Below are 56,293 nucleotides of genomic sequence, written 5' to 3'. Positions count from 1 at the left end.
ATCCGGGGCTTGGCCGCCAATCAGGATGTCAGCACCACCGCGGATATGTCCTCGGTCGAGCTGCTGATCACCGCTGGCGAAAGCATCGCGCCCGAGCATTTCACTTGGTTCCAAGACCATATCGGACCAGGCAATACGCCGGTCATCAATTACACCGGCGGCTCTGAAGTGTCAGGTGCGTTGCTATCGAGTGTTGTAACGCGACCGATCCCCTCGGGGTGCTTTAACGCCCGTTCGCCTGGCATCGCTGTGGACGTCACCGACGCCAATGGTCGATCGGTCACCGGCGAAGTAGGTGAGTTGGTCGTGCGGGAGCCTTTCGTCGGCATGACGCAGAGCTTCTGGCATGACGACACACGCTATTTGGAGACCTATTGGGCGTCCATCTCTGATATCTGGGTACATGGCGATCTGGCCGTTCGCGATACCGAAGGCAATTACGTTCTGGTTGGGCGCTCGGACGACACTCTGAAGGTTGCAGGCAAAAGGGTCGGTCCTGCCGAGGTCGAAGAGATAGTCGTCGAAATCGAAGGAGTCCGCGAGGTCGCCGTAATAGGTGTCGACGATCCGGTAAAAGGCCAGGCGATCGCAGTTTTCCTCACCTTGCGAGGCAGCGCGAGCGAGGGCCTTGCAACCGCGGTGGGCGCCCGTATCCGCGAACGGTTGGGCAAGCCGTTTTCACCCAAGGCGATCTATGTCGTCGCGGATTTGCCCAAGACAAGGAGTTCCAAAATAATGCGCCGGGTCGTGCGATCGATTTACTCAGGGCAACCCGCCGGAGACATATCGTCGCTGGTCAATCCGGAAGCCATCGATGCAATCCGTCAAGTCCTCGACGGACAAAAAGTAATACAGGGAGTATAAGTCCATGGATCTGATGCTGAAAAGGAAAAAAACCCTGATTACAGGCGCTTCGCAGGGCATTGGAGAAGGTCTGGCCGAAGTCTTCGCCGAGGAAGGAACTGATCTTCACCTCGTTGCTCGGCAGATCGACAAGCTGGAGCAACTCGCGGCTCGCCTCCGCGATGCCCACGGCGTCACCGTCACGGTGCAAGGTGCTGACCTGACGCAACCTGAGGCCGCCGTGCAAATAGCCGACGCGGCGGGCGACATCGACATCCTCGTGAATAATGCTGGCGCAATTCCGGCAGGCGATCTTTGGCAGGTTGACGCCGAAGCTTGGCGGCGAGGCTGGGAAGTGAAGGTCATGGGCTACATCGACATGACCCGGCTTTTCTACGCGCGGATGAAGGCACGGGGTCACGGCGTCATCCTTAATAATATTGGCAACGGTGGCGAGAACTTCGATGCACGTTACGTGGCAGGCAGTACAGGCAACGCCGCGCTCATGGCCTTTACCCGTGCAATCGGCGGAGCGAGCCTCGATGACAACATTCGTGTCATCGGCGTGAACCCCGGCCCTGTTGATACGGACCGGATCACGAAAGTGCTCAAACTGCGTGCCCAGGATCAGTTCGGAGACGCAGATCGCTATGTTGAGTTCCTGTCCCATTATCCCTTGGGGCGCGTCGCCAAAGTGCGTGAAATCGCTGACCTTTTCGCTTTCCTGGCGTCTGAGAGATCTGGTTACACCTCGGGCACGATCGTCACCGTTGACGGCGGCATCACTTCACGCCGTTCAATCGGAGGCTGAACAATGAAATTATATGAGAGCTTCGATGGGTTTGCGATCGACCGTCCGTCGGATGGCGTGCTGCGTATCTTGCTGAACCGCCCAGACCGTCTGAACGCCCTAGACGAGGATGGGCACCGCCAGCTTGCCGACATCTGGCGAGTGATTGCGCGGGATGATCAAACCCGTGCTGTCCTGCTTGCCGCCGAAGGCCGGGCGTTCTCTGCTGGTGGCGATTTCGCGGTGGTTGAGGATCTGGCCACCCGACCCGAAGCCCGTGCGCGGATGTTCCGGGAAGCGCGCGATCTGGTTTTTGGGCTGATCGACTGTCCCAAACCAGTGGTGTCGGCAATCAAAGGATCGGCGGTAGGGGCCGGCCTCGCGGCGGCGCTCCTGTCTGATATTCCGGTCGCAACGAAATCAGCCAAGCTTGTCGACGGGCATGTCCGGCTTGGCGTGGCTGCAGGCGATCATGCGGCGATCATCTGGCCGCTTCTCTGCGGGATGGCAAAAGCCAAATATCATCTGCTCCTGAACGAGCCGGTGACGGGCGAAGCCGCCGAACGGATGGGGCTTGTGGCGCTTTGCGTCGAGGACGACGAGCTTGACGCGCAAACCATGTCGATTGTCGAGCGCCTAGCCGCCGGGTCCCCCTCGGCCCTGCAATGGACCAAACATTCGCTTAACAACTGGTTGCGGCTCGCCGGCCCCAGCTTCGACGCCTCCCTAGCGCTCGAAATGCTCGGCTTCACCGGAGGTGATATGACGGAGGGGCTCAAGTCCCTGCGCGAACGCCGCGATCCTTCATTTGCCAAGTCGTCGGGAATGTAAAAGACCATGGGGCCTCAAGCTGAATATTTTGACCTGCTGACAAAGGGTCAGTTTCGTATCCAACGCTGCAACGATTGCACCTCGGCGGTGTTCTATCCGCGCACCCATTGCCCTGAATGCGGTGGCACTTTGACTTGGGCCACTCCGAAGGGAACTGGCGTCGTCTATTCTACCACGATCATCCGCCGGAAGCCGGAACATGGCGGCGATTACGGTGTCGCCCTTGTCGACCTTAGCGAAGGTGTTCGCATGATGGCACAGATCGTCGATTGCGCGCCGGAGCACGTCCATATCGGTATGCCGGTCCGCTACGCCGGGATCGGACCCAACGCCGACACCATCCTCTACCGTCCGGAGCACGCAGCATGAATGCACATTTCCGCGAAAAAGTTGCAATCGCCGGTGTTGGTCAGGCCGGGCTCGGCAATGCAAAGGGCTTCACCGAACTTGAAATTCTTGCCCAAGCGGCGCATGCTGCGGTCGCCGACGCGGGCCTTCGGATGAGCGACATTGATGGTTTGGCTACCGCAAGCGTGCTCGCTCCGATGTGGGCAATGCCTGTCATTGAATACCTCGGGATCAAGCCGAGCTTCATCGACAGCACCATGCTGGGCGGGTCGAGCTTCGTCGCCCATCTTATGCCCGCGATCCACGCGCTGAATTCGGGGGAGTGCAATGCCGTTCTCGTGTGCTACGGCAGCACGCAGAGGAGTTCGGCGATCAGCCGCAAGGTGATCGCAGGCGTCCGGCGTGATTTCGATCCGCAACCCTACGAATATCCTTACGAGCCCCTCAACCCGCTGAGCACATACGCTATGGCCGCTGCGCGCCATATGCACGACTACGGTACGACGCGCGAAAACCTCGCCGATGTGGTGGTGGCCGCCCGCGCTTGGGCCATGCTCAATCCCGAGGCACAGCGGCGGGATCCGTTGACACGGGAGGAGGTACTCTCTGCCAAGATGATCTCCGACCCGTTGAGCGCGCTTGATTGCTGTATGGTGAACGATGGCGCCGCGGCCTACGTCCTCATTCGCGCTGACCGCGCCAAAGATTTGCCACATCCTCCGGTTCATGTGTTGGGCAACGCCACGCGGGTATTCGCCCGCCAGGGATCGTCCCTCCCGAGACTGACAGAGACGGCCGCGGTGGAGACCGGACGCGAAGCGTTCCGCATGGCGGGTGTTGCGCCGGCCGACATCGATGTTGCCGAGGTCTATGACGCCTTTTCGATAAACACGATCCTGTTCCTGGAGGATCTCGGTTTCTGTCCGAAAGGCGAAGGCGGCGGCTTCGTGGCCGATGGCGGTATCGCGCCGGGCGGCAGGCTGCCGGTCAACACCAATGGGGGAGGCCTGTCGTGCATACATCCCGGAATGTACGGCGCATTCATCATGATCGAGGCTGTTCGCCAGCTTCGCGGCACGTGCGGGGAGCGGCAAGTCGCCCGCGCAGAACTCGCGCTCGTTCATGGCAATGGCGGCACGCTATCAAGCCAGTCGACCGCAATTCTTGGCACATCGGCGACCGTCTGACGCTGAGGCACATCAAACAAAAAGTCGTTGGACGAGATCCAACGGCAAAGAGGAAAAAATATGAAAATCAGCGGTATTGCCAACTTATTTGCATCTGCTTGAAAACAACATCAAGCACGCCATTCAGGCGGTCATTTCGGCAGCATAGCCTCGCCAGAGGTCGAAAGCATCGGACCTTGCGTGGCGGTATGAGACGGCGGAGAGTTGATAGCGTCGTGGGCGAAAAACGATGTTTATCTGATCATGGGCAGCCAGAAATCTTTGTGCCTGCCGGGGAGCCGCCCCATCAACTTGAAGTGGTCCTGCTTTTCTGGACCGTTTTACGGCTCAGCTAAGATGTAATCTGGTTGGTTTCATGCGGCCTTTTGCGTCTGTTCTGTTGTGAAGAATGCGTCGTTGGGAAATCGTTTGTCGAGAGCGGTGTGAGGCCGCTCGATGTTGTAGAAGCTGATCCAATCTTTAATCACGCGTTTGGCTTGGAACCCATCCTGCAATTCATGCAAGTATACGGCCTCCTGTTTGAGGGACCGCCACAGTCGTTCGATGAAGATATTGTCGAGATAACGGCCACGCCCATCCATCGATATTTTGACTTCAGCCTCAGTCAAAGTGGTGATTCAGGCTGCACTAGTGAACTGCGATCCTTGGTCGGTGTTCATAATCTCGGGCTTGCCGTATTTTACTATGGCCTCTTTTAAGGCCTCAACACAGAAGCTGGCGTCCAGCGTATTCGAGAGCCGCCACGCCAGCACCTTGCGCGTGGCCCAGTCCATGATTGCCACCAGATACAAGAAGCCACGCCGCAGTGGGATGTAGGTGATGTCACTGCACCAAACGTGGTTCGGGCGGGTTATCGGCAGCTTTCTCAGCAGGTATGGATAAATGCGATGCTCTGGGTGCTTCTTGCTGGTGTTTGGACCCTTATAAATAGCTTGCAGCCCCATGATCCTCATCAGACGGCGCACACGGTGGCGGCCAGCATGGAACCCATTTCTGGGCAAGTAAGCTGCGTTCTGGCGGCTGCCGAAGAATGGGTATTTGGTAAACACGCGGTCAATTTCATTCATCAAATCCAGCGTCTCAGCATTCACACCAACCGGCGTATAATACAGAGAGGACCGGCTGATCTTAAGCAACTTGCACTGCTTCGTCAGGCTGAGAGCAGTGCGGATACGGTCGATCAAATTCTTGCGTTCTGACGGGCTCATCGCTTCAGCCCTTGTGACAAAAAATCGTTTTCGACCGCCAATTTACCGATCTTGGCGTGAAGCTCTTTGACTTCGGCCCCGTTGTCTTCAGCTCGTCTAACCTTATCAAAAAACACGCCTGTCAGCCCATCGATAGCCTGCCGTTTCCACGTCGTCACCTGCGTTGGATGAACCTTGTGCTTCGCTGCAATCTCTTGCGCGGTCTTGTCACCACGCAGCGCCTCGAGCGCCACCGTAGCTTTGAATTTGTCTGAATAACTGCGTCTCTTCGTCATTTGTGTATCCTGTTTTCATGGTTGGATACATCTTAGCACGCCGTCCAATTTTGCCGGACGACTTCACAAGTTGAACCTGGCGTAATACCAGACAACTTGAGCAAAGATCTGGGGCCGTTTGCAGTTAACTTTCACTGTCTGCATCGACACGGTCTAAAATCAGATCATTGAACCAGCAATCTCACTCCCGTGAATGTGACAACACCGCGTCTACATAGTCACAAAATGGTTATCCTATTGAATTTTAGATTTTCTTGGCTCGCCTCAGTCAACTTTACAGTGCTTGATTCAGGCTGGCTTAAAGGTCAGAAGTACTCATTTGTCGTTGTTCGCTTCAATCAGGTCCGCGACTTGAAACAGCCTTGCCTCGTCAAACTTACGACCGCCAAGCTGCACTGAAATTGGCAGGCCCTTTGGGCCAAATCCCATTCGGACCGCAATTGCAGGCAGTCCGACCAGGTTCCAAGGCGCGGTGAAGCTGGGGGATTCAAGTCCGTCCCAGGTTGTGATTTCGTCCATGCGCGGGGCTTCACCAACCGCTGTTGCAGTAATGAGTACATCGACTTCGCGCATCATTTCGACTAGTTCCTGCGACAGCTCCTGCCGACGGCGCTGCGCCTGAATATAGTCGTTGGACGATAGCATCGAGGCAACGATGAGACGCCCCCTCAGCAAAGCCCCATAAAGGTGAGAGTGATTTTTAAGGGCGGCTTCATGAAGGGCGGCGGCCTCGCAATTCATGATAATCTTGTTGGCTGCAGAGTAGTCCAACAACGGTGATAAGATGACGTCGCGGACCTCTGCGCCCTCTGCGCACAGGATGTCGATGCTGCGTTCGATTGCAGAAAGAACAGGCGGATGCGCTGGCAGATCGTGTTCGTGAAAATGCCGTATGACGCCGACCCGCAGGCCCCGCAGGCCTTGGCCGATCAGACTGGAAAAGTCGGGAACCGGTTGGTTCTGGCTGGCGGGGTCGGTTGAGTCGTGGCCCGCCATATGCTGAAGAAGCATTGCACAGTCCCTGGCTGTGCTTGCCATCGGGCCGGCCTGATCGAGAGATGGGGCTAGGGGGAGCATCCCGGTACGGCTGCAGCGTCCATAGGTTGGCTTGATGCCAGTGGTGCCGCACATTGCCGCCGGTCCGCGGATCGAGCCGCCGGTGTCGCTTCCTGTGCCCCCAAGGATCAGGCCCGCAGCAACAGCCGCGGCCGTGCCGCTGCTTGATCCCGCGGTGAAGTGATCGGTGTTCCAGGGATTGCGCGCAGGCGGCCAGGGCAGGTCAAAGGATGGACCCGCCAGAGCAAATTCCAACGTTGAAAGTTTGCCAAGCATCACTGTGCCAGCCTCGGCCAAACGGCGCACCACGGTTGCGTCCGTAGTTGGGACGTTGTGTTCCAGCAACCTGGAATGCGCGGTCGTCCGGATGCCCGCCGTGTTGAAGATATCCTTGTGCGCGATGGGAATGCCATCGAGCGGTGTCCGGGGCCCCTCTTGCATGATCCGGCTTTCGGCCTGACGGGCTGTCGCCAGTGCCGTATCCGCCGTCACGGTTATGAAGGCGGCAATTTTGTCGTTTTCCGATTCTATCTGGTCCAGACAGGATTGCGTCAGCTCGACGGGAGAAATCTCTTTTCTGGCGATTAGGCGTGACGCCTCTGCGATTGTGGTTGGCATCATGGTCTTGGATCCACTTTGAAAACCAGCGGCGGCTCTGTTGCCATGTCTTGCGGTCTTTGGAGTGCGCCGACGATCCGCTGCATCTTGAGATAGCCATCACGCAGGGACGACAGGTCGGTCCCGTCGAGCGGCAGACCCGTTCGGCGGGCCAGTATCGCAAATTCTTCGAGATCGGGTTCGGGTGCCATTGAGAAGGGTCTACCATGCAAAAGGACAGGTCACGGGAAGCTGTGGCATGGCGTCAGGGCCGACTCCACAGAATGGTAATTAATAATACTAGTATCATGTTATTTTCGAGGCATGCAATCGGGGAGCGTACGAAATGTAGGATCAACTAAGCGCAGAGTACGATGTTCTGGTGGCGGGCGGAGGTATTGCAGCACTGTGCGCCTCGAAAGCTTCTAGCAAGAGCGGAAAGTCGGCGACTTGCGACGGATCGGCTCGTACGAAACGTCCACGCCACGTGCCAGCATCATCTCCTCGACCTCGCGCAGGCTCAAGATGAACCCCGTACATAACCAGACAACATGAGCAACGATCTGACGTAGAAACCAGTGGCGTTTGTAGCAGATTGTCACTGGCTGCATCGTTATCGCCTAAGACCAGATCAATGAACCAGCAACCTCACGTCCGGTAATGTGACAACACCAAACAATCGCATCGAAAGCGATCATGCCGCGCTGAAGAAAAGATTACGACCCATGCGCTGGTCTCGCACACCAGCCAGAGCCAATGCTGCACTCATATACCAAGCCGATCGAAGTTCTGGCTCCGGATGCGGATCATAGTATCCACAAGGAATTGAAAACTGCCCTTGAAGTGTCATACAAGCCCACCCTCAAGCGAGAGAATATAATCGCCCAGGTTAACTCACATCGGCAATCCCAGAGATTTCTGTCCGCGCATGATCAGGTTAACTTGATTCTCCGACCCCGCTGATTTCAACTCACCACAAAATCAGACCGCCACGCCCGAGTTGACGCGTTCAACCCTGGACCGACTATGGGAAAGAGATAGAACCATAACTTAATGATCGCTGACACTTTGCGTGACGCGACAAACGACTTGGCAACTTGGCGATCTCCACGAATTGCCCATCGGTTGGGTCCAAGCGCAGAATCTACCTTCTGCGCAAACAAATCTTTTTAATTCACATCCTTAATCAATTAAGGAAGCGGCTATGCACATGGAAACGTTCAGCAAGACAACGCCGCAAGAGTGTTATTGGGAAGTAGATGGTCTTCGGCTCGCTGGCCTGCAATGGGGGCCGCAAGATGGCATTCCGGTGCTGGCGCTCCACGGCTGGATGGACCACGCTTCGAGTTTTAGGGAACTTGCGCCGAAACTAACCGGATGCCACGTGATTGCGCTCGATCTGAGTGGTCAGGGTCTGAGCGCCCACCGCGCGGCGCATGCGACCTACAATATCTGGGACGATCTACCCCAGATTGCAGGGTTGCTTGAACACCTTGACTGGAAAAGTTGTGTGCTCTTGGGTCATTCGAGAGGGGCGAACATCGCTTCTCTTTTCGCTGCGGCGATGCCCGAGAAGGTGCGCGCATTGGTGGCGCTGGATTCCCTGTTGCCCGAGCCGGATGAAAACGGCGTGGTTACCTCCCTTAGAAAGTTTATCGAACAGACGAGCCAGCAGAAGGCGCGCCCGCCAAGATTATTCAAATCACGGGAGGAATACATCAATCGCCGGAGCGCAAGGGGCAACTCTTGGTTCACTGCCAGCGCGCTTGCCGACCGCGCGTTGGAGACAGGATCAGAGGGCTTTCGATTGCGTGCGGATCGCCGATTGTTCGCAAGTTCGGCCATCAAACTGAACTTGCAACAGCTTGAGGATGTACTTCGATCCATCCGCTGTCCGGTTCTCAACATCTGGGCCCGGGAAGGTGTTCTGCTCAACCGCCCAAAGGCTGCGGATGTGGCCAGCCTCGGGACGGCGCTCATTGTCGAATACGAAACGCATACGCTTGCTGGAGACCACCATTTCCATCTGCATCCCGATATCGCCGGACAGATTGCGGGGGCCATTCTTGATTTCACGACAAGGCACAAACTTTCGTAGCCTGACACGAACCACCTTGGCAGCCATCTTGTGGCGCATCTATAAATGGTGCACTAGTAGCCTTTAATTAGGATTGCAAAATGGTTGCACCCATCTCCCCGCCCCGGACCTCACGCCGCTTCCTGATCTTCGGAGTCTTAGCCAGCACGAGCTATTCGTTTTCCTACATCTTCGTGCGACATCTCGGTGCCGCGGGTCTTCATCCGTTTCAGATTGTCTTTTTCCGAACCGCCATTTGCACTCTTCTTCTTGTCGGGCTGACGCTGGCGCTACGCCGCAGTTTCCGTGCCAAAATGCCCGGAAAAATCCTTTTTCGCGGGTGTCTCAGTGCGTTGGGCCTGCTCTTATGGTTTTACGGACTAGTGCATCTGCCGCTTGCCGAAGCCACATCCCTCAGTCTGACCACGATATGTTTTGCAACACTGGGCGCCGCACTTTTTCTGGGCGAGCATGTGACGCGTTTCAGAATCCTTGCGATTCTCGCCGCGCTGTGCGGAGCGCTTGCCATTATCCGGCCAGGCGTTGAGGGGTTGCAGCCCGAGGCGCTGTCGGTTCTTGCCGCTGCGGCGTGCTGGGGAATAGCCGCCGTTCTGGTGCGAAGCGCCTCACGGTCCGAAGAGCCTCTGATCATCGCCCTTTGGACCAGTGCCGTCATTACGGTTTTCAGCCTGCCCGCTGCATTGCCATTCTGGATCTGGCCCGAAGGCTGGCAATGGGCGGAGCTGGGCGCAATCGGACTTCTGACAGCCTCGGGTACGCTGTTCTGGACAACTGCGCTCCGGCATGGGCAAACCACACAAGTCATCATCACCGATTTTGTGCAGCTGGCGTGGGGCGTCCTGATAGGCCTTGCCGCCGGTGAAGTTCTTGAGGGGTGGAGCGTGTTTGGCATCGTCCTGATCGCAAGTGCCACACTGCTTGTCGCGTTCGACAAAACGGTCAATCGGCCCTAGTCACAAACAGCTGACATGAAAAAGCGCCCGCATGCATGACGCGGGCGCTTTTATGAGTCCCTTGTTAGATTAGTGATCCTGCACCATGCGCAGGAATTGTTGCGTCCGGGGTTCCTTGGGGTTATCCAACACCTCGGATGGAGGGCCCTCTTCGACGATCACCCCCTGGTCCATAAAGACCACCCGGTCGGCCACTTCGCGAGCAAAGCGGATTTCATGGGTGACGACAATCATGGTCATCCCTGCCTCGGCAAGACTGCGCATTACAGCCAGCACCTCGCCCACAAGTTCCGGGTCGAGCGCCGAGGTGGGTTCGTCAAAGAGCATCAGCTTTGGTTTGGTCGCGAGGGCACGCGCGATCGCCACACGCTGCTGTTGGCCGCCCGAAAGCCGCATTGGGAGATGGTCAGCGTGTTCGCCCAATCCAACTCCGTCGAGTAGCTTACGGGCCCGTTCGTTGGCGTCCGAGCGGCTCATACCATAGACCTGCACCGGTGCTTCGGCGATGTTTTCCAGCGCGGTCTTGTGATCGAACAGGTCAAAGCTTTGGAACACCATGCCGATGCGGGCATCGGCCCGGGCCTTGGACAGTGCCTTGATCGGCACCATCTTGTCGCCTTTCTTTTCGTATCCTACAGGCTTTCCTTCGACTAGGATCTCGCCCCCGTTCAACTCTTCAAGGTGGTTGATCAGCCGCAGCAGTGTACTTTTGCCTGATCCGCTGGCCCCCAGAATGGCGACAACCTCGCCCCGGTGCACTTCGAAATTCACGCTATTCAGCACTTCGAGAGGTTCCCGTCCGCGCAGCTTGTAAGACTTGCGCACATTGCGGCAGACGACAAAGGGCATATCAGCTGTCTCCTGCACGTCTTTTGCCACGTCCGACGCCAGCGCCTTGATGATCACGTGATCGTCGGACGCATCAGATGCCTGGGCCGCGTCGGCGGGTTTCGGACTAGCCTCTTCCTCGCGGGGCATGGGCGTTCTCACCCCGGTCACCCAGCGAGACCACAACGACGGCGATTTGCTGAGCGTGCGCAGCTCCGGATCGATCTTGCGCTCCACATATAGCTGCCCGAACGAGATCAGTGTCGTGGCGCACAGATACAAAGTCGCCGCCGCAATAAACACCGTGAAGAAGTCAAAGTTGGTGGCCACGATCTGCTGGGCGCGGAACGTCAGTTCGTTTACGAAAACGATCGAGGCAAGGGACGTGCCCTTGAGCATCGAAATGGTCCCGTTCGAGATCTGCGGCGCGATGGCGCGCAATGCCTGTGGCAATACGATCCGACGCAAGGTCACGAAGGGCCCCATGCCTAGGGCCGATGCCGCAACGGATTGGTTGCGTTTGACAGACAGCAGCCCGCCCCGAATGAATTCCGCGGCAAAAGCCGCTTCGTTCAGCGCGAAACCGATAACGGCCGTCCAGAATGGTGACAGCAAAATCCCCATGCGCGGCAAGGCGTCATAGATGAAAATCAGCTGCAGCAGGATCGGCGTACCCCGCATGACCCAGATATAGAACCAGGCCACGCCGCTGAAGACCGGGTTGTTCGACATTCGCATCAAGGCCAGAAGCAAACCAAGTGCCAGCCCAGATACCATCGCGATTCCCGTGATCTGAATGGCAATCAACAAACCATTCAGAAGATATGCGCTTGTGGCATACTGCAGTATTTCCATTTCGAGACCTCACTGTCATGATTTTATAGTATACCAGTATACTCGTATTATCTGTCAACAGTTCTGGTTTTGGCGATGTCAGAAATCAACAGGATTGTCGGCTACGCTGAAATTCTTGGCATACTTGTTCCTAGACACGCTTCGACGAACTGGCGTCCGCCAGTTCAGAATTCGATCTCGACCCCGCGGCCTGCGGCCTTTGCGCATTCGTAGACGTGGCGCGCGATTACCAGATCCTGAATGCCGACTCCGGTCGATTTGAACACGGTCAACCGGTCGGGCCATTTGCGGTCATCGACCTGCCCTGTCGTCAGATCGCCCACTTCGGCGACGAAATGGTCCGCACCGTACAAGTCTTCTGTCATGGGAATCAGATAATCACCGGCTTCGGCCATCAACGCCTCACGGCTTTCGATGAACACGCCTGCCTCAGCCATTGTGGCGCTGTCGATTTCGCGTTGGTCGATACGGTGCGCACCAAGCGCCGCGACATGACAATCATCCCGCAGCCAGGCACGATCGATCACCGGATCATGGGCGGTTGTGGCCAGAGACACAATCGGCGCACCGGCCACAGCTTCTTGCGCAGACGCACACAGCGTTACCGAAATGCCCGTCCTTGCCTCGACATACACCTTGAAGCGTTCCGCGGCTTTCGGGTTGGTGTCAAAGACAGTGATCTTGTTCAGCGGTCGCACCGTTGCCATGACCTCGGCCTCGGCCTGCCCCATAGGACCACCGCCGATCACAGCGAGATGCGCTGCGACCGGCGCGCTCAGGTGTTTTGCGGCCAAAGCCGAACAGGCCGCCGTCCGGTACATGCCCAGAAGCGTGCCATGCATCACTGCCATCAAGCGTCCTTCGGTGTCGCCAAGCGCAACGACCTGCGTCAAATGACGTGTCCCGTCGGGCGCGCGCAGCGTCGGGTGGCTGAAGCCCAGTTTGGCGCTGAACAGCTCTGCGCCCGCCAGATAACACGGCAAACTGGCCAGCAGCCCTCCGGTTTCCGGTGAAAAGACGCGTGTGCGCAGCGGCTGGATGACCTGCCCTTGGGACAGCGCCGCCATGCCTTGCGCCACATCTTCCACGAGTGTCCGAAGGTCGATGCTATCGATCACAGCTTGTTTGTCGAGAATGAGTGTCATGGAGGGAATCCAGTCAGATGGGTGGAGCGACGAGATTGCCAAGATGGCCAACGCGGCTCTTGGGTCGGTCTTGCTCGTCAGCTTGGATGGGATGTTCAAAGCGGTCGGGGTCAAACGCGTCCAGCGGGATTGCCGGCGTCACCCCAGTCATCATGGTCGCAAGCGACTCGGTGACGGCTGGCGATATAGACATGCCGTGTCCGTTGAATCCGGTGGCGACCCACAGTCCATCTACTCCGGCGGCGGGGCCGATCATCGCGCGGCCATCCGGTGTCAGATCGAACAGGCCCGGCCAGCTGCGCACCACATGAGCACCGGCCAAAGTCGGGACCAGACGCGTCGTCTCGGCCATAATCGCCGCGATCTTTTCCGGTTCGACTTTTTGCGGATCGCCCTGCGCTATCGTCCGCGCGGGACCCAGCCCCAGCAGCAGCGATCCCATCGCCGTCTGGCAGAAACTGATCCGGGGAGAAGCACAGCGCAGGTACGGCCCGGTCACATGCGGCAACTTTTCGGTGACAAGGATCTGGTGCAACGCCAGCGAAATCGGGACCTTGAGACCCAACGGCTCCAACAAAGGCGCAGCGCCGCCCGCTGCCGTTACAAGAACGCAGCCGGTCGCGAAGGTGCCCGCGTCCGTGAGGACCGAAGTGACGCGATCATGATCGACCGCGATCCGGTTAACACTGACACCGCGCAGGAACTGCACGCCGGCGGCCTTGGCACGAGATGCAATGTCCCAAGTGGCCAATTGGCCGTTCACATGCCCGTCCTGCGTGGTCAGAAACCCGCAAGGAACCTCTTGGCTCAGGCCGGGCACCAGTGCGCGCAGATCATCCCCCTCCACGACATGCGCATCATAGCCCAAGGCTCGATGGTCTTCGGCCTCTATGCAAAAGTCCTCGGCCATGGTGGCGTCGTAGGACACCAGAAGATTGCCAGTGACGCGGTATTCCACGGTCTTGCGGGCGGTGTCCTCGATCTCTTGCCACAGATTGAGAGAACGTTCGATCAGTGCGCGTTCCGCGGCTTCGCGCAATTGCACGCGCACATTGCCTCGGTTGCGGCCGGAGCCCTCGTGACCGATCTCGGATCTTTCGATCACAGTGACCTTTTGACCGGCTTCGGCCAGCCGAAGCGCCGTCCAGCAGCCTATGATACCGCCGCCGACGATAACAACATCCGCCGTGCTCAGAACCACGCTCTTGCTACTTGTCCCGTAGGGCGGGATCCGGGGCCTCGAGTCTTGCATGCGTCAACAGCTCCTCTCAAACCGGCCAGAAGACGGTTTTTGTCTGAACATACTGGCGCAGACCGTCCAGACCCTTTTCGCGACCCAGCCCGCTCTGCTTGTGTCCCTGGAACGGAGCCGATATTGACAGATTCTTATAGGAGTTGATCCAGCAGGTGCCAGCCTGCAGGCCGTCTGCGATGCGCCACGCGCGCTCCAGGCTTTTGGTCCACACGCCCGATGCCAAACCAAAATCGCTGTGATTGGCTTGTGCGATCAGATTCGCATCGTCATCAAATGGCAATACGACGGCCACCGGACCAAACACCTCCTGCTGGCAGATATCCGACGAATTCGGGAGTCCCGTCAGCAGCGTCGGAGGGTAATAAGCGCCCGCGCTCAACTTTGGGTCAGCTGGCAGATCACCACCCGTGAGCAGGGTGGCGCCATCGGCAACGGCGCGCAGCACATGGCCATGAACAACCTCGCGATGGCCAAAGGATACCAGCGGCCCCAAGTCGGTTGTAGATTCTTCCGGCGCGCCCAGTTCCAGCGACTTGGCAATATCGACCAGGGAGGCGGTAAACTCTGCCAGAATGGAATGCTCGACAAAGATCCGCGATCCAGCGACGCAACTTTGACCGGTCCCGGCAAAAATGCCTATGGCCACGGCACGCGCAGCGGCCTCCAAATCGGCGTCGGCGCAGACAATATGCGGTGATTTCCCCCCAAGCTCGAGCACAACCGGCTTCAACTGCAGCCCCGCTTCGGACGCGATCAGTTTGCCTGCCCTTGTACCGCCGGTAAAGCTGATCATGTCGATGCCCGGGTGTGACACCATCTGGCGACCCAGCTCAATGCCACCAGTCAGCACTGAAACGATCCCCGGTGGAAATCCGGCCTCCTGCGACAGCGCCGCGTATTCCAGAGCGATCAGCGGCGTCACCTCGGACGGCTTCAACAACACCGCATTGCCTGCCGCCAAGATCGGCGCCAGCTTCTGCGCCTCCAACGTGGCCGGTGAATTCCACGGCGTGATCGCCCCGACAACCCCGACAGGCACGTCGACGGCCAAGTTCATGTAGGCCCCCCGCGCCGGTGGAACCGCGCCCTGATGGGTCTCGCAGGCGGCCGCGTAGTAGCGGAAGGTGTTCGCCGCACTTTCCAGCATCGTCGAACATTCGTTCAGAGTTTTGCCATTGTCGCGCAATTGCACCTGCGCCAGGCGGGGACGGTCACGGTCGATCAGCTCTCCCATCCGATAGAGCAAACGGGCACGGGCGTGTGGTCGAAGGTCGGCCCACGACGGATCGGAAAATGCCTTTCGTGCCGCCACCACCGCGGCATCCAGATCCTCGGAACTTGCGGCGGCAACAGTTTCCACAATGGTGCCATCGGCAGGGTTCGTCGTGGAAAACGGCGTGCCTGTCCCATGGGTCCATGTCCCGTCCGCAAGGAATGGTCTGGTAATCATCGCCTGTCCCTTTTCTACCTGACTGCAAAAATTTTTGTTGCAGGACAAAAGAAATCCAGCAAACATAAGCGTATACTAGTGTACCTATTTATTTTTGGCAAGCGCAAGATGCCCCGTTCGCCGAAGCACACCCCTTTCTAGCGATTGACATTAGGTATACTGGTATCATAATTAAATGAAACTGCCCATCGCTGCCACGCGGCATCCGGGCCTAGACCACGAGGGATCCATGACACAGCAGTTCGACCCCATATCGCTGGAAATCTACTGGTCACGCCTGATTTCCGTTTCCGACGAATCCGCAGCAGCCTTACTGCGCACTGCCTTTTCGACCGTCGTGCGGGAGTCAAATGACTTCACCACCGTGTTGATGGATGCAGATTGCAACTGCCTTTCGGAAAACACCGCCGGCATCCCGTCCTTCGTTGGAATGCTGCCCAGTGCGGTGCGGTCGTTTCTGGAGCACATCCCGCGCGAGGAGTGGCGGCCCGGCGATTGCATCATCACAAACGATCCCGAAATCGGATCTGGGCACCTGCCCGACATCACAATGGCTGCGCCGATTTTCTACAAGGGCAAACTGGTCGGCTTCTCTGGCTCGATCGCGCATCTGCCCGACATCGGCGGCGCGGGCTGGGCAGGGGACTGCCGCGAACTGTTCGAAGAAGGCCTTCGCCTGATGCCCGTCAAATTCATCGACGGCGGTCGCGAAAATGCCTTTGTCACTCAGCTGATCCGCCACAACGTTCGCGCGCCGGATCAGGTCATCGGAGACATATATGCTCAGGTCTCGGCACAACGGGTCTGTGCCGCCGGGGTACAGCAGTTTCTGGACGACACCGGGATGGACGATCTGGTGGCGCTATCGGCCGAGTTGCGCGGCCGCGCTGAAAGCGCCATGCGCAAAGCGATCGCCGATCTGCCGGACGGGTCATGGACAGCCTCAGTCACGGCTGACGGCTTTGACGCCGATGAAACTCAGATTCAATGCTGCTTGACGATAAATGGCTCGGACATCGAAATCGACTTTGGGGGCACGTCGCCACAGATCAATCGCGGCATCAATTCGGTCCTGAAGTACACGACGGCCTATGCGAACTACCCGATTAAATGCGCACTGGACCCGGAAAGCCCCCGGAACGAAGGCTCGTTCCAGTCCATCACGGTCAAGGCGCCCCACGGGTCGATCCTCAACCCAGTGTTTCCTGCGCCCGTTGCCGCACGCCAGTTGACCGGCCACCTTCTGACTGGGGCGATCTATGGCTGCCTGGCGCAGATCGTGCCCGATCTGGTCGTGGCGGAATCGGGCAGCGCGCCGACACTGCGGGCGGTGTTCGGCGGCAAGACGCGGGATGGGCAGAGCTTTAACCAGGTTCTGTTTGCCTCGGGCGGTTTGGGGGCCAGCAGCCGGATGGACGGCTACGCCTGCACCGCCTTCCCGTCCAACACCGGCGCGGGCAGCATCGAAGTCCTAGAAAGTGTGTCGCCCCTGCTGGTGCGCCACAAGGAACTCGCGCAGGATTCGGGTGGTGTCGGCACCCATCGCGGCGGTCTGGGGCAGGATATCATTCTGGATGTGCTGTCGGATGCACCGATCAACATCTCACTCTTGTCAGACCGGCATAAATACCCTCCCGAAGGCCTCATGGGCGGCGGTGCGGGATCGAAATCGGTCGTCGCACTGGCCGATGGTACGCGACTGCATCCCAAGTCGCGCAGCGTACTGAGCCCCGGCGCACAACTGCACTTTCACTATCCGGGCGGCGGCGGCTTCGGCCCCCCAGGCGAGCGCGATCCCGCCGCGATCAAGCGCGACATCGCCTACGGCTATGTATCTCAAGCTGCGGCCAAACGTGACTACGGAGCAACAGAATGACCGCAGACCCCCGCATCCGTATTGGCGTCGACGTTGGCGGCACTTTCACCGATTTCGTACTGGTCGACGGCAAGCGCGGTGTCATCTTCACCGGCAAGCAATTGACTACACACAGCGATCCGTCACAGGCGATCTGTGAAGGCGTGGAACGAATCGTGCGCGAGGCCGGTCTTGAAATCACCGACATCGACGCCGTTGTGCATGGCACAACCCTGGTCACCAACACCCTGATTGAACGCAACGGCGCAACAGTCGGGCTGATCACCACGAAGGGGTTTCGCGACATCCTCGAGGTCGGGCATGAAATGCGCTACGACCTGTACGATCTGTTCATGGAAAAGCCTGAACCGATTGTGCCCCGGCCCCTACGCCTGACCGTCGCCGAACGCATGTCGGCCAAGGGCGAGGTGCTGGACACACTGGACGAAGATGGTGTACGCGCGCAGGCTGCGGAACTTGTTGCAGCCGGTGTCGAAGCCATCGCCATCAGCTTTCTCAACGCCTTTGCCAATCCGGCCCACGAACAACGCGCGGCTCAGATTATCGCAGACGCTTACCCGGACCTGCCTGTCACGACCTCGGTTGGGGTTGCGCCCGAAATCAGGGAATATGAGCGCACCTGTACCGCTGTGTCCAACGCCTACGTCCTGCCCAAAATGCGCCGCTACATCCGCGTACTGCGCGACAAACTAAGCGATCTGGGCTTTCGCGGAACGCTTTCGGTGATGCTGTCCAGTGGAGGAACCGCCGCACTGTCGCTGGCCGAAGATGCTCCGATCCAGATGATCGAATCCGGCCCCGCCGCCGGTGCCATCTCCGGAGCGCACTACGCAAAGCTGACCGGATCCGACCGCGTTGTCGCCTTTGACATGGGCGGCACCACCGCCAAGATGTGCTTGATCGAAAACGGCCAGCCCGAGCATTCCCAGACCTTCGAAGCCGGCCGCGTGCGTCGCTTTCGTCAGGGGTCTGGCATACCGCTGAAAGTGCCGGTCATCGACTTGATCGAAATCGGCGCAGGTGGCGGCTCAATCTCGCGTCTGGACCGGATGGGCCTGCTGAAGGTTGGCCCCGAAAGCGCCAGCTCCGACCCCGGCCCGGTCTGTTACCGCAAGGGGGGCGCCGATCCGACGGTTACCGATTCCGATCTGATGCTGGGTTACCTGTCTCCCGATTACTTCCTGGGCGGGGAAATGACGCTGGACCTGCAAGCCGTGTCCGAAGCGATGGTCGCAAAGGTCGGAGAGAGTTCGGGCCTTGATGACAAAGCCTCTGCCGCGGGCATCCACGCGGTTGTGAACAACAACATGGCCGCAGCCACCCGCCGCTATATTGCGGAGAAGGGACGCGATCCGCGCAAATACACTCTGATCGCCACTGGCGGTGCCGGACCTGTGCACGCCTACGGCCTGGCCAAGGAACTTAAGATTTCGCGGCTGATCGTGCCCTTTGGGGCCGGGGTCAGTTCGGCGCTGGGGTTCTTGCTGGCAGCCCCGGCCGTCAATGATGTGCGCAGCCAGATATTGCCTCTGGAACAGGCCAGCCCTGATCTGGTGCAGGCACATTATGATACCATGATGGCGGATGCGGCGGCTCGGCTCGCCAATGCTGGCGCCGACCCGGACAGCATCGTGATGAAACCGTCGGTGGACGCGCGCTATCGAGGCCAGGGCTTTGACATCGAAGTCCCACTGCCCGCCGATTTCCTGACCAGCGATTTCAGGGCGGATTTGCAAGCGCGGTTCGAAGAAAAATACAAGATCCTGTTCGGACGTCACATCAAGGACGTGGCCATCGAGATCGTGTCGTGGCGGCTGGCGGCCAGTGCGCCCCGTGTCGAAATTAAACTGGATTTCCAGGGCGAACAAATCCTGCGTAAGACGGCCCTCAAGGGAACCCGCATGGTGCATTTTGCGGAATCCGGGTTTGTCGAGGCAAAGGTCTACAACCGCTATGGCTTGACCTGCGGGATGACCTTCAGCGGGCCTGCAGTCATCGAAGAGCGGGAATCCACTGCAGTCTTGGGGCCTGACACCACGATCACCGTGGACCCCTGGCTAAATCTGATTGTCGATATTGAAACACCTCAAGGGGAGGCAGCCTGAAGTGGCAACAACAGTGGAATTCATGGCCGATGCGTTCAAGCAAAGCGGCACGCCCTTCATCGCCGGGCATCCCGGCGGTGAAACCGTCGAATTGATGGACGCAGCACGCCAGCGCGACATGCGCTACATCCTGATGAAACAGGAAACTGCGGGCGCCATCCTTGCAGCCACGTGGGGCGAAATCACCGGCAGCCCCGGTGTGTGCACCTCTACGCGTGGTCCCGGCGCGACCAACATGGTGAACGGTATCGCCTACGCCTGGTTGGATCGTGCGCCGCTTATCGCCCTGACTGACCAATACCCCGCTGCAACGCTGGAAAGCGGGCAGCGGCAAGTGATCAACCACCGCGCGGTCTATGACCCGATCACCAAGTGGAGCACGACGCTGCAAGCCAAAAGCGCGCAGCAGCAGATCAGGCGCGCCTTGCGGATTTCAACAGCCCCGGCCCCCGGCCCGGTCCAGATCGACCTGCCGTCAACTGAAACCACTGCAGAAGCACGGGAGATGAAGAACGCGCCGGACTTGCGGCAGGAAACGCTTCATCTTGTGCCTGATGCGGGATCGCTTGCGCCAGCCCTGAACATGATCAAGGCTGCGAAACGCCCGATCCTGCTCGTCGGCCTTGGTGTTCTTTGGGACCGCGCCTCCGATGATCTTGTCAGCTTTGCCGAGACCCTCGGTGCACCGGTTCTGACAACCTCGAAATGTAAGGGCGTGATACCCGAAGATCACCCCTTGCGCGCCGGTTGCATCATCGGCGGTCTGATCGAACGCGACCTTGTCAATCAGGCTGACCTGATCATCACGGTGGGACTGGATTCGGTCGAGTTGCAGCCCAAGGCATGGCCCTATTCAACACCGCTTCTGAGCCTAGCGAATACGCCCACCACAGACGCTCTCGTTCCCGCGACGATGGAGGTGATCGGCGAGATTGGCGGGCTTCTGACGGGCTTGTCAGGTGGGCTTGGTGGACAGGGCGAATGGGGTGAAAGAGCTGCGGCCACATTCCGCTCCTCAGTGACCGATGCGTTGAACGTATCGACAAAGGGGTTGTCCCCTCACCGCGCCATGGAAATTGCCCGTGCCACTCTGCCCCGTGATACCATCGCCACTTGCGATGCCGGGCAAAGCCGTCTTCTGGTTGTGCAGAAGTGGCAATCCTACGGCCCGCGCGAGTTTCTGACCTCGAACGGGTTGGGCACCATGGGCTATGCCATACCCGGCGCGCTGGCCGCGCGTCTGGCGCACCCCAAAAGGCCTGTCATCGCATTTGCAGGTGATGGCGGGTTCTTAATGGCCGTCGCCGACATCCAGACCTCGGTCAAGGAAAAGCTTCCAATCATCGTCATGGTTTTTGACGACCGCGAGATTGCACTGATCCGGGTCAAGCAGGAGCTCAAGCAGATCCCGAGATTTGGAGTTGAGCTCGGCGGTCTCGACTGGGTCAAGCTGGCCGAGGGCTTTGGCGCCGACGGTGCCGTGGCCGAAACCGAAGCCCAGTTGTCCGGCGCGCTGTCCGCCGCGGTGAAATCTGGCAACACGACTGTCATCGCCGTGCGGATCGACGGGTCCTGCTACGTCGACCAATTCAATGCTCTACGGGAACTCTGAAGGGGGGCCGCCATGCGATTCAAGGAAAAAACAGCTGTCATCACGGGCGGCGCCCGCTCCATCGGGCGCGCCTGTGCTGAACGTTTCGCCGAGGAAGGCGCCAACGTCGCAATCCTCGACGTGTTGACGGACCGGGGCGAAGACACCGCGCGAGAGATCGCTGAAACGCACGGCGTCATCTGCCGTCTTTACACATGCGATGTGGGCACCAAAGCCGAGGTCGATGCCACGCTGGACCGCGTCATCACTGACTTTGGCGGCATCGATGTTCTGTTCTCCAACGCAGGCATCACCCGGCGCGCGGACTTTCTGGAGTTGACCGAAGAAGATTTCGACGACGTCATCCGCATCAACCTCAAATCGATTTACCTGGTTGGCCAGAAGGTGGCGCGGCACATGGTCGAAACCGGCAGGACCGGGACGATCATAAACATGTCTTCCTCGTCGGTGCGGATGACGATGCCCACCATTGCCTCCTACGCCGCGTCCAAGGGCGGCATCTCGGCCCTGACCAATGCCATGGCACTGTCGCTGGCAAAGCATGGCATCCGTGTGAACGCCGTCGGCCCAGGCACTATCCAGACCGAACTGAACCGTGACAACCTGCTCAAGGATGTGGAGAAGCGCAAAGAGATCCTGTCGCGCATCCCGCTCATGCGCTTTGGCGCGGGGCGCGATGTCGCCAATGTCGTGGCCTTCCTCGCCAGTGAAGACGCAGGCTACATGACCGGCGAAACCGTCTATATCGACGGCGGCCGGTCGGGCCTGAACTATACCCTGCCCGTGCAAGAGAGATATTGAAGATGGATGATTTTTCAGACCTCTATATCTACCTTGATGGTGAGTTGGTGCGCTGGGACGACGCCAAGCTCCATGTCTTTTCGCCAGCGGTGAAATACGGCGCTGCGGTGTTCGAAGGCATCCGTGGTTACTGGAACGAGTCAGACGAGAAGATGTATCTCTTCCGTCTTGAAGATCACATGCGCCGGATGGAGCTGAGCCAGCGCATCATGCGCTTTGGTAGGGTTGTGCCCGCCGAAGAGATGATGGAAGCCACGATTGCGCTCATGCGAAAGAACGGCTTCCGGTCCTCGGTTCATATCCGGCCCACGGTCTATGTCGGCGGCACCGGCGAAAGCTATGCCACCGACCCCATCGGCAGCTTCATAACCGCCATCCCACGCGGCACGCCAAAAAAGGTCGAAACCGGTGTCCGCGCGCAGGTGTCGTCCTGGCAGCGGATTTCCGACAACGTCATGCCGGCCCGTGCCAAGGCTAACGCCAACTACAACAATTCGCGTTATGCTGGCCTTCAGGCAACCCGCGACGGGTATGAGGCAGCGATCCTGCTCAACAGTCGCGGCAAGGTGTCCGAAGGTCAAGGCATGTGCCTTTTCATCATTCGCAACGGCGTGGCGGTCACGCCCTCTGTCACCAGCGATATCCTGGAAAGCATTACGCGTGATACTGTAATCGAGCTGCTCAAGGCGCAAGGCATCCCCGTTCAGGAACGTGAGATGGATCGTAGCGAATTCTTCGATGCGTCCGAGGCGTTCTTCTGCGGCACCGGGGCCGAGATTACGCCGTTGATCGACGTTGACGGTGACCCGATCGGCAGCGGATCTCCCGGGGAGACAACGCGCGCGCTGCAATCCGACTATTTCGATCTGGCCTTCGGACGCAAAAGCCACCGTCCAGAGTGGCGAACGGAAGTATAGTGCTCTACTGACCAAGGTCCGGCCTGCGACGCAAGGGGCGCAGGCCGGACAGACTTTGGGGAATTCGTTGAATCGCCCGGCGTTGATAAAACTCAGCGCAAAAGGTTGCGGGTCATCTGATCACGGGTAGCATCGGTGCGCAGCTTGTACCCGGTCGGCGAGGATTTCAGCGCATATTCGCACTGATGCGCATGATCCAGAGTCGCCTGTCGCGCCTCGGCGCCGTCGCGGGATTTCAGCGCATCGAGGATGCGCTGGTGTTCCTCTGCCACCTGCTTTGGCCGCTCGCCTACGCCCTTGTATTCCAGCCGCACGATGACTTGACGGATCATCGTGCTGAGAAAGATCAGCATCTGGTTGCGAGTGGCACGCGCCAGAAGAATGTGGAACCGGTTGGACTGTGTCTGACACACAAGCGGATCGTTCGCGTTTTCCAACATAAGGTCGATGGATTGTTGCAGCAGGTCTATGTCTTCCTGCTCCAACCGCTCGGCTGCAATTTCCGCGATGATCGGCTCGATCAGTTCCAGCGTCTCGTGCACCTCTTCGACCGATGTATTTTGGAGCCGCATCAATGTCGTGATCGCCGGCACGAATTTCAGTGGATCGGGTTCGCAGATTTCGGCACCGCCGTTGCGGCCCGATACCAGCTTGATCAGACCCTCGGCCTCAAGCGTGCGCAGTGCCTCTCGGATCACCGCACGGCTGAAGCCGAATTGTTCGATCAGTTCCTTTTCCTGCGGCAACCGATCTCCGATGCCGAGCTTGCCCGCATCCACAGTTTCACGGATCTTAGAGACAATGACCTGCGATGCCTTACCCTGGTTGGAAGACTCGAACATCCGCTCGGAAGAGGTTGCGGCAAGATCGAGCTTCTGTTCGGACGCCATTGCTATCACCTTATTTATGAGCGGGTTCGTTAAGAGGGTTACTATTTCACCTATAAGACCGCAGGTTGCGCAAGTCCACGCCTCCGGCAGCTTTTCCGAAAGCTGCTAAGGTGCCTAATTGCCGCGCGCCCGTCAGTTGCCGCCAGTCTGTACCAAAGCGATTGGCTTGACCGGAATCTGGGCCGTATCCGGGCTCAACGGTCCTGACTCCGCCAAAGCGTGCCGTTCGATACAGGCCTCGACTGCAAAACCGCAAATCCGTCCCTGGCACCGGCCCATTCCGGCGCGGGTGCATTGCTTTACGGCACGGCGCGACCCATCCCACAGAGCGGCGTGATAGTCGATTTCGCTGCGCGGCACAGATTCGCAACGGCACAGGATCGTATCGGCTGTGGCCAGATTGAGCATCCCAGGCTTGAGCGCGAAACTACGCAACATGTGGTCGGTGAACTCCCGCCCGGCCCTCTGCGCGCGGACTGCTTTGCGTCGGGCTGTCGGCCAGTCATCGCGCAGAGTGACGCCCAGTGCGCCGACCACCTCCATTCCGGCCAGAACGCCCTCGGCTTTTGCGACCCGGTGCCCACCTATACCAACAATTTCGCCGGCGGCGAACACGCCGGGCAGCGATGTGGCCTGCGCCGCGTCGACCCTGACGAACCTCGTCTTCTGCACAGCATCCCATCGCAGATCACAACCGATCAGTCGGGCAATCTGCGTGTTGGGAACGAAGCCAAAGCTGGTCAGCAGCGCATCGACCTCAACTTCGCGGCGCGTGCCGGGCTTTTCGGTCATATCCTCCGTCATCTGGGCAACGGTGACGGCGCGTAGTGAGTCGCAGCCATGAGCCTCGACGACGGTATAACCATGAGCGATGGACAGACCCAGCTGCCGCATGCGGATCAGATACTGAACCGCTTCGCGAAACACCGGCAAATGCCGCCAAAGATGCGGCGCCCGCAGCGGCCACAGCCGACTATGCGACACCTCGCACAGTGCCGCGATCTCTCCACCCGCAGCGGCCAATTGCGTCGCGACCGGAAACAGGAACGGCCCGGTGCCTGCGATCGCGATCCGCCGGCCGGGCAGGATTGCCTGAGATTTCAACAAGGTCTGCGCGGCGCCCGCCGTCATGACCCCCGGAAGGGTCCACCCGGGAAACGGAACAACACGTTCATGCGCGCCTGTTGCAAGAATGATCGTCTTGGCCGTGATCCGCCCGCTGCGACCGGCCATCGAATAGAGCAAAGTATCCGACCCTTCGTTGCCCCAGACAATGACATCGCAAAACAGGCGCGTTCGGCTAAAATCGACCTTGTCGATCAGCTTTCTTCCGGCCTCCTGTGACGGGCCGACGATCCGCGCCGGCAAAGCGCCGGCGAGACGGGACTGACGGTAGTATTGTCCGCCCGGCCGCGCGTTTTCGTCCAGAATTGTCACCTCCAAGCCGTGATGGCTGGCCACGGCAGCGGCCGACAAACCTGCGGCCCCCGCGCCCACTATCAAAACATCTGTGGTTTCGGGCGGCAGATCCTGATCCATCACTTTGCGTCCTTCACATCCTGAAGCTTCAAGCTGACGTGCATGCCCGGTTGTGCCTCTGTCATACAGGCACGGGACATGCCGGCGCCGTCGACCTGAACCAGGCAATCAAAACAAACACCCATCCCACAGAACTGGCCCCGCGGGCGCCCGGTTTCCTGTGTTCGACGAAAGATGGTAATGCCATTGGACATCAACACACCTGCGACCGTTTCACCGCTGTAGGCCCGCAGGGAGCGCCCATCTACAGAGATCTCGAACGGAGCGCCGCGGTCAGCCTGACCCACGCGCAGGGAATTCATCATTTCGGCCAAGAGTTCACCATTGTTGCTTTGCCTGTCTTTACGACTTTCAGGCCCCAGTGAAACGCGGCGGCCGTTTTTCAAGAAACGCCGCACGCCCCTCCTGCATGTCTGAAGAAGTGTTTTGCAGCAAAGTATTCATCATCTGTTCGGTCCGCATTCCGTCGGCCAGGCTCATATCCCGTGCCCTCAGGGCCAACTCTTTGGTGGCGCGAACGGCCAGCGGCGCGTTTCCGGCAATCCGCAGGGCAAAGTCTTGCGCCGTGCGCATCAGGTCGGTCTCAGGGACAACCCTGTTGATCAGCCCCCAGTGCTCTGCCGTCGTCGCGTCGATGCTGTCGCCGGTCAGTAGCATCTCCATCGCGCGCGCATGTGTGACCTGCCGTATTAGCCGCTGAGTACCACCCATCCCGGCAACGATGCCGCGCTTGACCTCGCCCACGGCAAAGGTTGCCCCGGTCGCAGCGATGCGGATATCGGTGGACAGCAGAAGGGTCATGCCGCCCCCCAGACAATAGCCGTTCACCGCCGCGATAACCGGCTTCCAGATCTCCAGCCCCCGGTTCAGCAAAGGTTGCTTCTGGGTCTGCCAAAGATCGTGCAGCGCGATCTTGTCACCCAGCACCTCCTTGATGTCGGCGCCTGCACAGAACGACTTGTCTCCCGTGCCTGTGATGATGGCGCAACGGATGGCCGGGTTGTCTCGTACCTCGATCCAGAGCCGTGAAAGCTCGGCGTAGTGCACCTGGTCCAGGGCATTCATCCGATCAGGACGGTTTATCGTCAGTGTCGCAATGCCCGCATTATCAACGGTAAACTCGATGGCCATGATCTGCCCTCTCTGGCCATTATGGCAAATAGATGCGGTTGATGGCCTGCGCAAAAACCGCAGGCCGATCCGCGACTTCAGCCTCAAGTATGTGATCATAGACCACATGGATCACCTTCGGCTCGATCAGTGTCGCTTCGGCAACGCTCAGTTGAACACGCACCCGCGATCCAACTTTGACTGGCTCGATAAACCGCACTCTGTTCAAGCCGTAAAAGACGCCCATTCGGCGCGGTATATCTATGCGCACATCCTGTACCCGGTCGCGCAACTTGGACAGAAGCGCCAGCAACAGCATCCCGTGCACGATCGTGCCACCAAACGGCGATTGCGCGGCTGCCCGCTCGGGGTCGCAATGAATCCATTGCGTATCATCGACCGACTCCCCGAACTGGTTGACCTGATCCTGATCTATGCGCAGCCAGTCACTGGCACCCAGATCCTGGCCCACGATCGCCGAGAGCTCTTCGAAGCTTTGTATCGTCCAGGGCTTTGCCCGCGGCATGTTCTTTTCCCTTTCGATGCCGACGCCGCAACGCTGCGGCGTCGGCTGTGGTGCAACTTGGCGCGGTTCAGCGCTTGATTTCGATCGGGACGATCAGATTGGGATCCAGCCCGTATTTGACAAAGATGTCTTCCAGAGTGCCGTTGGCAGCGATCTCTTTCATACCTTCCTCGTAGGCTTGGAGCAGCGCGTCATTGCCGTCTAGAACGGCGTTGCCGACAAAAATCTCGCGGGTGGCGGAAAACGCGATCTCGTACCTCTCGGGATCTTCTGCAATGCGCACGGCGGCAGCGCCAACATTGTCCAGCAGGAAATCGGCTCGGCCGCTGTCGAGCCCACGCAGGGCTGCGTCGGTTTCGGTCGCCACGGTAATGGTGATGGGTTTCTCGCCATTAGCCACGCATTTTGCCGACTGTTCTTGCAGGATCGGAAGAGAATAGGATCCCGATACGCCGTTCGTCTTCAGACCGCACAGGTCATCCATCGACTGGACGCCTTTGGGATTGCCCTTGGGCACTAGCATTGCACTGCCGGCTTTCATGTAGATGATGAAATCCGCCTTTTCGGCACGCTCGGGGGTGTAGTACAGGTTTGCGACCATCACGTCGGTCTGCCCGTTTAGGATCGTCGGCAACAGGCTCGACCACACGCCCTTGGTGTACTCATAGGTCAGCCCGACGCATTCCAGCGCCTTTTCGCTGACTTCGATATCGCTGCCGACCATCTTGTCCTTGGCCATGTCAGTATATGAATACGGAGCATAGAGCGGTGTAGTTGCGACTCTGACCGGCTTTCCTGCAAGCTCGGGATACTTTTCAGCGACCTTTTCGGGTTCGCAAGCGGCCTGCGCGGATGCGGCCAAAGCGGCGATACCTGCCGCGGCGATCAATGTGTTCTGCAGTTTCGTCATGTGGGTCCCCTGTCAGGATATACCGTTTTCGGCTCATTTATATAGTGCACTGTTATACTAGTTGTCCCGATTGATCTTGGTCAAGGAAAATTCGCGTGTGGTCCGGCTATGCGCCCACTTTGCCTTCTTTCTGTGCGGTCTCCAAAAACCGCCTTGTCCCGCAAACCTTCCAGAGCGCGCTTGACCCGCATCTTTTTTTAGGTGTACTAGTATCATATATAATGTTTGGCACAAAGCGCTGATTTACAGTCAGGAAAGGCACGATATGGGCATGCTGGAAGGAAAGGTTGCGCTGGTCACTGGCGGTGGCAGGGGAATCGGGCGCGGCATTGCGCTTTCGCTTGCGGCCAGTGGCGCGAAAGTGGTGGTCAATGACCTCGGCGCCGGCCTTGCCGGAGACGGCCGCGATTCCGGACCGGCTGAAGAAACGTTGGCCGCGATCAAGGCGCAGGGCGGCAAAGCTGTCATTAACGGCGGTTCGGTCGCCGATTACGATGCAGCAAACGCAATGATCGAACAGGCGCTTGATACCTTCGGCGGGCTCGACATCGTGGTGCATGCCGCCGGTGTTCTGCGCGACCGGATGATCTTCAACATGTCCGAGGAAGAATGGGACATCGTGAACGCCGTGCATCTCAAGGGTCTGTTCAACGTGCTGCGCCCTGCCACCGCGCGGATGCGTCAACAAAAGGGCGGACGAATCATCTCGCTGGCCTCGGGGTCGGCATACGGCGACGCCGGTCAGCCAAATTATTCAGCGGCCAAGGCCGGGATCATCGGGCTGAGCTATTCGACCGCCAATGCGATGGCGAAATACGGCGTGACCTCGAACGTGGTCCTGCCGACCGGCACGACACGAATGATCGATTCCAAACCGGAGTCAAAGAAAATTCATGACGAAACTGGCAAGTGGCCCAGCGAGCACGCCAAGGGCACGCCAAAAGATCCCGACAACGTCGCACCGCTGGTGACCTTTCTGGCCTCCGACCGGGCGGCTTCGGTCAATGGCCAAGTGTTCAGCTCATATGGTTTCGGCTACACACTGATCGAACCGCCGCGCACCCTCGCCCGGCTCGAAGGCGACACGGCCTGGACCCCGGAAGGTCTGGCGAACGCGTACGACAGCTATATGGCAGCAGACATGAAACCTCGCCCGGCCATGCCCTTTGCCCGCGACGTGGACGATCTGACACCCGAGGACTGGACCGAGATCGGCGAAAAACGCCGCTATTGGGTGCGCAAGGAGGACAGCAAATGAACGACGCAAGACAGGCCGCCGTTGTCGGTGTCGCGGAAAGCGACGATATCGGCATTGTGCCAGACAAATCCACACTTCAGCTTCAGGGGGAAGCGTCGCTCAATGCCCTGACCGATGCCGGATTGACCCTCAAGGACGTGGACGGGTTGTTCACGGCCGGTTTCCGAACCACCGAGGTAGCAGAATACCTGGGCATCCAGCCGCGCTATTTCGATGGCACCCATGTGGGTGGATCGTCCTTTGTGGTGCATCTGGGCCATGCGGCCGCGGCGATTGCATCTGGCCGCATCGAGGTCGCCCTGATCGTGCACGGCGAAAGCGGACGCTCCGGCATCGGCCTGCCCGCCTCCGGGTCCAGCCCGCAAGGCATGGAGGGCCAGTTCGAACACCCCTACGGCATGCCCGGCGCGCCGGGCGCCTATGCAATGGCTTGCGCCCGCCACATGCATCAGTATGGAACAACGCACGAACAGCTCGCGGAAATTGCCGTCGCCGCGCGCAAATGGGCGCAGTTGAACGAACGCGCCTTCAAACGCGATCCGTTGAGCATCGACGATGTAATGGCGTCGCCCATAATCAGCTGGCCGTTCCGCAAGCTGGATTGCTGCCTCGTGACCGATGCCGCGGGTGCCGTGGTCCTGACCAGTACCCAGCGCGCCAAAGACCTTGATGCGCGCGCCGTGCGGGTCATCGGTTGGGGCGAAGGACACGATCACCAGATCATCAGCCAAATGCCCGACCTGACCTCGGGGCCCGGCAGGATCTCCGGGCCGGACGCTTTTGCCATGGCTGGCGTCGCCCATGACGACATCGATGTCGCGCAAATCTACGACTCGTTCACCTACACCGTGCTGACCACTCTGGAAGACATCGGCTTTTGCAACAAGGGCGAAGGCGGCGATTTCGTCAGCGGGGGCCGGATTGCTCCGGGGGGCGATCTTGCCCTGAACACCAGCGGCGGCGGGCTATCCTATACGCATCCGGGCATGTTTGGCATTTTTACAATCATTGAATGTGTACGCCAGCTGCGCGGCAGTTTTTCCAGTCAGGGCCAGCGTCAGATCGAAAACGCCAAGATCGGGCTGGTCCACGGCACTGGTGGCAAACTTTCAGCAACGGGCACCGCCATTCTGGCGGTGGAGTGAACGATGACAGATTACACGAAACCCCTCCCAAAATCCGATCCCGTCACTGCACCGTTTTGGGACAGCCTGAGGCGCAAAGCGGTCGAGGTGCAATGCTGCGAAGACTGCAATCAGTTCCTGTTCTACCCCCGCGCGCACTGCCCCGCATGCGGGTCGCGCGCACTCACCTGGAAACCGGTTTCCGGGCGCGGCACCATCTATACGATGACGATCGTGGAAAAGACCGGCAACCGCAACTTCAAGCAGGACTGCCCCTACGTGGTCGCCTTGGTCGAGCTTGAGGAGGGCTGCCGCATGATGTCCAACATCATCGACGTCACCCCGGCCCCGCAGGATGTTCGCATCGGTATGCCGGTCGAGATCGTCTACGACGCTGTCACCGACGATGTGACCTTGCCAAAATTCCGCCCCGTTGCGGGCTGACCTTCCCTTTCAGGCTTCACAGGATATCCGGCCATGACCGAACTGACCAACCCTGTCATGCCCGGACTTGCGCCGGGTCTAGACGGTTTTTTTTCGCCCCGCAGCATCGCTGTGGTCGGCGCCTCTGAAAATTCGTATTGGGGGCGGAATGTGTTCCGCAACCTCACGGCCACCGGCTTTGCCGGCCGGGTCGTGCCGGTCAATCCCAAGCGCGAAACCGTATTTGGCCTGCCTTGCATCCGCACCCTGCGGGACCTGACGGAGCCTGTCGACCTTGTCTATATTGCGGCTCCCACAGATGCCGTGCCCGGCGTCCTGGAGGATGCAGCCAGCGTCGGGATCCGCCATGCGGTGATCATCGCCGCCGGCTTCGGCGAGGCCGGCGATCACGAACGTCAATCCGAGCTGACCAAATTTGCCGCCGCCCACGGCATCACCGTGCTAGGTCCGAATTGTCCAGGTTTCGTGAATGTCTCTGACGGGGTATCGGCCTATGGTCAGGATATTCCCGCAGGCACAAAGGCCGGCCCTGTCGCAGTGGTCCTTCAAAGCGGTGCCTTGGCCACGGTGATGTTCAAATTCGCCCGTGCCCACGGCATCGGACTGTCCAAACTCATCTGCATGGGAAACGAAGCCGTCACAGACACATCAGACGTCGTCGAATACCTGATCGCTGACAAGGACACGCGCGTCATCGCACTTTTCGTGGAACAGTTTCGCGACGGCGCGCGCTTTTTGGACCTTGCGCGGCGCGCTCTGCTCGCGGGCAAGGCGATTGTCGTGCTCAAGGCCGGGCGGACAGAGGCGGGGCAACGGTCTGCGCTGGCCCATACTGGCGCTGTGGCCGGCGACGAGGCCGTGGCCAATGCCGCGCTCAAACAGGCCGGTGTCGCCCGTGTGCGTAGCATCGAGGAACTGATCATCACCGCCGGGCTCTTCGCTAGCGGCGTCCAATTGAAGGGCCGCCGCATGGCCGCCGTCACCGCATCCGGCGGTGCCTGCGACATCATCGCGGACCGCGCTTCGGACGAAGGCATCGACATGCCGGAATTTTCGCCCGAGACTCAACAGGCGCTACGCGACTACCTGCCCGGCTTTGCAACTGTCCAAAACCCGCTGGACACGGCCGCGGTCGACACCGCCCGTAAGACCGGTACCGCCGCCGTTCCGATGGACGTGGTGGCCGAAATCGTCAGCCGCGATCCCGGCATCGACTTTGTTTTTTACCTCGGGTTCAACGTGGTCCCGCAGTTTGAACCAGAACCGACCGAGGCCAAAAAACAGACCGCGCGCATGGCGCACGTCCGCGACATGATGGACAGCGCGCCGGTACCGGTGTGCCCCGTCAGCCTGTCGTGCCTTGAAGTCGGACCTTTCGCCAGAACGCTTTTTGAGACCAACGGCATCTTCATTCTGGGCGGGATCGATCTAGGCCTAACCGCGATCGGCCACGCCATCCGTTGGAACACGGCACGCGACGCCGCCCGCGCTGTGGGGACTTTCGCAGCGCCACAGACGGGGCCCTATCTCACAGAAGGCCGCGACGGGCCTTGGTCCGAACATGCGGGCCGGGCAGTGCTGGAGGCCAGCGGCGTCCCGTTGGTTCCCGCCGTTCTCGTGCACAGCTCCGACGAGGCCGTCGCCGCGGCAGAGCAGCTCGGCTATCCGGTCGTACTGAAAATCTGTGCCGCAGAAATCGCCCATAAATCCGACATCGGCGGCGTCGCGCTGAACCTTGCAACGCCAGAAGCTGTGCGTTCCGCATACGAGTCCGTTGCTCAAGCAGGCCGAACCGCCGCTTGCACATCCGTCGAAGGCGTGCTGGTCAGCCCAATGCGCCCCCGAGGGGTCGAGCTCTACGCAGGCATCACCGTCGATCCGACCTTTGGGCCGACACTGGCCACCGGTCTAGGCGGAATATGGATCGAAACATTCAAAGATGTCGGTCTGCGCGTCCTGCCCTGCACTACATCCGACGTCGAAGACATGCTGCGCTCACTGCGTGCGAGCCCACTGCTGGACGGGGCGCGGGGCGGACCAAGGGTCGATATCCCTGCAGCAGCGCGAGCCATTCACGCCGTCGCGCAGGCCGCTCTGTCGCTAGGCCCGGATCTGCGTGCACTTGAGGTCAATCCGCTGTGGTGCCTCGACGACAAGGTCGAAGCCTTGGATGCATTGGTGATCACTGGCCGATAAACGCTATGACAGATTGATAAAAGGGCTGACGGTGCACTTTCGGCCCTTTTTTGCGTTCCTCGACATGACGCCCGAGCACTACGAAGCGATAGATGCCATGCACGAACTTGCCGTAGGGGATCGTGATGAACAAAGCCAAAACCACCCCCAGGTGCGGCCCCACCAGCATCGGCGTTCCGAGGGTGTTGTCACATTAACGGGCCTGAGGTTGCTGATTCATTGATCTCGTCTTAGGCGATGCCGATGCAGACAGAGATAATCAGCTACAAACGCCCTTGGTTTCCGCCCCGGATCATTGCTCATGTTGTCTGGCTCTGCGTCCGGTTCAACTTGAGCCTGCGCGAGGTCCAGGAGATGATGCTGGCACGTGGCGTGGACGTTTCGTATGAGACGATCCGGCGCTGGACCGTCAAGTTCGGCCCCCTGAGCGCCCACGTTCTTCGGCGACGGCAGCCGCGCCCCAGCGATATCTGGCACCTAGACGAAGTCGTCGTGAAGATCGCGGGCCGATCTTACTGGCTGTGGCGTGCCGTCGACCAACACGGCGTTGTTCTTAAGGAGATCCTGCAATCGAGACGAGACAAGCGCGCGGGGCATTGTCAGGTTGTTGAAGCCGCCTTGCCGTTGTAGCGCGAAACCATGTTAAATCTGTCTGATCTTTCCAGTCTGAAGGGCTTCCGTTTTCCGCGCTCGGTGATCGGTTACGCCGTCTGGGCTTACCACCGCTTTGCTCTTAGCCTTCGTGACGTTGAAGATCTTCTGGCGGCGCGGGGCATCACGGTTTCTTACGAAACGATCCGGGATTGGGTGGCGCGTTTCGGTGTCCAGTTTGCCGCAAAAGTCCGGCGGGATAGGCCGCATCCTTCGGACAAATGGCATCTCGATGAGGTCGTGGTGTCGATCAAAGGCAAGAAGATTTGGCTTTGGCGGGCGGTCGATGCAAACGGCAATGTTCTGGACATCCTGGTCCAACCCCGGCGCAACAAGGTGGCCGCGATGCGCTTTTTCAAGAAACTGTTCAAAACCTGGGGCCAGCCGCGCGTAATCATCACGGACAAGTTGCGGTCGTACGGTGCCGCGAAGGCAGACCTGGCTCCCGGTATCGAGCATCGCCAACACAAAGGGCTGAACAATCGCGCTGCGGCTTCGCACAGACATACAAGACGGCGAGAGAAAATAATGTGTCGGTTCAAGTCGCCCGGTCAGATACAGCGGTTCCTGTCGGTCCATGATCAAACCGCCGCTCTGTTTCGCCCAAAACGTCATCTCCTTTCCGCAAGATCATACCGCCACGCTCGCAGCGATGCCTTCGCCCTGTGGGCCGACTACACTTGCGAACTGACGGCCTAGACAGGCCATGAACGCACTGCCTCACTTCTACGCCAATCATTGTAGCTGGTTCGCCGCCCGTGGATTCAGGTTCAACCAGTACCTCGTATGGCGTCGATTTCCAGTTCGGCTGAGCGCACCTTTCTCGACTAGATCCTGCAGATCGCGGGTTGCGGTTGCACGTGAAGTTCCGGTGATCTTGAGATAGTTGTCGGCGCTGAGGCCGCCTTTGAAACCGCCAGGGCCTTCCCGAAACATTCGAGCGATGGCCTTGGCCTGGCGTTCGTTCAAGTGGTCTCTGTGACGATCGTAGAAGTGCGCCTTGCTGATGAAGAAGCCGACGCGGTCGAGTGTTGCCTGTTGGGCCTTCAAGACAACTTCCGCGAACCAGACGAGCCAATCGGTCACTTGAAGCGTTTTTTGATGCTGCTCGAGCTGGTCGTAGTATGCCTTGCGCTCCTTCTCGATGGTGAAGGCGAGCGAGATGAGGGTCGGCTGGCCAATGTTCTGCGCCAGCGACTTTTCAGCGAGGGCGCGACCCAAGCGGCCGTTGCCGTCTTCGAATGGGTGGATGCTCTCGAAATAGAGATGGCTTAGCCCTGCGCGCGTCAGCGCTGGAAGCGGCTCTGCTCCCCCCGGCCCAGTCTTGTTGAACCAATCCGCGTATTGCTCCATCTCAGGCATGACCCGCTCTGAGGGAGGCGCTTCGAAATGGATCGTGGGCCGGTCGAGGCGGCCGGAAACGATTTGCATCGCCTCGGCGTGGCGTCGGTAGGCCCCGATGGTTTCCAACCGACGGTCATGGGACAGGAGCATCCGATGCCAGCGGTACAGTGTCTCATGGGTCAGCGGCTCTGCAAAACTGGAGTAGACGTCGACCATCATTTCCGCGACGCCCTGTTCGCGCGGTTTGGCAGGGTAGCTGTCCGGATCGAGGCCTAGATGGCGGCGCAGCGAGGACTGGACACTGAGCCGGTCGAGGATTTCACCCTCGATGGCGCTCGTTTGCATCGCTTCCTCGATGAGCAGTTCGATGCGGAGTTGCTCGCGCTCCGGCTGGCTGACATGATGGACCGCGCCGCGGATTTCTCCGGACGACAGCAGGAACGTCTGCTCAAACGGCTCCAAAGTGGAGGCGTCATACCGGAAATCCGGCCAACCGGGCAGCGTCCAGTTCCAAGCCATGAGTTATAGACGTCCTTTCTATACCTCATATTTTGATCACTTCTGAGGCATATAAGTCAACTCTATCGCTCAAAGGATCTGCGGGATGGGATGACACACAAACCGACGCGAGGCCTTGAGCTAGGCCTTTTCAAGGTGCGTCAGATCTTGCTGACGCGGTCCGGGGGTCTTCGGATCGACAGGGTTTTGTTCCCGAGAAAATCTCCCCTGGGGACGGTTACAGGTCGGTGCCGTTAAGTTGGCAATGCCACCTTTGGTGTTCCGGAAAGACCAGTTTGCTTTTCTGCCACGTGAGACATGGTCCATGATTCATGGAAGCATGGACCCAAGAAAGGCAGCGCATGCACTTGAGAAGCGGGTGTTCTTGTCATTCGGTGACGGCCGGAACATGATGGTAAAAGCGCCGACCGGGTCAGGAATGTCGCGCGGATACAAAGTACATCTGAGTATCCTTGACTGGAATCCGTCGGAAATGTCGGAAAGTCGGAAAATGGTTTCCTTGTTGGTATGATTCTTACCTGCCTCGGTTATCCCGCCGGGACGATACAAAATGGACGAGCTATGGGTGAATCTGGTGTCCGGGCGGTTTGAATGACGGCGGTGCATCTGGTTGGTTTGTTGTTGCAACACAAGCCACCAACCAAAGGAGCACCACCATCATGGACGAGACTACCATCGTCGAATTTTCAGGTCGAGACGCTGTCACGGACCCTCTGACTGATCTTCTGCGAAAAGGGGCTCGGGAACTTCTCCAGGCCGCTGTTGAAGCTGAGAGGGATACTTTTCTGGCTGAATTTGCCGAGCGCCGGACATCTGACGACCGCGCGGCGGTTGTGCGCAGCGGGTATCACCCTGAGCGGGCCGTGCAGACGGGGATCGGGCCGGTCACGGTGAAAGTGCCGAAGGTGCGCGCGAAGGACGGCAAGCCGGTGACGTTCCGCTCGGCACTTGTGCCGCCCTATGTCCGAAAGGCCAAATCCATCGACGCCGCGCTGCCCTGGCTGTATTTGAAGGGCATCTCAACGGGTGAGATGGGCGCGGCTCTGAAGATGCTCCTCGGCCCGGATGCCACCGGGTTCTCGGCGAAAACGGTCTCACGGCTGAAAGCGCAATGGGCGGATGGTATCTACAGCGGGTTGCGCGGAACCGATGACCGGCTTTGTGTATTGGTTGTCATTGGCGTTAACGCACGAGGTGAAAAGCATTTTCTCGCCATCAAGGACGGCGTTCGGGAAAGCACGCAGAGTTGGCGCGAGGTGTTGTTGTCCTTGAAAAGCCGCGGCCTTGCCTCCCCCAAACTGGCCACCGGCGACGGGGCCATGGGGTTCTGGGCGGCGCTGGAAGAGATTTGTCCTGCCACGCGTCAACAGCGCTGTTGGATGCACAAGACTGGCAATGTGTTGAATTACCTGCCCAAGCGAACCCAGCCCAAAGCCAAGAAGATGTTGCACGACATTTGGCAGGCCGAGACACGCGAGGATGCGCATGCCGCCTTCGATCTGTTCATCGAAACCTTCGAAGCGAAATATCCCAAGGCCACCGAATGCCTGATCAAGGACAGGGAGGAGCTTCTCACCTTCTACGATTTCCCGGCTCAGCACTGGCAGAGCATCCGGACGTCAAACCCGATCGAAAGCGCCTTCGCCACGATCCGACACCGAACCAAGCGCACCAAAGGGTGCCTCAGCCGCGACGGCATGCTGCACATGATGTTCAAGCTCGGCCAATGTGCTGAGAAAAGCTGGCGCAAACTGCGCGGCTTCGATCATCTCGCGGACGTCATTGAAGGCGTCGACTTCGTCAACGGCATCAAGTCATCAAACCAGGATCAAGCCGCCGCATGATGATCGCTTGGACACCAGATTTGACAGTAGCTCAAATGGACTGCCCCTTTTGCCCATCTCTGGTCGCGGGCGGCGCCTCAAATTCAATAAGAAACGCAAAAGTGTCGGATATGTCGGAAAAGTCGGAATGAGGCCGTCCGGCGGGCCTGTCCGGATCTATGGGGGAGTTGGGCTTTGTTGCGACGCTCGCTGGTTTCATCATCCGCGCTGAAGCCTCCGTCCCGCTTGGGACAGGCCCTTTGGGAAAAGCAGGCTCGCTTCATCGCCAAGATGCCGGGGAAAGCGTAGCGGAAACCCCCGCATCAAACTGTCCAGCTTCCGGGGATCGGATCAGGGCGCAGGTCAGAAACCACGCATGCAATCAGTGCAATAAAACTGCAATTGCTAGCTACAATTGCGGTGCCAATCCGAGAACGCGGCATCATAAAAAAACAGTAGCAAATTGGCGCAAGCGAGACATTAGAAGATCGCAAAATCGGCGCCTGAGGGGGGTTATCCACAAAAAACTTTCAAAAAAAATTGAGAAAAAGTTTTGAAATCCCTCCGCTTCTGCATTTTTGGACCTATGTCCCCTTCTCAACCGGAAACCGTGGTGAATGTGAATTTTGGATAATGTTGAAATAATTCGACAGACACAACGTTTACCACAACCATCAAGATAGGAGACTCATATGCCAACAAAAACGACATCCGAAATATTGACGCCGCCTGCAGGCTTCGATGTGAACAACGATGGCGTCTATGCCTATATCAATCCCAAGAAAGGGTCACCAGTCTGGGAAAGGATAAGTGACTGGATTTGTGTTCGGGCAATCACACGGGACATTTACGGGCAGAACCATGGACGTCTGTGTGAATTCGTCACGATTGATTCTCAAAGGCGCGAAATCATCATTGAAGCCAAGAGGTTTGCGACGGGCGGCACTGCAATTATCGCAGAGCTTCTAAGCCTCGGCTTTACGATTGAACAAACGCCAGGGGCCGCCAAGCAACTCATATCACTGCTCTCGCAATGGATCCCCGAAAAGCGCATTACGACCACCGAAAAGCTCGGCTGGTTAAAGCAGGATGCCTTCGTCCTGCCGAGCACAAAAGTGATCGGCAGCCCGTTGGTTAAATTCACTGGAGACAAGGACCTCAATGCTAAATCTTCATGTGGGACACTGGAGGGATGGAGAGAGAACGTGGCAAGTCTTGCTGTCGGGAACGCGCCCATGATCGTTGCCATCTCCGCAGGATTTTCCGGCCCTTTGATGGAGCCTTTGGGTCTTGAAAGTGGTGGGATTCACTTTTGGGGAGGCTCGTCCTGCGGGAAAAGCACTTTACTGCGCACCGCGGCCTCTATTTGGAGTTCACCGAACGAGATTGCGTCGTGGCGAAGTACAGATACCGCATTTGAAACGCAGGCAAAGAATGCGAATGGTATGGTCTTGTGTATCGATGAGATGGGCCAAGCCAGCGCACAAGTTGTGGGCGAGACCATCTATATGTTGGGAAATAATCGTGGCAAGGCGCGCGGGAGAGCAAATGGCAAATCGACACCAATAACCAGCTGGCACTTGCCAGTCTTGTCGACAGGTGAGATTTGCGTTGCAACAAAATTGGCTGAGGGGAACAAGAAGGTTCAAGCAGGGCAACATGTCCGCCTACTTGGCATACGCGTCGATGAATATGAGCATGGTGCGTTCGATGAGCTGCATGACAAACAGAGCGGACGCTTGTTAAGCGAATACCTGACAGCGGGAACCAAAACCCATTACGGGGTGGCGGGACCAGAGTTTCTTCGAAAATTCTTCTTGAACGTTCCAGCCCGACTGGAGTTTGCAGACACTCTCATCCAGCGTTTTCATCGAGTAGCGGAAAAAGCTCATTCCGGAAGCGGGATAGGTGTTGAAGGCCGTGCCCGCACACGTTTCGCTGCTATTGCGGCGGCAGGTGAATTCGCGACCAGATTTGGACTCACCGGTTGGTCAACGTACACAGCCACTTCGGCTTGCCTCGAGCTGTTTGGCAAGTGGCTGTCGGAGCAGCAAGATGAGGATAGTCCTGAGGCGTTGCATCGATGTATTCGAGGTTTTCTAATGAACAATGCCGAGCAAATTCAATCACTGGATGCGGGTGGGCAATATGTTGAACAACCGCTCGCCTGGGAAAAGAATGGATATCTTTTCCTCACGCGCGAAATCTGGGATCAGATCTTCGATCGTCATGACCCGCAACTGGTTGCACGTATTCTGCGGGCCTATGGGAGCCTTGAACCCGGGGACGGCCGAAATATCCTTAGCAAAATGCCCACAGGTGCCGGGGCGAACCGCGGATACAAAGTGTCATTGTCGGGCTTTCAGGAATAGCCGTCGGAAAATGGTTCGAGATTCAGTCAAGCGCAGTTTCTGCGCTTTTCTGCTTTTTGAAGGGCCGCCCGGACGGCGCGTTCGAGCGTTGTCTGACGTCAGCGCCTATGGGTCCCAATAGGGCAGTTTGCCAAGCGACGGTTTGCGCTCATCGTAGCCCGAAGTGATCCTTGATCCCGCTGCCGGCGTTCGCTCCAACGCCGTTCAGGAACGACCCCTGACAACGATCACACCGGTATATGCCACGAGACGGCGGAGCATTTGCGCTTCCCTCCGCCGGGCAGGGATCTTTTGGAGAAAATTCCTGCCGTTGCTCCAACGAGCTGGAGTTATGAAGTGACCAAAGCGGTTATGATCGTGACCAAAGCGGCCAAATGCGCGGAATTTCCCGGCCAAACCGGCTCATCCCGCCCGCAAGGGATCGCGAAGTTTCTTCATAACTCGTCCCGCGGCCCGATTATGACAAACCATTCAATAATGGACGAACCGGGATTTCAGACAATGATTGACTTTCCATACAGGCTGGATTGGGGGGAGCCGTTGCTGTCCGGAGTTTTGGGTTCCCTGTTTTCGATCTCTGTTTCAGAGGGGTCTCTCATCGCGTCCTCCAACAGCTGGTCCAGCGCTTGCCCTTCGATCTCGCGCTGTTCAAACAGGGTGTCCGCGATTTTGGTCAGGGCTGCTCGGTTTTCTGAGAGCAGAGTGATGGCGTCCTTCTCTGCTGTCTTGAGGCGGGCGGTCGCTCTCCGGGCCACATCCCGCGTGACGTCATAGGAGCGCGGGGGATGACGGATATCGTGCCAGAGATGTGTGACCTCGCCAAAGGCGAATTGCGCCTCGGCTTGTAGGGCTAGTCGAGTGGCCTGGGCGAGATCGCTGTCCGGGCCAGAGCCGGCACCATCTGAGACGGATTGGCACAAAATTTGCTCGGCGGCACGGCCCGCGAGAAGCATGACGAGGTCGGCATGGAGGGTCACATCGGTGTGCATCATCCGGTGGGGGCGCAGAACGGCGCCGCCTTGTGGGGTGACCCGCGCGAGGGCGACCGGGGGCGAGCCAAGCCGGTGACCGGCGAGCAAATGTCCAGCTTCGTGCACGGCGATCCGACGCAGAAGGCTGTCGTCAGGGCGCGGCAGGTAGAGGTTCGCGGCCCGCAGCAAGAGCTGATCGGTGAGGTCACTTTTTAGTTCACGGGCCAGAGTGCGGGCTTTGCGAATGAAGTCATCAATCTCTGCCCCCGTTGCGCCGATCATGCGCTCGGCAATCTGGCGCAGCTGAGAGGCGTCGGTGGTCTCGCCGAGCTTGGCTTGCAAGAATGTCGTGATCGCGGTGATGTCGAGCGGCTTGATGGCAATGTGACGATCAAAGCGGCCAGCGCGCAGGACGGCCTCATCCACGATGTCAGGGTGGTTTGTGGCCCCGACAAGGATGACGCCTTCGCAAGCATTCAGTCTGTCGATCTGCGTAAGGAGCCCGGTGACCACGCCAAGGATGTAGCCGTTGGCGTGGACGTCACCGCCGCGGGCATAAAAGGCGTCGATCTCATCAATAAAGAGCACCGAAGGCGCGCTGTTGATGGCCTCGCTGACGGCCTTGTCGAGGGCGCGCAGCATATCGCCTTGGTGTCCCGCTTTTTGACACTCCGCATAGCTTGTCTTGATAAGCGGCAGTTTGGCACTGTTGGCGAAGGCGGTCGGCAGAAGGGTTTTGCCACAACCCGGGGGGCCAAAAAGCAGCAGGCTTGATGTGACTTGGTCCCAGGCCACCTCGCCCGCTTGCCAACTCATGACATCCTCTTGCAGCTGGGCGAATGCCGCTATGGCGTCCGTCTGCCCGAAGACATCGGTCAGGCTGGGCCCCGTTTGATGCGGGGCCGTGGTGGCAAAACGCGACAAACGCTCGGCGACCCCAAGAGCGGTCTCGGCTTGGAATGCCATGATGAGTTTCAATGTCTCCAGGCGACCAAGCTCTTCGGAACGCGGCAATGTCGCCTGTAGTGCTTCCGTTACCCGAGGACTGCAGGGCGTATGGCTGAGAGACAAAACGGCGAGGATCATCTCGCGGCTAAGGGGCGCGAGATGCGGGCCGTGGCCGACGAGGTCCTGCAGTTGAGGCGAGACCAGCTGTCCCGGGGAGGTGAGCATCAAGACGGTATGACCTTCGTGCAGCAAGGTACGCAGGTGACGCTCTGCCAGCGCGATGACGGTTTTGCCTGTGTCGACCTCCGGCGCGCGCCATACCTTGGGGCTGCGGCTCGCAGCAAAAGCGACAGGGTAAAGAGCTCGGGCCGCGATCTCGACGAACTCGCCCATCTCATGGTCTCGCACAGTAAGGCAGACTGGCGGCCTGTCCCGCAGTTGATCCGGCAAGGAGCGATCTTCAAAGGTTTTGGCAAGTTGCAGGATCGCGAGGGCCTGCATGCAATGTGCGCCATTGACCGCGTCGGGTGCCGGCGGATCGATCAGCGGGACGTCATCGGTGTCCTGCTTCCTCTCAGACCAGCCGGGCACATCATCATCGACGTGGCTCATCCGCTCAAACAGGTCGCTGACTGTGAGGGCTTGCTCGAGCAAGTACGTTTTGGCGGCGGCAAAGCCGTGAAGTTTGCTGAACTGGGTCATGGCAGACCTCCAATGAATGTCCGGGGAATGGGGCGCGGGGCTAGATCAGGCTGCGGATTGCTGCTGCTCGATCTCGTCAAGAAGACGCTGCAACTTTGGCAAAAGCGCAGGGCTATAGATCTCACTCGAGACGTTGATCAGGCCGACATAGCGTTCCGGTGGCACAACACATTCCGGAAACCTGCGCCGCAAACGCGCATGCGCTGACTTTTCAAGGCGACAGGCCGCGTGTCCGGTCTTGATCGCAACGGTGCGCAGAACGTCCGACTTTGCGGATTTAGGCAGGCTCAGCTGATGGCGCAGGCGCTTGTCCGGGCGACCGGAATAGCCAAACTTCACGCAGTCCAACCCCTTGTCCGGGATCCGAATGCGGAACAGGTAGAGAAAAGAGGGCTTCGAACTCCAGCTCTCGCCGCAGCCTGCACAATCACATTGTCCGAACTTCATGTTCGCCCGCGCGATGCGTTGGTCGTGCCCACAGCTGTGACGATAGAGCCGGTAGTTATCATTCCCGTCTGGGTCCGGACCCTGCCATTCCCAGCCACGCGCCTCGGCCTCCGCCCTTTCTTTGTCCTGCAGGCATATCTCGCAGCGCACCTGGCATACCCCGTCAGCAACACGGTCGATGAACTCGCGTTGGCGGCGAATGCGGTGACCGCAAGCCGCGCGGTAGAAGGCGTATTGATGATCCGCCGGATCCCGCTCGATAAATTCGAGCCCGATGGTGTCGGCGAGAGTGCTCCGTTTTTGGCTGGCGCAGTCTTCGCAACGGATTCTGGCGGTCCTCAGCGCAAAGACACGTTGCGCCGTCAGGCCACCGCAGCTGAGACACTCCAGGGCCAGATGGTTTTTGTCCCTGACCCGGGCATGAATGCGGAAGCCTTTTGACCGGGCGATATCTTCCCATTCCGGGAGCGGTTGCCCCGGGTAGCGAACTTGCCAAACCTTGGGGTCATGGTGCTGAGAGCGGCGATGGATATGCAGATCGCGGCCTTCAAAATCGACGACGGGATGCAAGACGCGGTTCAGTTGGTGTGAAGCTACGGGCATGGCAGATGACCTCTCGAAACTGCAAAAGTTGGCCCGCTGGCCAAAACCGGCCACCGGTGAAGACGCGGCGCAGAAAACCCGCGCCGCCGTTTGGTCGTGTTCAAAAAGGGGAAGTGTTTAGAACGAGAGCCCCGGCTCCAGCTCTTCAAACGCATCATCAAGCGCGAGATAGCTCTCAAGCCGATCCAACGCGGCGACCGACATCGTCAGCGCCTGCAGCTCGTCAGTGAGGCGCCCGTGAAGCGACCGGGCTTGCGTCCGCAGGGCGACCACGTCCTCAATGTCATCGGATGTCATGATGGTTTGAAAGGCGGCTGCGATTTCAAAGAACAGCCTCTCGTGGCCGGTTGCATTCGGGCCCAGCTCTGTGTGCAGATATTCGACCTGATCGAGAGATGTCTGGCGCGCGGCCTCAGCCTCCCGGATCCAATGATCCAAGGCGGGATCCTGTCCGCTGTACCCGGTAACATCCGCTTCGCTGGAAATCAGCGTCGGCAGAGTTGCGAGAAAGCGTGCAAATGCGTCGTGAGACGATTGGGAAGAACGGCGCGCCGCATTGATCACACCCGACTGGGTGCTTAGATTGTTGATAGCCATGTCGTTGACCTTATCCGTCAGCGTTTTGGTCAGGGCGGGAGGAGAGGTGCGAACTCTCTTTTCGTCCGCTTATTCGAACGCCCCGGTGACCGGTATCTACGATATTGGAATCGCGATTCTGGGTTTCAATGTGCGATTCGAAATTAATTCCGATATTGTCAAGAAAAATGTATCCGAAGCTTTGCGGCGCGTATTTACGCCAACTCCCTCCCCCCAAAAAAAGACCCGAACAGGCCCGCCAAACGGCCTCGCTCCGACTTTTCCGACATATCCGACACTTTTACGCGTCTCATTGAATTTGTAGCGCCCCCCCGCGACCAGAGATGGCCAAGAGGGGCGGTCCATTTTGTATTACCCCGGCGGGATACCCGAGGCGGGTAAGGATCATACCAACAAGGAAACCATTTTCCGACTTTCCGACAATTCCGACGGATTCTAGTCAAGGATACTCAGATGTACTTTGTATCCGCGCGACATTCCTGACCCGGTCGGCGCTTTTGCCATCATGTTTCGGCCGTCAATCCTGCTCATGAGTTGGAGCCTCCGGCAAACACGGCGCGGTTCATGGCGGCAGATGGGTCATACGGCACCGGCCCGTTCCTGGCTTCTGAAGTGCGAAGTCACACCGCATGTGCCGGTGCTGGATCGCCAACATCAGACCAAGGGCAAGTACGACCTCAGCCATTTCCAATATGATAGCGAGCGTGACAGCTATACCTGCTTAGAAGGCCACGAAATGCCGTTGCGCCGGATCAGAAAGGAGGGTCGGATCAAGAGCTACTTCGCCGGGAAAGACACTTGCGGCACATCCCCGATCAAGAAGGCCTGTACAGATGCACCTTTCCAAACTGTCACCCGCCACATGGACGAGGAAGCGCGCCAGACAGTCCGCGAACTGCGCGATACGGCGTCCTGTGACGAGAGCAGACGACGACGAAAGAAAGTCGAGATGTTATTCGCCCACCTGAAACGACATCTCGGCGTCAAACGCCTCCGGCTCCGAGGCCTCAAAGGAGCCAACGAAGAATTCCTCCTCGCCGCCACCGCCCAGAACCTAAAACGTCTTGCCAAAATGGTCCCCTGTTAGGTGTTTGATCCCACGGTTTGATGGTGTGATCCTTTCGAGGGAATGGAAAGAAGCATTATGGGACAAGTTCGTCACGGGAGCGCCACGACCACGTACGCCGTCAGAGCTGCAATACAGCGATCGCAAGCTTCGCTCTCGGAATTGAGCCAAGAACTCGGCATCAATCCCAAGACAGTCGCGAAGTGGCGCAAGCGTGCGACGGTTGAGGATTTGAAGCCTGGACCGAAAGAACCTCGTTCTACCGTTCTCACGGAAGCGGAAGAGGCAATGATCGTCGCATTCCGGCGGCACGCTGCTGCCGCTGGACGATTGTCTCTATGCTCTTCAGCCATCAATTCCGCATTTGACGCGGTCGGCACTACATCGGTGCCTTCAGCGGCATGGCATCTCGCGCCTGCCGGACATCGAGGGCGACAAGCCAAAGCGGCAGCGGTTCAAGCGATACCCTATCGGCTTCTTTCATATCGACATCGCGGAGGTTCAGACGGCGGAGGGCAAGCTCTACCTCTTCGTGGGTATTGACCGCACCAGCAAATTCGCAGTCACCCAACTCGTGGACAAGGCAGATCGTAAGACCGCATGGGAGTTCCTCGAATACCTACTCAAGGCCATCCCCTATCGCATCCACACGATCCTCACTGACAACGGTATCCAGTTCGCCGAGCAGCCCCGCAACCGGAACACAGCATATTCACGGCAGATGCGGTTCGACATGATCTGTGCGGCAAATGAGATCGAGCACCGACTGACCAAGCCAAACCATCCGTGGACCAATGGCCAGGTCGAACGAATGAACCGCACCATCAAGGAGGCGACCGTCAAACGCTTCCACTACGAAAACCACGACCAGTTGCGAACACACCTTGCCGACTTCATGGCAGCCTACAACTTCGCACGAAGACTGAAGACCCTAAGCGGCCTCACGCCCTACGAATACATCTGCAAAATCTGGACTTCAGAGCCAGATCGGTTCATCGTTAATCCGATCCACCAGATGCCGGGACTAAACACCTAGTGAACCGCGTCGGGTTTGCCGGAGGTTGATTTGTCAGTTCAGGTCCAGATTTCTGAACCCAACGATAGACAGTTGACCGATCAGCCGTGATCTCACGCTCGGCTAGAAGAACACAGCTGCGCCACTTCAGACGTCCAGCCGGACCCCCTCCCGATGAACAATAAAACTGATGGTGTTCACGGTATCGCGCGCGCCTTCAAAATCCGTCAGCCGCGCGACAAGAAGATCCGCGTGCAGGCCAGAACGTCGCCGCAGGAGAAAAACCGTGATCGGGTCCTCTGCTGCATCGGGGGCATCGTCAGGCAAGATTGCAAGAATGTCGAAGTCGCTGTTGGCGTGGTGATCGCCGCGCGCCCTGCTGCCAAACAACCAGACTTGAACCGCACTCAACTCCGATTGGCAAAGAACCACAAGCCGATCGAGGTCAGCATGTTGCGCGCGGAGCTCGGCCCCCTTTGACACCATTTTCATTTCTTTCGCTTTATCGGCTTGCAATTGCACCCTTATATTACCTCACCACCGAAAGATCCGACATCCGTGTCGTATAGCGTGAGCTACGGTGATCTGCTCGCAGTTGCCACGGGCGCTTCTTCCCTCACTCGCCAACGCCATCGTCTTTTTTCCCGAACCGGTCATTCACCGATTGAGGCTCGCCATAAGCGCTGCAGATTTTGGTCGTGCGACATCAAACAGGTTTCTCGGTCGATCTTCGAACCGGAGAATGCCAGCTCTCGTAAATCCGAAAACCCATACTGAGCTTTTGTGTATTGAAGCGGGTGCGCCTTACCGTGGTTTACCGAACCTCTTTCGAGGTGCGCAGCTACAGCATCCTGCTCGACCCAAGGATCACGCAGTAAGTCCCGCCACCTGAAGCTATCAGAGACAATAGTGTGGGGGCCATCCAATAACAAGCGCGGTCTAGTCCTGCCGACCATCTGCGGCACTCGCCTGCAACGTGCGAACGGGCATCTCGTGTTTGTCTTGCCGGACTGGTAGTCAATGAGCTCCGCATTCCATTTTTACGACCCGAACCTCCACCAGTTGCCGCAAACGCTACGCTGAGCATCCTGCAAAAAGGGAAGAGTGAACACGGAACATTCGACGGAAGAAGGGCATGCCTTGGCACCCCCTTCCCATTGCATCTGCCAAGCATTAGCTCGTTTCAAGCTCCAGAAAATGACGCCCCCCCGCGCAGCGAAGTCGGCGGGCGGAACATCAAGTGCAGCCGCCAGCGCAACGAGAGCCTCGACATCAGGAACAACCGCGAGCCCTTCGACCAGTCCGACATACCACTCCGGGTCTATCCCTGATCCTTTCATGTCCGAGAGACCGGCAAGCTCGGCCGTTCGCGTCACCGCCGTTGGGAACGGAATGGATAAATCGGCAAGCGTCTCGCGGATCGCGATACGGTGTCGATCAGGGGATGGATCGGTGGCGTTCGGGATGAACCCGCGGCGGCGACTTAACCATTGCAGAGCATCGTTCGCCGAAAGCTTATAGGACGACCTGTCCTCGCCCACGGTATCCGGCTGCTCCAGCCGGAACCCTTCCTTGCTTAGAGAGGAGCGCACGGTCGTTGCCGCCTACCCTCCCGACCGGTCGAACGAGTGGAATAACATTTCGGCAAGAGAAAGCCGGGAACCTTTCCGAACTTGCAGCATCCAACGTCATGAGCACCCAAGGAATGGCGCTGCTCATGACACTGAAAACACTGAAAGGAAAATTGAATGTTAAGATTCTGTATGCTCGGCGCGACGTTGTTGACCATGTCCGCAGGCCTCGCGTTTGCGCACGATACTGAAGCTCTTAAAGAATCGCCTCCGGGCGATCCTTACGTGCAGGTCAGCGACGTGTTGCCGCTCCCCGAATTCCTGCCGGGTCTCGGCACCCTGTTCGTTGTGCCGGACACGCTGCCGGCCGGTCCGTTCCTGGCCTATGACCACGACGGCAAGCTGTCCGCGACGGTTTACATGACACCGCTGGAAGCACTCTCGAACGGCACGGCCTACAATGACCTGCACGTCGGCTTGCATGAGGTCACGTCGGTGGACGTCTATTACAATGCGGGCCATCCGGGTGTAGACGAACCGCACGCCCACATCGTGCTTTATCACGATGCCGACGCCAAGGGACGGTTGGCGCAATGATCCTCGCACGCCGAAGGATCTTGGCATTGGGGGGTGGCATCCTTGCCACTCTCTCGATGCCCGCAATCGTGCGTGCCGGTCGGGTAGAAGTGATTGAAATGCGCGGCACCGCGCGCGGTGAGGGCGTCTGGTTTCGGCCTCATGGCCTTGCGGTCGAAGCAAACACGACCATCCGCTTCGTCAACCGCGATCCGGGCAATAGCCATACCGCCACGGCCTATCATCCCGATAACTTTGATCGCACCCGCCGTATTCCGAAGGCCGCGCGCCCCTGGGACAGCGACTTTCTTCTGCCGGATGAAAACTTCGAGGTGACGTTCACGGTGCCGGGCGTCTACGATTACTACTGTATCCCGCATGAGATGGCGGGCATGGTCGGGCGCATCGTGGTGGGAAATCCGGGTGACACAGGCTGGGAAGGGCCCAGCTCCGACACCGAAGACGTGTCGCCCGAGGTTCTGGGGAACCTTCCGGCGGTCGAGGATATCCTCAACCGTGGACGGATCGAACAGGAGGATAGCGCTTGACCGCCCAGCTACGCCATCAAGGCATTGCACCTACGGGGCCAGCCACCCCAGAGGCCGAGCTTGTGACAAGTGCGAAAGGCGGGGACGAAGCCGCCGTGCGCGAGTTGATCCGGCGCATGAATCCGCGTCTGTTTCGAATTGCGCGCGGCATCGTCGCAAGCGATGCTGACGCCGAGGAAGTGGTGCAGGAAACCTATCTGAAGGCTTTTACCAAACTCGATAACTTTCGCGCCGAGGCCCGGTTTTCCACCTGGATCACCCGCATCGCCATCAATACGGCAAGGATGCATCTCCGGCGCGTTCGGCCACAGGAGGAATATGATACTGTGACCGAAGATCAAAAGGCCTCCGACTCCATCCTCGCATTTCCAGGCCAGCACCCCAACAGGCCGGAGGCCGCACTTGGACGGGCGCAGGTGCGCGCCTTTCTCGAAAGCGCTGTAGCACATCTGCCGCCGGATTTACGCCTGCCATTTCTGATGCGAGAGGTCGAGAACATGAGCATTCTCGCCATCGCCCACGATCTGTCGCTCAACCCGATCACCGTCAAGACACGCCTGTTCCGCGCACGTCGTCGCCTGCGCATCGCGCTTGAAGAGCGCACCCAGGGTGGCTTCGACGCGATCTTCCCGTTCGATGGTGCGCGTTGTGCTGATCTGGCAGATCGGGTCGTGGCAAAACTTAAAGCCGATTTGCGTTTATGATTCGACTGGTCGATATCGTCATAGTCTCTCTCTTATGCGGACGATGCTCCCACATGACGACGGCGGCGGTCGACCGCAGGGATGTCACGGTGTCAAACTTGTTGACCGGTCTTATCTCTCATGCTGATTTTCGCCAAACCCGACATGTGCGCGTAGTACAGTGAAAACCTGCTTCGTCCCGCGTAGCTGCCGGATGGCCCGATGGAACGAAGGTCTGTTGTGCAACACATACGGACAGAACTCAGACGTTTCTGTCACCGGCGGAATCGACTGTTTTTGTCCAGGATGCCACGCGTGGACGAACTCTTCGACGATACTGTTCGGAGGCATGATTAGTTTAGCGAATGGATTTTCAAGTGAAGGCTTTCTACTGAAAAGATTGAGTGTGACGAAATCGATGGATTCAAGAATTTTTCTAGCAACTGTATTTCTCAGGCGGCCTGATTGGACCATTTGAGACGAGATTTGCAAAGCGCGTTTGCGATTGTGACGAGCTTGCGGGCGACGGCTGTGATGACAACCTTGTGTGGTTTTCCGGCGGCACGAAGACGGTCGGCGAAGGTTTTCAGGAGCCGGATGTGATGGCTGGCGACGAGCGCCGCCTGGAACATCACGTGTCGTAATAGTCGGCGGCCGCCTCCGATGGCGCGCTTGCCGCGCATGGCACCACTGTCATGTGCGATCGGAGCCAGGCCCGCCAGCGCGGCGGCCTGCTCACCCGAGAGTTGGCCGAGTTCGGGCATCTCGGCGATCAGCATAGTGCTGGCGACGGGGCCGATCCCGGGAACGGAACGCAGGATGTCGGCAGTTCTCGCCAATTCATCATCCGAGGCCAGGGTCTGCTCGATCCGCACCTCCAACCCTGCAATCTGGCGATCAAGAAGGTCTTTCAACTCGGCGTTCATGGCATCAAACATATCCGCCGATCCCAGCTTCCCATGCGCCTTGATCTGCGCCAGAAGCCGTTTGCGTGTCTCGACTAACTGCCCACGCTTTGACGCCAAAGCCCTGAGAAGACGCAGCTTTTCATGTGGCAGTACGCGTCCCGCATCCGGGCGAAACATCATGAACCGCGCGATGAGCTCTGCGTCGATCCGGTCCGTTTTGGCCCGTGTGCCCCGGCTGGCGGCGAATGCTTTGATCTGGGCGGGTGGCAATTGCCGGGTTGCGATTCCGCAAACATCCAGGGCGGACCATAGCCGCCATTCCTGACCGCCAGTGGCCTCGAAGCAAACCAGCGCACCCAGTTCAAGAGCGAGTTGAGCGACTTGCTCGTGACCCTCAGTCTTGTTCGGCAGCCGCGCGCGCTTGCCTTCTGGCAGACAGTGAATATCCAACCAATCCCGGCTGACATCTATACCGATGATCCTTGCCTGTGATATTTTGCTCATACTCTCTTCCTTCTGCTCCGCGGTCCTGATCGGCCGCATTCAACTGTTCGAGACGATGAAGAGAGACGGTGCTGGCTCGCTAGGAAACGTGGTCAACGCCACAAGGCTCAGACGCCAAACACCGTCCCGTCACCGGCCTCGGCCAAGGTCGGTGACGGGATCAGGATAGCAAACCGGAGATACAGAAGGCTCAGGACCCATTGATTTCGGCTGGCGGGCATGATTCAGTGTTCGGAAAACGAGTGGTGACATGTCTGATCTCTTCTGACTGAGCGACGCGCAGATGGCGCGTCTGGAACCGCCATTGCCAACTTAGCGGCACCTACCTGTAATGGGCCTCAGGGGTGATTTTTTCAGGCGGTCATTTCAAGCGCAAATCGGTCCCACAGGTCGAAGGCATCTGACCTTGCGTGGCGGTATGAGACGGTGGGGGATTGCCAACTTGACAGCAGCAGCATGAGGCGGCCGCTAGGGGTGTTTGTGTCAGGCGGTCATTTCGAGCGCATAGTTGTGCCACAGGCCGAAGGCAACGGATCTTGCATGGCGGTATGAGGCGGTGGAGAGGCGAAAGCGACAAGGTCTGAAAATTGTATTGATTTGATCGTGGGCCGCGAGGAACCTTTGCGCCTGCCGGATCGATTTGAACCGGCCCTTGACCTTCTCTCGCTTCCGGATTGGTCGGTGTGACCCTTCTATGCGGTTGGTGAGCCCTTTATGTGCCCGGTGATCGGCTTCAGGCGCGAGAGCACGGATCGGTTTGATGTAACTGCGCAATTTGTCAGTCACGACGACACACGGCTTGCCATAGCAGGCGATCAGCCGGGCAAGTAAGCGATTGGCGGCTTTGGCATTTCGGCGTGGTTGCACAAGGATATCCAGCACATCCCCATTCGCGTCCACCGCTCGCCACAACCACTGCTTCATGCCGTTGATCGGAACGACGACTTCGTCTAGGTGCCATTTGTCTGCAGCGGTGGGACAGTCACGCTTGATGCAATCGTCGAAATGCGGTCAGATCGATTCACCCATTTGCGCACGGTTTCCCGGCTGACGGTTACACCGCGTTCAGCCAGCAGGTTTTCGACGTCCGCCGTGCTGAGCGCGAAGCGATGATAGGCCCAAACGGCAAAGGCCACGACTTCACGAGGAAAACGATAGCCTTTCAGGCGTGGCATCTCAGCTGGTACCATCATGCCAAAGCGCTAGACGCCCCCAGGGGCTTCAGCAAGTTGGCAATGCCCTCCAATACCGTGCGCCCTGGTTCAACCCGCGAGGCGACGGCTCAGGCGGTTGTCACCTTAGGATGCAGGGTGACGCGGGCGCCGATCTCGACCCGGTCGTACAGGTCCTTGACGTGCTCGTTAGTCAGCCGCGCGCAGCCATTCGATACGGCGCTGCCGATGGTTGAGGGCGCGTTGGTGCCGTGGATGCGCAGGTAGGTGTCACGCCCTTGATCATCATACAGGTACAGCGCCCGCGCGCCCAGTGGGTTGTTCGGACCGCCCTTCATGCCATTCTTGTACTTGGCGTATTTCCCCGGATCGCGGCGGATCATCGACTGGGTCGGGCGCCACCACGGCCACTTGGCCTTGCGCGCAACGGTGAAGACTCCGGTCTCGTACAACCCCTTGCGCCCGACGCCCACGCCATAGCGGATCGCCGCCCCGTCCAGTCCCATCAGGAACAGGTGGAATTCGTCTGGCACGACATGGACTTCCCCGGGCAGCCAGTCCGTGCGGCCGGTCTGGACGGCCGTGGGGTTGAAGTGATCGGGCAGCGTGACTTTGTGCGCCAGCGCCAACCGGGGCGTGGTCAGTGCCGCCGTCCCGGCGACGAGCAAGGATCGACGTGTGAATTGGCTCATGGGCGCTCCTTTTCTGTGCCCTTCCAGAACACGAGTGCGCCGCTTGAAAGGGGAGTCACACTTGCGTGAGGGCCTCGCGCGCGACCGGTTTGTTCCCGGAAAACCACGAATTTTCCGCGATCCCGGCGGGCTGCGGAACTTTCCAGCGCTGGAAGGTCGTTTGCCTAATTAACCTTTATCGAAGGGAGCCCAGACTATGCACTACACACGATTCCTCTTGATGATCGGCACATCGACCATAGTGATGTTCGTCCTGATGTATCTGAATACCTACCTAATGGGACATGTCTTCTTTTCCGAGACGCGCGCCTACATGGCGGTGCTGATGGGGGCGGTGATGGCCTTTGTCATGCTGTCCTTCATGCTGGGCATGTATGCCAACCGGGCGGCGAACATCGCGATCTTCGTCGGCTCGGTGCTCGTCTTTGCGCTTAGCCTTTGGCTGGTGCGCGGCCAGGCGACGGTGCAGGACCGGTCCTTCATGCGGGCGATGATCCCGCATCACTCCATCGCGATCATGACTTCCTCGCGGGCCGAGATCACCGACCCGCGCGTGGCGAAACTGGTTAAGGCCATTGTCTATGCGCAGGACAAGGAGATCGCCGAGATGCGCTATCTGATCGCGGACATTTCCGCCAATGGCGAGACCGCGCCGAACGGTGAAACCTCCGCGCCAGAGGTGGTCGATGCAGCACAGGCCCTGTCAACCGAGGTGATCGCCACGGTCGATCCCGAATTCCTGACCGGGGCAGACATCGCCACGGCCCTGCCCGAAGGCGCCACCTGCCGCTTTACCTATACCGCCTCCAGCCCTGCCGTTCTGGCGGTGGGCAGCGACGCGGCGGTGATGAAGATTAGCAGCGACCTCGTGCGGCTCGATCGGCAGTCTGACCGCTTTGCAGCCGATCCGCTGAGCGCCGAGATCCGCCAAGGTGGTGACCTGTTCGATCTGATCGTCACAGCCGGGCCGGATTACATCGCCGGGTTCCGCGGCCATTATACCTGCGAAGGCGGCCAATGATGCGCAAGGATACGCAAACCACCACCCTCTATCGCATGGTCATGCCAGACCACCTCGGCCCCTTTCGGTTGATGTCAAAGGACCTGCTGGAACGTCAGGGTTATTCCGTCGATGACCACCACCTGGAAACACGCAAGCAAACCGACGCTTTCAAGGAAGAGCACGGAGTCGAAACCACGCCGCAGGCCTTCATCGACGGAGAACGCATCGGTGGCTATGACGAACTGCGCATGCGCCGGAGGGTCGTCAAATGTGCCCTTGGGGTTTGCGCCGCTGACCGAGAAGCTGATGATGCTCGCAATGGGTCTGCGGACAGGCGACAAGACGTTGAGAAGGTGACGCACGGAAAAGTGCCTTTTTTCAGTCTCCTGACCGGCCGACAAGGCAAATCGTGATCGCACGCTTTGGTTACTTGCCGAGTGCCAATTTCTCGCATATGCCATTTAGGCATGTCGTACTGGATTCGGATCTTTCTTGTGACGCTTCAGGTCATTGCCATTTTGTTGGCTGTGTCACTCACACCGTCAAATGCGTCTGCGATGATCCTCTGTGACACGCATGATGCGCCGATTGAACAAGCTCACGATCAAGCCGGTCATGCGGCGGACCAAGCAGTCGACAACGTTTCGGATCATTGTGCATCGCACATCTGCGTCCTTGGCGACATCGGCTCAGCCGATGCTGAGTTGCCGTTTGACGTCCAATTGTCTGTCCGATCCTGGGACATGGTCTCTCTCGTCATCACTGCAATTCCCGAAGGTTTGCAGCGCCCCCCACGTGCCTGATGCAGCCCCGCCGCGGCTTTTCGCCCGCGGATAACTGCATCTGACACATAAGGGACTACCAATGAAACTTGCTATTGCGGCTGGATTGCCGCTGCTCGTGGGCGCGTGTTCAGCACTCCCCGAGCTTGACACCGCGCCCGGGCTAACGGCGGCGGCAAAGACGACCCCTGCGACCATGGCGCAACCTGGACCGGCTGTGGCCTACATGGGCTACCGCGTTCAGGAGCCTGCCGACTGGCGCAGCTTGAACGACGCACAGCGGGAGGGCGGAGAATGAAAAAACTACCGTTGCTCCTGAGCTCCGTCCTCTTGGTGGCGGCCTGTGCCAACCCCGCTGTCATCGAGCGCGCAAAGGCAGAGCGTGCCGGATTTGCCGCTGTCGAAATCGGCGCGCGCCGCGCAGTCGGGGCAGCGCCTGTGTGGAACCAGTCTGCCGCCGAGCTTGAAGGCACAGAAAAGCGCGTGCACGCTCTGGTGCACGGCAAGACCATCAGCGCTGACACGGCGGTGCAGGTCGCGCTGATCAACAATCGGGCGCTTCAGTCGAGCTTTGCCGAGCTTGGGTTGTCATCGACGGACTTGTGGGAGGTCGCAATGGGTCCTGTGCCCAGTGTCGGGGTATCCGTTTCGGGCCTTGCCGGCGATGTGACTCGCACACTAGAGGCAACCGTCGCTGGTGCGCTTCTTGAACTTGCCACCACGAAGCCGCGCACCCAGCTGGCCGAGATCCGCTTCCGTCAAGCCGAGTTGGCCGCGCTGGCCGAGACCATCGATCTGGCTGTGCAAACGCGCCGCGCATGGATCGAGGCGGTCGGGGCCTTCGAGGCGTCTACTCTGATCGGCCGGACCCAGAACACGGCGGATGCCGCTTCCGAATTGGCAGTGCAACTTGGCCGCACCGGTGCCATGAACAAGGCGGATCAAGCCCGCGAGCATGCCTTTACCGCCGAACTGGCCGTAGAACGAGCCGCTGCTCGGCTGGAGGCACAACTGGCTAAGGAAAAGCTGCTGCGCCTCATGGGGCTTTGGGGCAGTGACACTACGGTCTATGTGCCCGATGCCCTGCCTGCCCTGCCCGGCCGTCCGCTTGCCGCGAGTAACATCGAACAGCTAGCGCTGACAAATCGGGTCGATCTGGCCTCGGGCAAGCTGGAATTGAATGCCATTGCGCTGGACTATCGTCTGACGGGGCAGACTCGCATGGTGTCGGACATCGCGCTGGTCGCCGGAGCGGAGCTGGAACGCACCGACGGTGATACCGAAACTGCGCCTGTCCTGGCGCTCGACTTCCAGATTCCGCTGTACGATACTGGCCCGCTGGTCTCGAAACGCGGCCGCATGGCCTATCTGCAAGCGGCCAACACGCTGGCCCAGCAGGCCATCGATGCCCGTTCAGATGCGCGCATGGCCTACAAGGCAGTAACGGGCCGTCACAACATCGCCCGTCACTGGAGAGACCAGGTCTTGCCGCTGCGCCGCCAGATCGATGAGGCTGCATTGTTGTCCTACAACGGCATGCTGACCTCGACCTTCGAGCTGATCGCTGACGCGCAGGAGGGGCTCGAATCCCGGCTCGCTGCCGCCGAAGCCAAGCGCGACTACTGGTTGGCCGAAACCGAAGCAACCGCCGCCATCTGGGGCGGCTCCGTAACCCTGCCCGCAGGAAAGGAAGAATGATGAACCGTCGTCAATTACTTGGCACAGGGCTGACCGCCGGTGCGGGCGCCGTGCTGGCCAATGCCGGGGCC

General features: G+C 58.9%; 49 protein-coding genes and 10 pseudogenes (2 of these 59 only partly in view). 32 read left to right on the top strand and 27 right to left on the bottom strand.

The features are described 5' to 3' along the window. The 5 genes in view from ANTHELSMS3_RS24200 to ANTHELSMS3_RS24180 are tightly spaced (at most 6 nt apart) and all read left to right on the top strand, a layout consistent with a single transcriptional unit that may run on beyond the window. On the top strand, positions 1-864 hold the 3' portion of the coding sequence (locus ANTHELSMS3_RS24200; RefSeq protein ID WP_094037614.1) for an AMP-binding protein. Its footprint begins 1,044 nt before the window's first position; only the last 864 of its 1,908 coding nucleotides appear in the window; its start codon lies beyond the left edge, outside the window; its stop codon occupies positions 862-864. 4 nt (positions 865-868) lie between these two features. Further along, entirely contained in the window at positions 869-1,654 is a 786-nt protein-coding gene (locus ANTHELSMS3_RS24195) for an SDR family oxidoreductase (RefSeq protein WP_094037560.1), read from the top strand. A 3-nt stretch (positions 1,655-1,657) separates the two neighbouring features. After that, positions 1,658-2,464 (top strand): enoyl-CoA hydratase/isomerase family protein, encoded by an 807-nt coding sequence (locus ANTHELSMS3_RS24190; protein ID WP_094037559.1) that lies wholly within the window; start codon positions 1,658-1,660, stop codon positions 2,462-2,464. Between the two features lie 6 nt (positions 2,465-2,470). Beyond that, positions 2,471-2,833, top strand: a complete 363-nt coding sequence (locus tag ANTHELSMS3_RS24185) for a Zn-ribbon domain-containing OB-fold protein (RefSeq protein WP_094037558.1) — start codon at positions 2,471-2,473, stop codon at positions 2,831-2,833. Further along, positions 2,830-3,999 (top strand): acetyl-CoA acetyltransferase, encoded by a 1,170-nt coding sequence (locus ANTHELSMS3_RS24180; RefSeq protein ID WP_094037557.1) that lies wholly within the window; start codon positions 2,830-2,832, stop codon positions 3,997-3,999. The genes ANTHELSMS3_RS24185 and ANTHELSMS3_RS24180 overlap by 4 nt, the downstream gene beginning before the upstream one ends. 123 nt (positions 4,000-4,122) lie before the next feature. Here ANTHELSMS3_RS24180 and ANTHELSMS3_RS24175 read toward each other — a convergent pair. The 5 genes and pseudogenes from ANTHELSMS3_RS24175 to ANTHELSMS3_RS24155 form a co-directional block, all read right to left on the bottom strand. Continuing rightward, positions 4,123-4,272, bottom strand: a pseudogene (locus ANTHELSMS3_RS24175) (IS6 family transposase); the annotation flags it as partial. An 80-nt stretch (positions 4,273-4,352) separates the two neighbouring features. Further along, positions 4,353-5,482 (bottom strand): annotated as a pseudogene (locus ANTHELSMS3_RS24170) (IS3 family transposase). 315 nt (positions 5,483-5,797) lie between these two features. Then, complete coding sequence (locus ANTHELSMS3_RS24165) at positions 5,798-7,156, bottom strand: amidase (RefSeq protein ID WP_254694981.1); 1,359 nt, start codon at positions 7,154-7,156, stop codon at positions 5,798-5,800. After that, positions 7,156-7,347, bottom strand: a complete 192-nt coding sequence (locus ANTHELSMS3_RS24160; RefSeq protein ID WP_094037555.1) for a hypothetical protein — start codon at positions 7,345-7,347, stop codon at positions 7,156-7,158. The genes ANTHELSMS3_RS24165 and ANTHELSMS3_RS24160 overlap by 1 nt, the downstream gene beginning before the upstream one ends. A 225-nt stretch (positions 7,348-7,572) precedes the next feature. Continuing rightward, positions 7,573-7,746, bottom strand: a pseudogene (locus ANTHELSMS3_RS24155) (IS6 family transposase); the annotation flags it as partial. Between the two features lie 599 nt (positions 7,747-8,345). Here ANTHELSMS3_RS24155 and ANTHELSMS3_RS24150 point away from each other — a divergent pair. The 3 genes and pseudogenes from ANTHELSMS3_RS24150 to ANTHELSMS3_RS26200 all read left to right on the top strand — a co-directional run bounded on the left by ANTHELSMS3_RS24150 (position 8,346) and on the right by ANTHELSMS3_RS26200 (position 10,186). Continuing rightward, positions 8,346-9,233 carry an alpha/beta fold hydrolase gene (locus ANTHELSMS3_RS24150; protein ID WP_094037613.1) on the top strand — a complete coding sequence of 296 codons (888 nt, stop codon included), beginning with the start codon at positions 8,346-8,348 and terminating at the stop codon, positions 9,231-9,233. 80 nt (positions 9,234-9,313) lie between these two features. After that, positions 9,314-9,685, top strand: a pseudogene (locus ANTHELSMS3_RS26540) (EamA family transporter); the annotation flags it as partial. After that, positions 9,686-10,186 (top strand): EamA family transporter, encoded by a 501-nt coding sequence (locus ANTHELSMS3_RS26200; protein WP_254694960.1) that lies wholly within the window; start codon positions 9,686-9,688, stop codon positions 10,184-10,186. It begins immediately after the preceding pseudogene. Positions 10,187-10,255: 69 nt separating this feature from the next. On the opposite strand, the gene ANTHELSMS3_RS26415 is transcribed toward ANTHELSMS3_RS26200, so the two are convergent. The 4 genes from ANTHELSMS3_RS26415 to ANTHELSMS3_RS24125 form a co-directional block, all read right to left on the bottom strand. Then, positions 10,256-11,869, bottom strand: coding sequence for an amino acid ABC transporter permease/ATP-binding protein (locus tag ANTHELSMS3_RS26415; protein ID WP_094037553.1), 1,614 nt, complete (start codon positions 11,867-11,869; stop codon positions 10,256-10,258). Positions 11,870-12,033: 164 nt separating this feature from the next. Continuing rightward, complete coding sequence (locus ANTHELSMS3_RS24135; RefSeq protein WP_094037552.1) at positions 12,034-13,014, bottom strand: ornithine cyclodeaminase family protein; 981 nt, start codon at positions 13,012-13,014, stop codon at positions 12,034-12,036. Positions 13,015-13,027: 13 nt separating this feature from the next. Next, complete coding sequence (locus tag ANTHELSMS3_RS24130) at positions 13,028-14,266, bottom strand: NAD(P)/FAD-dependent oxidoreductase (RefSeq protein ID WP_094037551.1); 1,239 nt, start codon at positions 14,264-14,266, stop codon at positions 13,028-13,030. Between the two features lie 16 nt (positions 14,267-14,282). After that, positions 14,283-15,719, bottom strand: coding sequence for an aldehyde dehydrogenase (locus tag ANTHELSMS3_RS24125; protein ID WP_094037612.1), 1,437 nt, complete (start codon positions 15,717-15,719; stop codon positions 14,283-14,285). Between the two features lie 229 nt (positions 15,720-15,948). On the opposite strand from ANTHELSMS3_RS24125, the gene ANTHELSMS3_RS24120 reads away from it, so the two are divergent. The 5 genes from ANTHELSMS3_RS24120 to ANTHELSMS3_RS24100 are packed head-to-tail and all read left to right on the top strand — an operon-like array spanning position 15,949 to position 23,030. Next, a complete protein-coding gene (locus tag ANTHELSMS3_RS24120; RefSeq protein WP_094037611.1) occupies positions 15,949-17,595 on the top strand; it encodes a hydantoinase B/oxoprolinase family protein in 1,647 nt (548 codons plus the stop codon). Further along, on the top strand, positions 17,592-19,700 hold the full coding sequence (locus ANTHELSMS3_RS24115; RefSeq protein WP_094037550.1) for a hydantoinase/oxoprolinase family protein: 2,109 nt from the start codon (positions 17,592-17,594) through the stop codon (positions 19,698-19,700). The genes ANTHELSMS3_RS24120 and ANTHELSMS3_RS24115 overlap by 4 nt, the downstream gene beginning before the upstream one ends. A 1-nt stretch (position 19,701) precedes the next feature. Beyond that, complete coding sequence (locus tag ANTHELSMS3_RS24110) at positions 19,702-21,312, top strand: thiamine pyrophosphate-binding protein (RefSeq protein WP_094037549.1); 1,611 nt, start codon at positions 19,702-19,704, stop codon at positions 21,310-21,312. 12 nt (positions 21,313-21,324) lie between these two features. Further along, positions 21,325-22,113 carry an SDR family NAD(P)-dependent oxidoreductase gene (locus tag ANTHELSMS3_RS24105; RefSeq protein ID WP_094037548.1) on the top strand — a complete coding sequence of 263 codons (789 nt, stop codon included), beginning with the start codon at positions 21,325-21,327 and terminating at the stop codon, positions 22,111-22,113. A 2-nt stretch (positions 22,114-22,115) separates the two neighbouring features. Continuing rightward, on the top strand, positions 22,116-23,030 hold the full coding sequence (locus tag ANTHELSMS3_RS24100; protein ID WP_094037547.1) for a branched-chain amino acid transaminase: 915 nt from the start codon (positions 22,116-22,118) through the stop codon (positions 23,028-23,030). 92 nt (positions 23,031-23,122) lie between these two features. Here the strand turns inward: ANTHELSMS3_RS24100 and ANTHELSMS3_RS24095 are convergent, their stop codons facing one another. From ANTHELSMS3_RS24095 to ANTHELSMS3_RS24070, 6 genes are all read right to left on the bottom strand, one after another. Beyond that, the gene (locus ANTHELSMS3_RS24095; protein ID WP_094037546.1) at positions 23,123-23,920 is read right to left on the bottom strand and encodes a FadR/GntR family transcriptional regulator; all 798 of its coding nucleotides are present in this window, start codon (positions 23,918-23,920) and stop codon (positions 23,123-23,125) included. Positions 23,921-24,052: 132 nt separating this feature from the next. After that, complete coding sequence (locus ANTHELSMS3_RS24090; protein WP_094037545.1) at positions 24,053-25,459, bottom strand: FAD-dependent oxidoreductase; 1,407 nt, start codon at positions 25,457-25,459, stop codon at positions 24,053-24,055. Then, a complete protein-coding gene (locus ANTHELSMS3_RS24085) occupies positions 25,459-25,764 on the bottom strand; it encodes a (2Fe-2S)-binding protein (protein WP_254694979.1) in 306 nt (101 codons plus the stop codon). The genes ANTHELSMS3_RS24090 and ANTHELSMS3_RS24085 overlap by 1 nt, the downstream gene beginning before the upstream one ends. 46 nt (positions 25,765-25,810) lie before the next feature. Next, the gene (locus ANTHELSMS3_RS24080; protein ID WP_094037544.1) at positions 25,811-26,590 is read right to left on the bottom strand and encodes an enoyl-CoA hydratase/isomerase family protein; all 780 of its coding nucleotides are present in this window, start codon (positions 26,588-26,590) and stop codon (positions 25,811-25,813) included. A gap of 19 nt (positions 26,591-26,609) precedes the next feature. Next, a complete protein-coding gene (locus ANTHELSMS3_RS24075) occupies positions 26,610-27,095 on the bottom strand; it encodes a MaoC family dehydratase (protein WP_094037543.1) in 486 nt (161 codons plus the stop codon). Positions 27,096-27,162: 67 nt separating this feature from the next. Beyond that, on the bottom strand, positions 27,163-28,005 hold the full coding sequence (locus ANTHELSMS3_RS24070; RefSeq protein WP_094037542.1) for a transporter substrate-binding domain-containing protein: 843 nt from the start codon (positions 28,003-28,005) through the stop codon (positions 27,163-27,165). 271 nt (positions 28,006-28,276) lie between these two features. On the opposite strand from ANTHELSMS3_RS24070, the gene ANTHELSMS3_RS24065 reads away from it, so the two are divergent. The 4 genes from ANTHELSMS3_RS24065 to ANTHELSMS3_RS24050 are packed head-to-tail and all read left to right on the top strand — an operon-like array spanning position 28,277 to position 33,027. After that, positions 28,277-29,263: an SDR family NAD(P)-dependent oxidoreductase gene (locus ANTHELSMS3_RS24065; protein WP_254694959.1), complete on the top strand. Its 987-nt coding sequence runs from the start codon at positions 28,277-28,279 to the stop codon at positions 29,261-29,263. After that, positions 29,260-30,408 carry an acetyl-CoA acetyltransferase gene (locus ANTHELSMS3_RS24060; protein WP_094037540.1) on the top strand — a complete coding sequence of 383 codons (1,149 nt, stop codon included), beginning with the start codon at positions 29,260-29,262 and terminating at the stop codon, positions 30,406-30,408. The genes ANTHELSMS3_RS24065 and ANTHELSMS3_RS24060 overlap by 4 nt, the downstream gene beginning before the upstream one ends. A 3-nt stretch (positions 30,409-30,411) precedes the next feature. Further along, positions 30,412-30,831: a Zn-ribbon domain-containing OB-fold protein gene (locus ANTHELSMS3_RS24055; protein ID WP_094037539.1), complete on the top strand. Its 420-nt coding sequence runs from the start codon at positions 30,412-30,414 to the stop codon at positions 30,829-30,831. 33 nt (positions 30,832-30,864) lie between these two features. After that, positions 30,865-33,027 carry an acetate--CoA ligase family protein gene (locus tag ANTHELSMS3_RS24050; RefSeq protein ID WP_094037538.1) on the top strand — a complete coding sequence of 721 codons (2,163 nt, stop codon included), beginning with the start codon at positions 30,865-30,867 and terminating at the stop codon, positions 33,025-33,027. Here the strand turns inward: ANTHELSMS3_RS24050 and ANTHELSMS3_RS24045 are convergent. Next, positions 33,014-33,193 (bottom strand): annotated as a pseudogene (locus ANTHELSMS3_RS24045) (hypothetical protein); the annotation flags it as partial. The gene ANTHELSMS3_RS24050 and the pseudogene ANTHELSMS3_RS24045 sit on opposite strands and share 14 nt — an antisense overlap. Before the next feature lie 77 nt (positions 33,194-33,270). Here ANTHELSMS3_RS24045 and ANTHELSMS3_RS24040 point away from each other — a divergent pair. Then, positions 33,271-33,618 (top strand): annotated as a pseudogene (locus tag ANTHELSMS3_RS24040) (IS6 family transposase); the annotation flags it as partial. Positions 33,619-33,666: 48 nt separating this feature from the next. Next, entirely contained in the window at positions 33,667-34,377 is a 711-nt protein-coding gene (locus tag ANTHELSMS3_RS24035) for an IS6 family transposase (protein ID WP_094037536.1), read from the top strand. Between the two features lie 36 nt (positions 34,378-34,413). Here ANTHELSMS3_RS24035 and ANTHELSMS3_RS24030 read toward each other — a convergent pair whose 3' ends face one another. After that, on the bottom strand, positions 34,414-35,541 hold the full coding sequence (locus ANTHELSMS3_RS24030; protein ID WP_094037535.1) for a Fic family protein: 1,128 nt from the start codon (positions 35,539-35,541) through the stop codon (positions 34,414-34,416). Between the two features lie 659 nt (positions 35,542-36,200). On the opposite strand from ANTHELSMS3_RS24030, the gene ANTHELSMS3_RS24025 reads away from it, so the two are divergent. Next, the gene (locus ANTHELSMS3_RS24025) at positions 36,201-37,385 is read left to right on the top strand and encodes an IS256 family transposase (protein WP_094037609.1); all 1,185 of its coding nucleotides are present in this window, start codon (positions 36,201-36,203) and stop codon (positions 37,383-37,385) included. A gap of 671 nt (positions 37,386-38,056) precedes the next feature. Then, positions 38,057-39,736, top strand: a complete 1,680-nt coding sequence (locus tag ANTHELSMS3_RS24020) for a DUF927 domain-containing protein (protein ID WP_094037534.1) — start codon at positions 38,057-38,059, stop codon at positions 39,734-39,736. A 494-nt stretch (positions 39,737-40,230) separates the two neighbouring features. Here ANTHELSMS3_RS24020 and ANTHELSMS3_RS24015 read toward each other — a convergent pair whose 3' ends face one another. The 3 genes from ANTHELSMS3_RS24015 to ANTHELSMS3_RS24005 form a co-directional block, all read right to left on the bottom strand. Continuing rightward, complete coding sequence (locus tag ANTHELSMS3_RS24015; RefSeq protein ID WP_094037533.1) at positions 40,231-42,357, bottom strand: AAA family ATPase; 2,127 nt, start codon at positions 42,355-42,357, stop codon at positions 40,231-40,233. Positions 42,358-42,402: 45 nt separating this feature from the next. Further along, the gene (locus ANTHELSMS3_RS25860; RefSeq protein ID WP_198319965.1) at positions 42,403-43,374 is read right to left on the bottom strand and encodes a GIY-YIG nuclease family protein; all 972 of its coding nucleotides are present in this window, start codon (positions 43,372-43,374) and stop codon (positions 42,403-42,405) included. Between the two features lie 150 nt (positions 43,375-43,524). Beyond that, positions 43,525-44,004 (bottom strand): hypothetical protein, encoded by a 480-nt coding sequence (locus ANTHELSMS3_RS24005; RefSeq protein ID WP_094037532.1) that lies wholly within the window; start codon positions 44,002-44,004, stop codon positions 43,525-43,527. Positions 44,005-44,464: 460 nt separating this feature from the next. On the opposite strand from ANTHELSMS3_RS24005, the gene ANTHELSMS3_RS24000 reads away from it, so the two are divergent. Both ANTHELSMS3_RS24000 and ANTHELSMS3_RS23995 read left to right on the top strand, forming a co-directional pair. After that, a complete protein-coding gene (locus ANTHELSMS3_RS24000) occupies positions 44,465-45,091 on the top strand; it encodes a transposase (protein WP_157733645.1) in 627 nt (208 codons plus the stop codon). 57 nt (positions 45,092-45,148) lie between these two features. Continuing rightward, a pseudogene (locus ANTHELSMS3_RS23995) lies at positions 45,149-46,106 on the top strand (IS481 family transposase). A 25-nt stretch (positions 46,107-46,131) separates the two neighbouring features. Here ANTHELSMS3_RS23995 and ANTHELSMS3_RS26645 read toward each other — a convergent pair. The 4 genes and pseudogenes from ANTHELSMS3_RS26645 to ANTHELSMS3_RS23980 form a co-directional block, all read right to left on the bottom strand. After that, positions 46,132-46,215: pseudogene (locus ANTHELSMS3_RS26645) on the bottom strand (IS6 family transposase); the annotation flags it as partial. A 17-nt stretch (positions 46,216-46,232) separates the two neighbouring features. Continuing rightward, on the bottom strand, positions 46,233-46,607 hold the full coding sequence (locus ANTHELSMS3_RS23990) for a nucleotidyltransferase domain-containing protein (protein ID WP_157733644.1): 375 nt from the start codon (positions 46,605-46,607) through the stop codon (positions 46,233-46,235). A 7-nt stretch (positions 46,608-46,614) separates the two neighbouring features. Further along, positions 46,615-46,680 (bottom strand): DUF4113 domain-containing protein, encoded by a 66-nt coding sequence (locus ANTHELSMS3_RS26185; protein ID WP_254694978.1) that lies wholly within the window; start codon positions 46,678-46,680, stop codon positions 46,615-46,617. Between the two features lie 445 nt (positions 46,681-47,125). Then, on the bottom strand, positions 47,126-47,677 hold the full coding sequence (locus ANTHELSMS3_RS23980) for a hypothetical protein (protein ID WP_094037530.1): 552 nt from the start codon (positions 47,675-47,677) through the stop codon (positions 47,126-47,128). A 171-nt stretch (positions 47,678-47,848) separates the two neighbouring features. Here ANTHELSMS3_RS23980 and ANTHELSMS3_RS23975 point away from each other — a divergent pair, with 171 nt between their 5' ends. Genes ANTHELSMS3_RS23975 through ANTHELSMS3_RS23965 form a run of 3 tightly spaced genes read left to right on the top strand, consistent with a single transcriptional unit; the run spans position 47,849 to position 49,484 of the window. Continuing rightward, a complete protein-coding gene (locus ANTHELSMS3_RS23975; protein ID WP_254694958.1) occupies positions 47,849-48,253 on the top strand; it encodes a hypothetical protein in 405 nt (134 codons plus the stop codon). Beyond that, positions 48,250-48,780: a plastocyanin/azurin family copper-binding protein gene (locus tag ANTHELSMS3_RS23970; RefSeq protein WP_094037528.1), complete on the top strand. Its 531-nt coding sequence runs from the start codon at positions 48,250-48,252 to the stop codon at positions 48,778-48,780. Before ANTHELSMS3_RS23975 ends, ANTHELSMS3_RS23970 begins: the two co-directional genes overlap by 4 nt. Next, a complete protein-coding gene (locus ANTHELSMS3_RS23965) occupies positions 48,777-49,484 on the top strand; it encodes an RNA polymerase sigma factor (RefSeq protein WP_094037527.1) in 708 nt (235 codons plus the stop codon). Before ANTHELSMS3_RS23970 ends, ANTHELSMS3_RS23965 begins: the two co-directional genes overlap by 4 nt. Before the next feature lie 431 nt (positions 49,485-49,915). Here the strand turns inward: ANTHELSMS3_RS23965 and ANTHELSMS3_RS23960 are convergent, their stop codons facing one another. The 3 genes and pseudogenes from ANTHELSMS3_RS23960 to ANTHELSMS3_RS23950 form a co-directional block, all read right to left on the bottom strand. Further along, positions 49,916-50,914 carry an IS110 family transposase gene (locus ANTHELSMS3_RS23960; protein ID WP_254694957.1) on the bottom strand — a complete coding sequence of 333 codons (999 nt, stop codon included), beginning with the start codon at positions 50,912-50,914 and terminating at the stop codon, positions 49,916-49,918. 444 nt (positions 50,915-51,358) lie between these two features. Beyond that, positions 51,359-52,068, bottom strand: a pseudogene (locus tag ANTHELSMS3_RS23955) (IS6 family transposase). An 89-nt stretch (positions 52,069-52,157) separates the two neighbouring features. Further along, on the bottom strand, positions 52,158-52,739 hold the full coding sequence (locus tag ANTHELSMS3_RS23950) for a L,D-transpeptidase (RefSeq protein ID WP_094037525.1): 582 nt from the start codon (positions 52,737-52,739) through the stop codon (positions 52,158-52,160). Positions 52,740-52,935: 196 nt separating this feature from the next. Between ANTHELSMS3_RS23950 and ANTHELSMS3_RS23945 the strand changes: the two genes are divergently transcribed. The 6 genes and pseudogenes from ANTHELSMS3_RS23945 to ANTHELSMS3_RS23920 form a co-directional block, all read left to right on the top strand. Further along, complete coding sequence (locus ANTHELSMS3_RS23945) at positions 52,936-53,760, top strand: DUF305 domain-containing protein (protein WP_198319964.1); 825 nt, start codon at positions 52,936-52,938, stop codon at positions 53,758-53,760. Continuing rightward, a pseudogene (locus tag ANTHELSMS3_RS23940) lies at positions 53,760-53,993 on the top strand (glutaredoxin); the annotation flags it as partial. The gene ANTHELSMS3_RS23945 and the pseudogene ANTHELSMS3_RS23940, both read left to right, overlap by 1 nt. Positions 53,994-54,209: 216 nt before the next feature. Then, positions 54,210-54,545, top strand: coding sequence for a hypothetical protein (locus ANTHELSMS3_RS23935; RefSeq protein ID WP_094037524.1), 336 nt, complete (start codon positions 54,210-54,212; stop codon positions 54,543-54,545). Positions 54,546-54,606: 61 nt separating this feature from the next. After that, positions 54,607-54,822 carry a hypothetical protein gene (locus ANTHELSMS3_RS23930; protein WP_094037523.1) on the top strand — a complete coding sequence of 72 codons (216 nt, stop codon included), beginning with the start codon at positions 54,607-54,609 and terminating at the stop codon, positions 54,820-54,822. Then, positions 54,819-56,222, top strand: a complete 1,404-nt coding sequence (locus ANTHELSMS3_RS23925) for a TolC family protein (RefSeq protein WP_094037522.1) — start codon at positions 54,819-54,821, stop codon at positions 56,220-56,222. Before ANTHELSMS3_RS23930 ends, ANTHELSMS3_RS23925 begins: the two co-directional genes overlap by 4 nt. Further along, a protein-coding gene (locus ANTHELSMS3_RS23920) for a copper oxidase (protein WP_094037521.1) crosses the window boundary here: on the top strand, positions 56,219-56,293 show its 5' portion. Its footprint extends 1,293 nt past the window's final position; 75 of the gene's 1,368 nt are visible here — the first part of the coding sequence; its start codon is at positions 56,219-56,221; its stop codon lies beyond the right edge, outside the window. Before ANTHELSMS3_RS23925 ends, ANTHELSMS3_RS23920 begins: the two co-directional genes overlap by 4 nt.

Source organism: Antarctobacter heliothermus, from assembly GCF_002237555.1.
In the GTDB taxonomy this organism is placed as follows: Bacteria; Pseudomonadota; Alphaproteobacteria; order Rhodobacterales; family Rhodobacteraceae; genus Antarctobacter; species Antarctobacter heliothermus_B.
The sequence above is the reverse complement of the archived record's forward strand: the minus strand, read 5'-3'. Positions and strand labels throughout refer to the sequence as shown.

What these genes read in the sequence shown, in the direction of transcription:
- ANTHELSMS3_RS24195 (WP_094037560.1), top strand. Translation starts at nt 869, where the DNA reads ATGGATCTGATGCTGAAAAGGAAAAAAACCCTGATTACAGGCGCTTCG.
- ANTHELSMS3_RS24190 (WP_094037559.1), top strand. Translation starts at nt 1,658, where the DNA reads ATGAAATTATATGAGAGCTTCGATGGGTTTGCGATCGACCGTCCGTCG.
- ANTHELSMS3_RS24185 (WP_094037558.1), top strand. Translation starts at nt 2,471, where the DNA reads ATGGGGCCTCAAGCTGAATATTTTGACCTGCTGACAAAGGGTCAGTTT.
- ANTHELSMS3_RS24180 (WP_094037557.1), top strand. Translation starts at nt 2,830, where the DNA reads ATGAATGCACATTTCCGCGAAAAAGTTGCAATCGCCGGTGTTGGTCAG.
- ANTHELSMS3_RS24165 (WP_254694981.1), bottom strand. Translation starts at nt 7,156, where the DNA reads ATGCCAACCACAATCGCAGAGGCGTCACGCCTAATCGCCAGAAAAGAG.
- ANTHELSMS3_RS24160 (WP_094037555.1), bottom strand. Translation starts at nt 7,347, where the DNA reads ATGGCACCCGAACCCGATCTCGAAGAATTTGCGATACTGGCCCGCCGA.
- ANTHELSMS3_RS24150 (WP_094037613.1), top strand. Translation starts at nt 8,346, where the DNA reads ATGGAAACGTTCAGCAAGACAACGCCGCAAGAGTGTTATTGGGAAGTA.
- ANTHELSMS3_RS26415 (WP_094037553.1), bottom strand. Translation starts at nt 11,869, where the DNA reads ATGGAAATACTGCAGTATGCCACAAGCGCATATCTTCTGAATGGTTTG.
- ANTHELSMS3_RS24135 (WP_094037552.1), bottom strand. Translation starts at nt 13,014, where the DNA reads ATGACACTCATTCTCGACAAACAAGCTGTGATCGATAGCATCGACCTT.
- ANTHELSMS3_RS24130 (WP_094037551.1), bottom strand. Translation starts at nt 14,266, where the DNA reads ATGCAAGACTCGAGGCCCCGGATCCCGCCCTACGGGACAAGTAGCAAG.
- ANTHELSMS3_RS24125 (WP_094037612.1), bottom strand. Translation starts at nt 15,719, where the DNA reads ATGATTACCAGACCATTCCTTGCGGACGGGACATGGACCCATGGGACA.
- ANTHELSMS3_RS24120 (WP_094037611.1), top strand. Translation starts at nt 15,949, where the DNA reads ATGACACAGCAGTTCGACCCCATATCGCTGGAAATCTACTGGTCACGC.
- ANTHELSMS3_RS24115 (WP_094037550.1), top strand. Translation starts at nt 17,592, where the DNA reads ATGACCGCAGACCCCCGCATCCGTATTGGCGTCGACGTTGGCGGCACT.
- ANTHELSMS3_RS24105 (WP_094037548.1), top strand. Translation starts at nt 21,325, where the DNA reads ATGCGATTCAAGGAAAAAACAGCTGTCATCACGGGCGGCGCCCGCTCC.
- ANTHELSMS3_RS24100 (WP_094037547.1), top strand. Translation starts at nt 22,116, where the DNA reads ATGGATGATTTTTCAGACCTCTATATCTACCTTGATGGTGAGTTGGTG.
- ANTHELSMS3_RS24095 (WP_094037546.1), bottom strand. Translation starts at nt 23,920, where the DNA reads ATGGCGTCCGAACAGAAGCTCGATCTTGCCGCAACCTCTTCCGAGCGG.
- ANTHELSMS3_RS24090 (WP_094037545.1), bottom strand. Translation starts at nt 25,459, where the DNA reads ATGGATCAGGATCTGCCGCCCGAAACCACAGATGTTTTGATAGTGGGC.
- ANTHELSMS3_RS24085 (WP_254694979.1), bottom strand. Translation starts at nt 25,764, where the DNA reads ATGATGAATTCCCTGCGCGTGGGTCAGGCTGACCGCGGCGCTCCGTTC.
- ANTHELSMS3_RS24080 (WP_094037544.1), bottom strand. Translation starts at nt 26,590, where the DNA reads ATGGCCATCGAGTTTACCGTTGATAATGCGGGCATTGCGACACTGACG.
- ANTHELSMS3_RS24075 (WP_094037543.1), bottom strand. Translation starts at nt 27,095, where the DNA reads ATGCCGCGGGCAAAGCCCTGGACGATACAAAGCTTCGAAGAGCTCTCG.
- ANTHELSMS3_RS24070 (WP_094037542.1), bottom strand. Translation starts at nt 28,005, where the DNA reads ATGACGAAACTGCAGAACACATTGATCGCCGCGGCAGGTATCGCCGCT.
- ANTHELSMS3_RS24065 (WP_254694959.1), top strand. Translation starts at nt 28,277, where the DNA reads ATGCTGGAAGGAAAGGTTGCGCTGGTCACTGGCGGTGGCAGGGGAATC.
- ANTHELSMS3_RS24060 (WP_094037540.1), top strand. Translation starts at nt 29,260, where the DNA reads ATGAACGACGCAAGACAGGCCGCCGTTGTCGGTGTCGCGGAAAGCGAC.
- ANTHELSMS3_RS24055 (WP_094037539.1), top strand. Translation starts at nt 30,412, where the DNA reads ATGACAGATTACACGAAACCCCTCCCAAAATCCGATCCCGTCACTGCA.
- ANTHELSMS3_RS24050 (WP_094037538.1), top strand. Translation starts at nt 30,865, where the DNA reads ATGACCGAACTGACCAACCCTGTCATGCCCGGACTTGCGCCGGGTCTA.
- ANTHELSMS3_RS24035 (WP_094037536.1), top strand. Translation starts at nt 33,667, where the DNA reads ATGTTAAATCTGTCTGATCTTTCCAGTCTGAAGGGCTTCCGTTTTCCG.
- ANTHELSMS3_RS24030 (WP_094037535.1), bottom strand. Translation starts at nt 35,541, where the DNA reads ATGGCTTGGAACTGGACGCTGCCCGGTTGGCCGGATTTCCGGTATGAC.
- ANTHELSMS3_RS24025 (WP_094037609.1), top strand. Translation starts at nt 36,201, where the DNA reads ATGGACGAGACTACCATCGTCGAATTTTCAGGTCGAGACGCTGTCACG.
- ANTHELSMS3_RS24020 (WP_094037534.1), top strand. Translation starts at nt 38,057, where the DNA reads ATGCCAACAAAAACGACATCCGAAATATTGACGCCGCCTGCAGGCTTC.
- ANTHELSMS3_RS24015 (WP_094037533.1), bottom strand. Translation starts at nt 42,357, where the DNA reads ATGACCCAGTTCAGCAAACTTCACGGCTTTGCCGCCGCCAAAACGTAC.
- ANTHELSMS3_RS24005 (WP_094037532.1), bottom strand. Translation starts at nt 44,004, where the DNA reads ATGGCTATCAACAATCTAAGCACCCAGTCGGGTGTGATCAATGCGGCG.
- ANTHELSMS3_RS23975 (WP_254694958.1), top strand. Translation starts at nt 47,849, where the DNA reads ATGCTCGGCGCGACGTTGTTGACCATGTCCGCAGGCCTCGCGTTTGCG.
- ANTHELSMS3_RS23970 (WP_094037528.1), top strand. Translation starts at nt 48,250, where the DNA reads ATGATCCTCGCACGCCGAAGGATCTTGGCATTGGGGGGTGGCATCCTT.
- ANTHELSMS3_RS23960 (WP_254694957.1), bottom strand. Translation starts at nt 50,914, where the DNA reads ATGCGGCCGATCAGGACCGCGGAGCAGAAGGAAGAGAGTATGAGCAAA.
- ANTHELSMS3_RS23950 (WP_094037525.1), bottom strand. Translation starts at nt 52,739, where the DNA reads ATGAGCCAATTCACACGTCGATCCTTGCTCGTCGCCGGGACGGCGGCA.
- ANTHELSMS3_RS23945 (WP_198319964.1), top strand. Translation starts at nt 52,936, where the DNA reads ATGCACTACACACGATTCCTCTTGATGATCGGCACATCGACCATAGTG.
- ANTHELSMS3_RS23935 (WP_094037524.1), top strand. Translation starts at nt 54,210, where the DNA reads ATGTCGTACTGGATTCGGATCTTTCTTGTGACGCTTCAGGTCATTGCC.
- ANTHELSMS3_RS23930 (WP_094037523.1), top strand. Translation starts at nt 54,607, where the DNA reads ATGAAACTTGCTATTGCGGCTGGATTGCCGCTGCTCGTGGGCGCGTGT.
- ANTHELSMS3_RS23925 (WP_094037522.1), top strand. Translation starts at nt 54,819, where the DNA reads ATGAAAAAACTACCGTTGCTCCTGAGCTCCGTCCTCTTGGTGGCGGCC.